At 66.5% G+C, this 57,671-nt stretch carries 54 protein-coding genes and 2 pseudogenes (2 of these 56 running past the window's edge); 38 read left to right on the top strand and 18 right to left on the bottom strand.

All coding sequences use genetic code 11. The annotated features are described in order from the left end of the window. Positions 1–335, top strand: partial view of a 6,7-dimethyl-8-ribityllumazine synthase gene (gene ribH / locus QGN32_RS01275; RefSeq protein WP_326546885.1) — the 3' portion only. The gene continues 145 nt to the left of window position 1, outside the view; 335 of the gene's 480 nt are visible here — the last part of the coding sequence; its start codon lies beyond the left edge, outside the window; its stop codon occupies positions 333–335. After that, positions 332–781 (top strand): PH domain-containing protein, encoded by a 450-nt coding sequence (locus QGN32_RS01270; protein WP_326546884.1) that lies wholly within the window; start codon positions 332–334, stop codon positions 779–781. Before ribH ends, QGN32_RS01270 begins: the two co-directional genes overlap by 4 nt. On the opposite strand, the gene QGN32_RS01265 is transcribed toward QGN32_RS01270, so the two are convergent. Beyond that, on the bottom strand, positions 768–1,235 hold the full coding sequence (locus QGN32_RS01265; protein WP_326546883.1) for a GNAT family N-acetyltransferase: 468 nt from the start codon (positions 1,233–1,235) through the stop codon (positions 768–770). The two genes, QGN32_RS01270 and QGN32_RS01265, sit on opposite strands and share 14 nt — an antisense overlap. After that, entirely contained in the window at positions 1,232–3,187 is a 1,956-nt protein-coding gene (locus QGN32_RS01260; protein WP_326546882.1) for a gamma-glutamyltransferase family protein, read from the bottom strand. Before QGN32_RS01260 ends, QGN32_RS01265 begins: the two co-directional genes overlap by 4 nt. A gap of 52 nt (positions 3,188–3,239) precedes the next feature. Between QGN32_RS01260 and uvrC the strand changes: the two genes are divergently transcribed. From uvrC to whiA, 4 genes are read left to right on the top strand one after another with little or no spacing between them, the layout of a single operon-like run. Then, entirely contained in the window at positions 3,240–5,234 is a 1,995-nt protein-coding gene (uvrC, locus tag QGN32_RS01255; protein ID WP_326546881.1) for an excinuclease ABC subunit UvrC, read from the top strand. Continuing rightward, positions 5,231–6,145, top strand: a complete 915-nt coding sequence (gene rapZ / locus QGN32_RS01250; protein WP_326546880.1) for an RNase adapter RapZ — start codon at positions 5,231–5,233, stop codon at positions 6,143–6,145. The genes uvrC and rapZ overlap by 4 nt, the downstream gene beginning before the upstream one ends. After that, complete coding sequence (gene yvcK / locus QGN32_RS01245; RefSeq protein ID WP_326546879.1) at positions 6,142–7,155, top strand: uridine diphosphate-N-acetylglucosamine-binding protein YvcK; 1,014 nt, start codon at positions 6,142–6,144, stop codon at positions 7,153–7,155. Before rapZ ends, yvcK begins: the two co-directional genes overlap by 4 nt. Further along, a complete protein-coding gene (whiA, locus tag QGN32_RS01240; protein WP_326548877.1) occupies positions 7,152–8,129 on the top strand; it encodes a DNA-binding protein WhiA in 978 nt (325 codons plus the stop codon). Before yvcK ends, whiA begins: the two co-directional genes overlap by 4 nt. A gap of 9 nt (positions 8,130–8,138) precedes the next feature. Here the strand turns inward: whiA and QGN32_RS01235 are convergent, their stop codons facing one another. After that, positions 8,139–9,419 carry an HNH endonuclease gene (locus tag QGN32_RS01235; RefSeq protein WP_326546878.1) on the bottom strand — a complete coding sequence of 427 codons (1,281 nt, stop codon included), beginning with the start codon at positions 9,417–9,419 and terminating at the stop codon, positions 8,139–8,141. A gap of 58 nt (positions 9,420–9,477) precedes the next feature. Further along, positions 9,478–9,861 (bottom strand): DUF7715 family protein, encoded by a 384-nt coding sequence (locus QGN32_RS01230; RefSeq protein WP_326546877.1) that lies wholly within the window; start codon positions 9,859–9,861, stop codon positions 9,478–9,480. 69 nt (positions 9,862–9,930) lie between these two features. On the opposite strand from QGN32_RS01230, the gene QGN32_RS01225 reads away from it, so the two are divergent. The 5 genes and pseudogenes from QGN32_RS01225 to QGN32_RS01200 all read left to right on the top strand — a co-directional run bounded on the left by QGN32_RS01225 (position 9,931) and on the right by QGN32_RS01200 (position 15,722). Further along, entirely contained in the window at positions 9,931–12,612 is a 2,682-nt protein-coding gene (locus QGN32_RS01225) for a winged helix-turn-helix domain-containing protein (RefSeq protein WP_442791768.1), read from the top strand. Between the two features lie 95 nt (positions 12,613–12,707). After that, positions 12,708–14,083, top strand: a pseudogene (locus QGN32_RS24230) (ATP-binding protein); the annotation flags it as partial. Positions 14,084–14,089: 6 nt separating this feature from the next. After that, complete coding sequence (locus QGN32_RS01210) at positions 14,090–14,329, top strand: hypothetical protein (RefSeq protein ID WP_326546875.1); 240 nt, start codon at positions 14,090–14,092, stop codon at positions 14,327–14,329. A gap of 338 nt (positions 14,330–14,667) precedes the next feature. Then, positions 14,668–15,024: a hypothetical protein gene (locus tag QGN32_RS01205; RefSeq protein ID WP_326546874.1), complete on the top strand. Its 357-nt coding sequence runs from the start codon at positions 14,668–14,670 to the stop codon at positions 15,022–15,024. Continuing rightward, entirely contained in the window at positions 15,012–15,722 is a 711-nt protein-coding gene (locus tag QGN32_RS01200) for an ABC transporter substrate-binding protein (RefSeq protein ID WP_326546873.1), read from the top strand. The genes QGN32_RS01205 and QGN32_RS01200 overlap by 13 nt, the downstream gene beginning before the upstream one ends. A gap of 12 nt (positions 15,723–15,734) precedes the next feature. Here QGN32_RS01200 and QGN32_RS01195 read toward each other — a convergent pair whose 3' ends face one another. Further along, positions 15,735–16,106, bottom strand: a complete 372-nt coding sequence (locus QGN32_RS01195; RefSeq protein ID WP_326546872.1) for a hypothetical protein — start codon at positions 16,104–16,106, stop codon at positions 15,735–15,737. Positions 16,107–16,287: 181 nt separating this feature from the next. On the opposite strand from QGN32_RS01195, the gene gap reads away from it, so the two are divergent. The 9 genes from gap to QGN32_RS01150 all read left to right on the top strand — a co-directional run bounded on the left by gap (position 16,288) and on the right by QGN32_RS01150 (position 26,335). Further along, the gene (gene gap, locus QGN32_RS01190) at positions 16,288–17,310 is read left to right on the top strand and encodes a type I glyceraldehyde-3-phosphate dehydrogenase (protein ID WP_326546871.1); all 1,023 of its coding nucleotides are present in this window, start codon (positions 16,288–16,290) and stop codon (positions 17,308–17,310) included. A gap of 4 nt (positions 17,311–17,314) precedes the next feature. Next, positions 17,315–18,529 (top strand): phosphoglycerate kinase, encoded by a 1,215-nt coding sequence (locus tag QGN32_RS01185; protein WP_326546870.1) that lies wholly within the window; start codon positions 17,315–17,317, stop codon positions 18,527–18,529. 14 nt (positions 18,530–18,543) lie between these two features. Continuing rightward, positions 18,544–19,329 (top strand): triose-phosphate isomerase, encoded by a 786-nt coding sequence (gene tpiA, locus QGN32_RS01180; RefSeq protein ID WP_326546869.1) that lies wholly within the window; start codon positions 18,544–18,546, stop codon positions 19,327–19,329. 22 nt (positions 19,330–19,351) lie between these two features. Continuing rightward, positions 19,352–19,585, top strand: a complete 234-nt coding sequence (gene secG / locus QGN32_RS01175) for a preprotein translocase subunit SecG (RefSeq protein WP_326546868.1) — start codon at positions 19,352–19,354, stop codon at positions 19,583–19,585. 47 nt (positions 19,586–19,632) lie between these two features. Continuing rightward, positions 19,633–22,434: a phosphoenolpyruvate carboxylase gene (gene ppc, locus QGN32_RS01170; RefSeq protein WP_326546867.1), complete on the top strand. Its 2,802-nt coding sequence runs from the start codon at positions 19,633–19,635 to the stop codon at positions 22,432–22,434. A gap of 95 nt (positions 22,435–22,529) precedes the next feature. After that, positions 22,530–23,753, top strand: coding sequence for a DUF1214 domain-containing protein (locus tag QGN32_RS01165; RefSeq protein WP_326546866.1), 1,224 nt, complete (start codon positions 22,530–22,532; stop codon positions 23,751–23,753). After that, positions 23,750–24,895 (top strand): sulfotransferase family protein, encoded by a 1,146-nt coding sequence (locus QGN32_RS01160; protein ID WP_326546865.1) that lies wholly within the window; start codon positions 23,750–23,752, stop codon positions 24,893–24,895. Before QGN32_RS01165 ends, QGN32_RS01160 begins: the two co-directional genes overlap by 4 nt. Beyond that, positions 24,895–25,527 carry a TetR/AcrR family transcriptional regulator gene (locus QGN32_RS01155; RefSeq protein WP_326548876.1) on the top strand — a complete coding sequence of 211 codons (633 nt, stop codon included), beginning with the start codon at positions 24,895–24,897 and terminating at the stop codon, positions 25,525–25,527. Before QGN32_RS01160 ends, QGN32_RS01155 begins: the two co-directional genes overlap by 1 nt. 4 nt (positions 25,528–25,531) lie before the next feature. After that, positions 25,532–26,335 carry an SDR family NAD(P)-dependent oxidoreductase gene (locus QGN32_RS01150; RefSeq protein WP_326546864.1) on the top strand — a complete coding sequence of 268 codons (804 nt, stop codon included), beginning with the start codon at positions 25,532–25,534 and terminating at the stop codon, positions 26,333–26,335. Between the two features lie 15 nt (positions 26,336–26,350). On the opposite strand, the gene QGN32_RS01145 is transcribed toward QGN32_RS01150, so the two are convergent. Both QGN32_RS01145 and QGN32_RS01140 read right to left on the bottom strand, forming a co-directional pair. Further along, complete coding sequence (locus QGN32_RS01145) at positions 26,351–26,722, bottom strand: ATPase (protein WP_326546863.1); 372 nt, start codon at positions 26,720–26,722, stop codon at positions 26,351–26,353. Between the two features lie 182 nt (positions 26,723–26,904). Continuing rightward, a complete protein-coding gene (locus QGN32_RS01140) occupies positions 26,905–28,344 on the bottom strand; it encodes an HNH endonuclease signature motif containing protein (protein ID WP_326548875.1) in 1,440 nt (479 codons plus the stop codon). An 82-nt stretch (positions 28,345–28,426) separates the two neighbouring features. Between QGN32_RS01140 and QGN32_RS01135 the strand changes: the two are divergent. Next, positions 28,427–29,679, top strand: a pseudogene (locus tag QGN32_RS01135) (DDE-type integrase/transposase/recombinase). A gap of 47 nt (positions 29,680–29,726) precedes the next feature. On the opposite strand, the gene pgl reads toward QGN32_RS01135, so the two are convergent. The 5 genes from pgl to tkt are packed head-to-tail and all read right to left on the bottom strand — an operon-like array spanning position 29,727 to position 36,184. Beyond that, on the bottom strand, positions 29,727–30,464 hold the full coding sequence (gene pgl, locus QGN32_RS01130; RefSeq protein WP_326546862.1) for a 6-phosphogluconolactonase: 738 nt from the start codon (positions 30,462–30,464) through the stop codon (positions 29,727–29,729). Next, positions 30,461–31,372 carry a glucose-6-phosphate dehydrogenase assembly protein OpcA gene (gene opcA, locus QGN32_RS01125; protein ID WP_326546861.1) on the bottom strand — a complete coding sequence of 304 codons (912 nt, stop codon included), beginning with the start codon at positions 31,370–31,372 and terminating at the stop codon, positions 30,461–30,463. Before opcA ends, pgl begins: the two co-directional genes overlap by 4 nt. 58 nt (positions 31,373–31,430) lie before the next feature. Further along, positions 31,431–32,957, bottom strand: coding sequence for a glucose-6-phosphate dehydrogenase (gene zwf, locus QGN32_RS01120; protein WP_326546860.1), 1,527 nt, complete (start codon positions 32,955–32,957; stop codon positions 31,431–31,433). Next, entirely contained in the window at positions 32,954–34,072 is a 1,119-nt protein-coding gene (gene tal, locus QGN32_RS01115; protein WP_326546859.1) for a transaldolase, read from the bottom strand. Before tal ends, zwf begins: the two co-directional genes overlap by 4 nt. 18 nt (positions 34,073–34,090) lie before the next feature. Beyond that, a complete protein-coding gene (gene tkt / locus QGN32_RS01110) occupies positions 34,091–36,184 on the bottom strand; it encodes a transketolase (RefSeq protein ID WP_326546858.1) in 2,094 nt (697 codons plus the stop codon). Between the two features lie 190 nt (positions 36,185–36,374). Between tkt and QGN32_RS01105 the strand changes: the two genes are divergently transcribed. Beyond that, positions 36,375–37,331: a heme o synthase gene (locus tag QGN32_RS01105; protein ID WP_326546857.1), complete on the top strand. Its 957-nt coding sequence runs from the start codon at positions 36,375–36,377 to the stop codon at positions 37,329–37,331. Between the two features lie 8 nt (positions 37,332–37,339). Here the strand turns inward: QGN32_RS01105 and QGN32_RS01100 are convergent, their stop codons facing one another. Further along, positions 37,340–38,311: a quinone oxidoreductase family protein gene (locus tag QGN32_RS01100; protein WP_326546856.1), complete on the bottom strand. Its 972-nt coding sequence runs from the start codon at positions 38,309–38,311 to the stop codon at positions 37,340–37,342. Between the two features lie 29 nt (positions 38,312–38,340). On the opposite strand from QGN32_RS01100, the gene QGN32_RS01095 reads away from it, so the two are divergent. Beyond that, entirely contained in the window at positions 38,341–39,291 is a 951-nt protein-coding gene (locus QGN32_RS01095) for an ATP-grasp domain-containing protein (RefSeq protein WP_326546855.1), read from the top strand. On the opposite strand, the gene QGN32_RS01090 is transcribed toward QGN32_RS01095, so the two are convergent. Together QGN32_RS01090 and QGN32_RS01085 are read right to left on the bottom strand one after the other, a co-directional pair. Further along, entirely contained in the window at positions 39,241–40,191 is a 951-nt protein-coding gene (locus QGN32_RS01090; protein WP_326546854.1) for a COX15/CtaA family protein, read from the bottom strand. The two genes, QGN32_RS01095 and QGN32_RS01090, sit on opposite strands and share 51 nt — an antisense overlap. Positions 40,192–40,243: 52 nt before the next feature. Continuing rightward, positions 40,244–40,813: a TetR/AcrR family transcriptional regulator gene (locus QGN32_RS01085; protein ID WP_326546853.1), complete on the bottom strand. Its 570-nt coding sequence runs from the start codon at positions 40,811–40,813 to the stop codon at positions 40,244–40,246. 91 nt (positions 40,814–40,904) lie between these two features. On the opposite strand from QGN32_RS01085, the gene QGN32_RS01080 reads away from it, so the two are divergent. Further along, the gene (locus QGN32_RS01080) at positions 40,905–41,588 is read left to right on the top strand and encodes a hypothetical protein (RefSeq protein WP_326546852.1); all 684 of its coding nucleotides are present in this window, start codon (positions 40,905–40,907) and stop codon (positions 41,586–41,588) included. Here QGN32_RS01080 and QGN32_RS01075 read toward each other — a convergent pair. Genes QGN32_RS01075 through mptB form a run of 3 tightly spaced genes read right to left on the bottom strand, consistent with a single transcriptional unit; the run spans position 41,502 to position 44,913 of the window. After that, complete coding sequence (locus QGN32_RS01075) at positions 41,502–42,272, bottom strand: ABC transporter permease (protein WP_326548874.1); 771 nt, start codon at positions 42,270–42,272, stop codon at positions 41,502–41,504. The two genes, QGN32_RS01080 and QGN32_RS01075, sit on opposite strands and share 87 nt — an antisense overlap. Positions 42,273–42,274: 2 nt before the next feature. Continuing rightward, entirely contained in the window at positions 42,275–43,183 is a 909-nt protein-coding gene (locus QGN32_RS01070; RefSeq protein WP_326548873.1) for an ABC transporter ATP-binding protein, read from the bottom strand. A 44-nt stretch (positions 43,184–43,227) separates the two neighbouring features. Then, complete coding sequence (gene mptB / locus QGN32_RS01065) at positions 43,228–44,913, bottom strand: polyprenol phosphomannose-dependent alpha 1,6 mannosyltransferase MptB (protein WP_326546851.1); 1,686 nt, start codon at positions 44,911–44,913, stop codon at positions 43,228–43,230. 91 nt (positions 44,914–45,004) lie between these two features. Between mptB and QGN32_RS01060 the strand changes: the two genes are divergently transcribed. The 14 genes from QGN32_RS01060 to QGN32_RS00995 all read left to right on the top strand — a co-directional run. Next, positions 45,005–45,736: a helix-turn-helix transcriptional regulator gene (locus tag QGN32_RS01060; RefSeq protein WP_442791767.1), complete on the top strand. Its 732-nt coding sequence runs from the start codon at positions 45,005–45,007 to the stop codon at positions 45,734–45,736. Beyond that, on the top strand, positions 45,733–48,312 hold the full coding sequence (sufB, locus tag QGN32_RS01055) for a Fe-S cluster assembly protein SufB (protein WP_326546850.1): 2,580 nt from the start codon (positions 45,733–45,735) through the stop codon (positions 48,310–48,312). Before QGN32_RS01060 ends, sufB begins: the two co-directional genes overlap by 4 nt. Beyond that, entirely contained in the window at positions 48,313–49,524 is a 1,212-nt protein-coding gene (sufD, locus tag QGN32_RS01050) for a Fe-S cluster assembly protein SufD (RefSeq protein ID WP_326546849.1), read from the top strand. It begins immediately after the preceding gene. Next, the gene (gene sufC / locus QGN32_RS01045; RefSeq protein ID WP_326546848.1) at positions 49,521–50,291 is read left to right on the top strand and encodes a Fe-S cluster assembly ATPase SufC; all 771 of its coding nucleotides are present in this window, start codon (positions 49,521–49,523) and stop codon (positions 50,289–50,291) included. Before sufD ends, sufC begins: the two co-directional genes overlap by 4 nt. A 2-nt stretch (positions 50,292–50,293) precedes the next feature. Then, complete coding sequence (locus QGN32_RS01040; protein ID WP_326546847.1) at positions 50,294–51,577, top strand: cysteine desulfurase; 1,284 nt, start codon at positions 50,294–50,296, stop codon at positions 51,575–51,577. 9 nt (positions 51,578–51,586) lie between these two features. Beyond that, a complete protein-coding gene (gene sufU / locus QGN32_RS01035; RefSeq protein ID WP_326546846.1) occupies positions 51,587–52,045 on the top strand; it encodes a Fe-S cluster assembly sulfur transfer protein SufU in 459 nt (152 codons plus the stop codon). Beyond that, positions 52,042–52,389 (top strand): metal-sulfur cluster assembly factor, encoded by a 348-nt coding sequence (locus tag QGN32_RS01030; protein ID WP_326546845.1) that lies wholly within the window; start codon positions 52,042–52,044, stop codon positions 52,387–52,389. The genes sufU and QGN32_RS01030 overlap by 4 nt, the downstream gene beginning before the upstream one ends. An 85-nt stretch (positions 52,390–52,474) precedes the next feature. After that, positions 52,475–52,726: a FitA-like ribbon-helix-helix domain-containing protein gene (locus tag QGN32_RS01025; protein WP_326546844.1), complete on the top strand. Its 252-nt coding sequence runs from the start codon at positions 52,475–52,477 to the stop codon at positions 52,724–52,726. 35 nt (positions 52,727–52,761) lie between these two features. Further along, positions 52,762–53,127, top strand: coding sequence for a PIN domain-containing protein (locus QGN32_RS01020; protein WP_326548871.1), 366 nt, complete (start codon positions 52,762–52,764; stop codon positions 53,125–53,127). A gap of 605 nt (positions 53,128–53,732) precedes the next feature. Next, entirely contained in the window at positions 53,733–54,542 is an 810-nt protein-coding gene (locus tag QGN32_RS01015; protein WP_326546843.1) for an enoyl-CoA hydratase/isomerase family protein, read from the top strand. A gap of 60 nt (positions 54,543–54,602) precedes the next feature. Continuing rightward, positions 54,603–54,731, top strand: a complete 129-nt coding sequence (locus QGN32_RS01010) for a hypothetical protein (RefSeq protein WP_326546842.1) — start codon at positions 54,603–54,605, stop codon at positions 54,729–54,731. A 140-nt stretch (positions 54,732–54,871) separates the two neighbouring features. After that, on the top strand, positions 54,872–56,362 hold the full coding sequence (locus tag QGN32_RS01005; protein ID WP_326546841.1) for an aldehyde dehydrogenase: 1,491 nt from the start codon (positions 54,872–54,874) through the stop codon (positions 56,360–56,362). Between the two features lie 82 nt (positions 56,363–56,444). Beyond that, entirely contained in the window at positions 56,445–56,810 is a 366-nt protein-coding gene (gene trxA, locus QGN32_RS01000; protein WP_326546840.1) for a thioredoxin, read from the top strand. 18 nt (positions 56,811–56,828) lie between these two features. Then, a protein-coding gene (locus QGN32_RS00995; RefSeq protein WP_326546839.1) for an enoyl-CoA hydratase crosses the window boundary here: on the top strand, positions 56,829–57,671 show its 5' portion. It continues 66 nt past the right edge of the window; the window shows 843 of its 909 coding nt (coding positions 1–843); the start codon lies at positions 56,829–56,831; its stop codon lies beyond the right edge, outside the window.

The raw sequence follows: 57,671 nt of genomic DNA, 5'->3' as shown, positions 1-57,671 counted from the left end.
ACCCCACGGTAGTGCGGGTGCTGGGCGCCATCGAGATCCCGGTCGTGGCGCAGGCGCTGGCCGCCAGCCATGACGCGGTGGTTGCGCTGGGTGTGGTGATCCGCGGTGAGACACCGCATTTCGACTATGTCTGCGATGCGGTGACCCAGGGCCTGACCCGGGTGTCGCTGGATGCGTCGACGCCGGTGGCCAACGGCGTGCTGACGACGAACACCGAGCAACAAGCCCTCGACCGTGCCGGCCTCCCGTCCTCGGCTGAGGACAAGGGGGCCCAGGCGGCTGCCGCGGCGCTGTCCACGGCGCTGACGCTGCGCGGCCTTCGTTCGCGCTCATGACTGACTGGGATGTCGAGATACGGCCCCGCCTGGCAATCTATTTCGCCTACGGCGCCGCTGCGCTGATCCTCGCCGCGCACATCACGGTCGGTGCGCTGTTGAAAATCGGCTCGACGGGGGTGATCTTCCGGACGGCCGACCAGGTGGCGATCGCGCTTGTCGGCGTCGTCGTCGCGGGTGCGGTGCTGCTGTTCGCCCGGCCCCGGCTGCGGGTCGGAGAATCTGGCGTCGCGGTGCGGAACCTACTCGGCGACAAGATCATTCCCTGGCCGGATGTCGTCGGCATCTCCTTCCCGCGCGGGGCGCGGTGGGCGCGGGTCGACCTGCCCCACGACGAGTACATCCCCATCATGGCGATACAGGCCGTCGACAAGGAACGTGCCGTCGATGCGATGGACCGTGTCCGCGGTCTGTTCGAGCGTTACAAGGGCATCAGCTCACGCTGAGCGACATCGCGAGTTCCGCGTGCATGGATGCGGTTTGGTCGTCGGCCACTGCGAAGCCGAGGCTCTCGTAGACCCCACGCGCGGCCGCATTGTCGGTCGCGACCCGTAGCCGGACCGTCCGCACCTGGCTGGTGCGTGCCCACTCCAGGGCCGCTGCGACCAGCAGCCTGGCCAGGCCACGGCCCCGGACCGTCGGGTCGAGCCACAGCGAGTAGAGATACACCGTCTCGGGGTTCTCCTGCTGCGCTGCGATCAGGCCGATGGGACGGTCGCCGTCCAGCGCTGCGAATTGGGCATGCTCGCGCAACCGGCGCCGCCACTGCGCGGCGGTGAAGGCCGCCTCGTCCCGGAAACTCGGATCTTTTTCGCCCAGCGAGTCGGCCAAGGCCCTCAACCGCACGCCTGCGAACATCCGCCAATCGGTTTCGCCGAGTCGGGTGACGCGTACGGTCATCGGGTGTCGCCCATGACCAACCCCTCCCGGCGCGGATCCGCACCACCGATCAGGCCCGTGCCGTCTCGGGCGATCGCCGCCAATCCGCTCGTCGCCTCGGCGAGGTCGACCTGATGGCCGAGTTCACGCAATCCCTGCACCAGCGGGTCGTGGTCGCCGTCGTCGCTGGTGTCGAGGACCGGGTGCTCGCCGCCCACGTTCGTCTCGGGTGTGTTCGCAGCGCCGAAGTCGACCATCGACACCGCCTGCTGGGGATCGAGCTCCCAATCGAGCATTCCCACAATGGTTTTCGTCACAAACTGGATGATCACGGCGCCGCCGGGCGAACCCAAGACCGCCAACGGCCGCCCACGTTGTCCCGGCCGGCCCTCAGCCCGGTCGAAGATCAGCGTCGGCGCCATCGTGCTGCGCGGCCTCTTCCCGGGCTGGACCCGGTTCGCGATCGCCGTACCGTCGGGGCCTGCGGGCTCGGCCGAGAAGTCCGTCAGTTGATTGTTGAGGATGAACCCGTCGACCATGTGAAACGAGCCGAACGCCGATTCCACCGTCGTGGTCAGCGACGCGGCGTTGCCGTGTGAGTCCACGATGCTGATCTGGCTGGTGCCGTGCTCCGGGGTGGGCGGTCCCGGGGTGGTCGGCGGGCCGAACTCGCCGGGCCTTGCGGTGCCCATGCTGCGCTGCTCGGAGATCAGCGCAGCACGACCGGCGAGGTAGTCGGCGCCGAGCAGCGTGTCGGGCGAGCCGCCCGGCAACGGCACGAAGTCGGTGTCGGCGACGTACTTGTCGCGATCTGCGTAGGCGAGCCTTTCCGCCTCGGAGATCAGGTGCACGCCCATGACCGTGGGTCGGCCGCCGTTGAGATCGACGTCGGTGGGTTTGTGCTCGGCCATCGGGAAATGTTCGAGGATGCCCAGCGTGGCCGCCACGGCCATCCCGCCGGACGACGGCGGCGGCATCCCGCAGATCTCCCGTCCGCGGTAGGGCGTACACAGGGGTTCGCGTTTCTTGACGGTGTAGCCGGCCAAGTCCCCGGCGGTCATCAGGCTTGGCGTACGGCCCCCGGAGGTGTCGGCCGCCGCGGCGACGATGTCGCGCGCGATCGCGCCGGTGTAGAAGGACTGCGGGTCGGTTGCGATGACGCCCAAGGTCTTTGAATACGCGGGGTTGGTCAACCGCGCGCCCTCGGCCTTGGGGCTGCCGTCGGAGTTGAGGAAGTACTCGGCGGCGTCCGGGTCGCGCTTGAGCTCTCGTGCCGCATCGGCGATCGCCGCGGCAAGTCGCGGGCTGATGTCGAAGCCGTCGTCGGCCATCGTGACCGCCGGGGTGAACAGGTCGCGCCAGTTCGCCTTGCCGTGTTCGGCGTGGACGTCGGTGAGCAGCTCCAAGATGCCAGGCACCCCGATCGAGCGGCCAGAAGCCCTGGCGTCCGGCTTGGGCTCGGCGCGGTCGGTGTCGGAGACCCAGCGCAGATAGTTCTCCGTGGCGGCGGCGGGTGCGGTCTCGCGACCGTCATAGGCCTGCACCGCGCCGGAGGCCGCGTCGAAATAGAGCAGGAAGCCGCCGCCGCCGATGCCGGAGGCCTGCGGTTCGACCAGGCCGAGAACGGCCTGTGCGGTGACGAGCGCGTCCGCTGCGGTGCCGCCGTCGCGCAGCACCTCGCATGCGGCCCGGGTGGCCAGTGCATTGGCGGTGACGACCGAGTAGCTGCCGGTGCGTACGGGTGTCATGTTTGTGCGGTAACCCGTGGCCACTTCGGGGCTGGTGGAGATGTCTCTGGGGGTCGGCGCGCCGGCATGCGCGGCCGTCGCCTTCGGCACGGGGGTGCCGTTCTCCACGATCGCGCACGGCCCCGAGGCGCTCGGTTCCGCACCGTCGTCGGTGCCGCATCCCGACAGCACCAGCAGGATCCCGGCCAGCGGGGCCAGCACCTGCGTCGGTGAGGAGATCCGCATCACCCGACGGTAGTGGATCGGGGGCGCCGGGACGCGCCAGTAACCTGGAATCGTGCCCGACCCAGCGACGTACCGACCTGCCCCCGGGTCGATCCCCGTCGAACCGGGCGTCTACCGGTTCCGCGACCCGCACGGCCGGGTGATCTACGTCGGCAAGGCCAAGAGCCTGCGCAGCCGCCTGAACTCCTACTTCGCAGACGTCGTGAACCTGGCGCCGCGCACGCGCCAGATGGTGATGTCCGCCGGCAGCGTCGAGTGGACGGTGGTCAACACCGAAGTCGAGGCGCTGCAGCTCGAGTACAACTGGATCAAGGAGTTCGATCCGCGATTCAACATCAGGTACCGCGACGACAAGTCGTATCCGGTGCTCGCGGTCACGCTCAACGAGGAGTATCCGCGACTGATGGTGTACCGCGGGGTGCGGCGCAAGGGTGTCCGCTACTTCGGTCCGTATTCCCACGCCTGGGCGATCCGCGAAACCCTCGACCTCCTCACGCGGGTGTTCCCGGCCCGCACCTGTTCTGCGGGAGTGTTCAAGCGGCACAGCCAGATCGATCGCCCCTGTCTGCTCGGCTACATCGACAAGTGCTCGGCCCCGTGCATCGGTCGGGTGAGCGCCGACGAACACCGCCAGATCGTGCTCGACTTCTGCGACTTCCTGGCGGGTAAGACCGACCGGCTGGTCCGCGACATGGAACAGCAGATGAACGAGGCCGCAGCGGAACTTGATTTCGAGCGGGCAGCGCGCCTGCGCGACGACATCGGTGCGCTCAAGCGGGCACTGGAGAAGCAGGCGGTGGTGTTCGGCGACGGCACCGACGCCGACGTGGTCGCGTTCGCCGACGACGAGCTGGAAGCGGCGGTGCAGGTCTTCCACGTCCGCGGCGGGCGGGTGCGCGGCCAGCGTGGCTGGATCGTCGAAAAGTCCGGTGAGCCGGGCGAATCAAGCCAGGAACGCTTGGTGGAACAGTTTTTGACCCAGTTCTACGGCGATCAGGCAGAACTGGACGGCGCCAGTGACAGCGGCGGGGACGAGTCGACGAATCCGGTGCCGCGCCAGGTGCTGGTTCCGTGCCTGCCGGGCAACGCCGACGAGTTGGCAGCCTGGCTCACCCAGTTGCGTGGGTCCCGGGTGTCCCTGCGAGTGCCTCGGCGTGGCGACAAACGCGCACTCGCCGAGACCGTCCGCCGCAACGCGCAGGATGCGCTGACGCAGCACAAGCTCAAGCGGGCGGGTGACTTCACCGCGAGAACCGCTGCGCTGCAGAGTATTCAGGATGCCCTCGGGCTGGCCGATGCGCCGCTGCGCATCGAATGCGTCGACATCAGCCACGTGCAGGGCACCGACGTGGTGGCATCGCTGGTCGTCTTCGAGGACGGTCTGCCACGCAAGTCCGATTACCGGCACTACGCGATAAGGGAAGCCGCCGGCGAGGGTCGTTCCAATGACGTCGCGTCGATCGCCGAGGTGACCAGGCGCCGGTTCTACCGTCACCTCCACGACATCTCGCACCCGACGGAGCTTGCGCCGGAAGGGAACTCACGCAAATTCGCCTACCCGCCCAATCTTTTCGTCGTCGACGGTGGTGCGCCCCAGGTCAACGCCGCGCAATCGGTCCTCGACGAACTCGGCGTCACCGATGTGGCGGTGATCGGGCTGGCCAAACGGCTGGAGGAGGTGTGGGTTCCGGCCGAACCAGATCCGCTGATCATGCCGCGCAACAGCGAGGGGCTTTACCTCTTGCAGCGGGTGCGCGACGAGGCGCACCGGTTCGCGATCGCGTATCACCGCAGCAAGCGGTCGAAGCGGATGACGGCCTCGGCGCTGGACTCGGTGCGGGGGCTCGGTGAGCATCGCCGCAAGGCACTGGTTACGCACTTCGGCTCGGTGGCCCGGCTGAAGGAGGCGTCGATCGAGGAGATCACCGCGATACCGGGTATCGGCGTCGCCACCGCCCGGGCCGTGCTGGACGCACTTGGTCGCCCGTCCGAAAGCCACGCGCCCGAGGCAGCGATCGGCAATGATCAGACCAAGGCATCGGGATGACGGACCAGGGAATGCACGAGGATCTTCGCGATGAGGCGGCCGCCGACTCCGACATCGACGTGGTCCTTGTCACCGGCCTGTCCGGCGCCGGTCGCGGCACCGCGGCCAAGGTGCTCGAAGACCTCGGGTGGTACGTCGCGGACAATCTCCCACCGGAGCTGATCGCGCAGATGGTCGACCTGGGGCTCGCGGCGGGTTCGCGGATCACTCAGTTGGCGGTGGTGATGGACGTGCGGTCGCGTGGTTTCACCGGAGACTTGGACTGGGTGCGCAACGAGTTGGCCACCCGCAACATCGCCCCGCGGGTGGTGTTCCTCGACGCCTCGGACGACATGCTGGTGCGCCGGTACGAGCAGAACCGCCGCAGTCATCCGCTGCAGGGCAATCAGACTCTGGCAGAAGGCATTGCCGCCGAGCGGGCGCTGTTGGCCCCGGTCCGCGCGTCCGCTGATCTGGTGATCGACACCTCGACGCTGTCGGTACCCGCGCTGCGTGAGAGCATCGAACGGGCCTTCGGCGGCGAAACCGTCGCGCACACCAACGTCACGGTCGAATCGTTCGGATACAAATACGGACTTCCGATGGATGCCGACACCGTGATGGACGTGCGGTTCCTGCCGAACCCGCACTGGGTCGATGACCTGCGCCGCCATACCGGGCAGCACGCTGCGGTCCGCGACTACGTTCTCGGGCAGCCGGGCGCGGAGGACTTCCTGGAGACCTATCATCGGCTGCTCGACGTTGTCATCGACGGATACCGTCGCGAGGGGAAGCGATATATGACCGTCGCCATCGGGTGCACCGGCGGCAAACACCGAAGCGTCGCGATCGCCGAAGCGCTGGCGGCCCGGCTGCAGGAAGGTGACGACCTGACGGTGCGGGTGCTGCACCGGGATCTGGGGCGCGAATGAGCTCGCGAATCGTCGCACTCGGTGGCGGACACGGGCTCTACGCCACCTTGTCGGCGGCTCGCCGGCTGACACCGCACGTGACGGCCATCGTTACGGTCGCCGACGACGGCGGTTCCTCGGGCCGGTTGCGCAACGAGCTGGACGTGGTGCCGCCGGGTGACCTACGAATGGCGCTGGCGGCGTTGGCGTCCGACAGCCCGCACGGCCGGCTGTGGGCAACGATCATCCAGCATCGGTTCGGTGGCAGCGGGGCGCTGGCCGGGCATCCGATCGGCAACCTGCTGCTCGCGGGCCTCAGCGAGGTCTTGGCCGATCCGGTCGCCGCGCTCGACGAGTTGGGTCGCATCTTGGGGGTGAAAGGCCGCGTGCTGCCGATGTGTCCGATGGGCCTGGGCATCGAGGCCGACGTGGCCGGGCTGGAATCCGACCCGCGCATGAGCCGGGTGATCCGCGGGCAGGTGGCGATCGCCACCACGGTCGGCAAGGTCCGCCGCGTGCGGCTGCTGCCGGGTGATCCGCCCGCCACCCGGCAAGCCGTGGACGCGATCATGGCGGCAGACCTGGTGGTGCTGGGCCCGGGCTCCTGGTTCACCAGCGTCATCCCACACGTGCTCGTTCCGGAATTGGCGGCGGCCTTGCAAGCGACCACCGCGCGGCGGGCGCTGGTACTCAATCTGGTGGCCGAGCCGGGGGAGACGGCGGGCTTCTCGGTCGAGCGCCACATTCATGTGCTGTCGCAGCATGCGCCGGACTTCACGGTGCACGACATCATCGTCGATGCGAGCCGGGTGTCCAGCGAGCGCGAGCGTGAGCAACTGCGCCGCACCGCGACCATCCTTCGTGGTCAAGTTCAGTTTGCTGACGTGTCCAGACCTGGTACACCTTTACATGACCCGGCGCGGCTGGCGGCCGCGCTGGAAGGCGTGCGACTTCGGGGCCCTGCAACTCCGGCGCCGACCGTGCCCACGTCGATAGTGAATGGACCGAGAGGTGACGACCCGTGGCGATGACAGCCGAGGTCAAGGACGAGTTGAGCCGGCTGATCGTCAACTCGGTCAGTGCCCGCCGCGCGGAGGTGGCCTCCCTGCTGCGATTCGCCGGCGGCCTGCACATCGTCTCGGGACGGGTGGTCGTTGAGGCCGAGGTCGATCTTGGCATCATCGCCCGGCGGCTGCGCAAGGACATCTACGACCTGTACGGCTACAGCGCAGGGGTGCACGTCGTGTCGGCCAGCGGTATCCGCAAGGGCACCCGGTATCTGGTGCGGGTTGCCAAAGATGGGGAAGCCCTGGCGAGGCAGACCGGTCTGCTCGACCTGCGCGGCCGACCGGTGCGCGGATTACCCGCTCAGGTCGTGGGCGGCAGCGTGGCCGATGCCGAAGCCGCTTGGCGCGGCGCGTTTTTGGCGCACGGATCGCTCACGGAACCGGGCCGGTCGTCGGCGCTGGAGGTCAGCTGCCCGGGTCCGGAGGCGGCACTGGCACTCGTGGGTGCGGCCCGCAGGTTGGGAGTCAGTGCGAAGGCGCGCGAGGTGCGTGGCACCGACCGGGTGGTGGTGCGCGACGGCGAGGCGATCGGGGCGCTGCTGACCCGGATGGGCGCCCAGGACACCAGGCTCACGTGGGAAGAGCGCCGGATGCGGCGCGAGGTGCGGGCGACCGCGAACCGGCTGGCCAACTTCGATGACGCCAACCTGCGGCGCTCGGCACGCGCAGCCGTCGCCGCGGCCGCTCGCGTGGAACGGGCACTGCAGATACTCGGCGACACGGTGCCCGACCATCTGGCGGCAGCGGGGAAGCTGCGCGTCGAACATCGGCAGGCGTCGTTGGAGGAGTTGGGCCGGCTCGCGGATCCGCCGATGACGAAGGACGCTGTGGCGGGCCGGATTCGACGATTGCTGTCGATGGCCGATCGCAAGGCCAAGCAGGACGGCATCCCCGACACCGAGTCGGCGGTCACCCCCGATCTTCTCGAAGACGCCTAGCCCCCGCACCTATGCGGCGTGTAGATCTGTGAGCGCGATGCTGATTCGGGTTTCGATTTCGCTGTCCCACACTTCTACAGGACCGGGAAGGGGCGGCGCGGTCGAGTGGTAATGGCGTCCGGTCGGCGTCACGAATTCAGCTGTGTGCTCTCCGCTTTCGTCCGTCGTGCTGACGTGCCAGCCCGGTGACTCTTTGTCGTAGTTGCATCGTTCGCACAGCCCGAGACCGTTGACCTGGTTGGTGGGTCCGCCTCGACCGCGTGGGGTGGCGTGATCGCGGTGGCGGATCGGCGCGTCGCAGTAGGGGGTGCGACAGCTCTGATCGCGCAGCCCGATGAAGGTCGCCAACGCCCTGGGGAAGCGACGCGATCGCGATTCCATCGCGGCCAGGGCGCCGGTTTTCGGGTGCCGGTACAGCCGGCGCAGCGTTGCCCTCGATCGTGCGTCTGTGGCCGCGGCGTCGACCAGCTTCCGAGCCACACCTGCAGGAATCGGCCCGTAACCGTCGATATGGGCGGCGCTGTCGTCGTCGCCCAGCAGGGTGTGATCAGACAGCACCAGGTTGACCGCGATCGGCTCGGGTATCTCAGCGGGCCGCCCGGTCACCCGCTCGACCAAGGTGTCGGTCATGATCTGCCCCCGGGAGCGCTCATCAAAAGTCGTGTCGGCCGCCCGTTTCAGCGCCGCGTACACGCTGACGCCCTGGTGCACCGGCAGCAACGCGGTCAGGTAGGCCATGGTGTCCGGCGCTGGGCGGATGGTGACATTTCTGTCATTTGCGGCTTTGGCCGCGCGCTCGACGACGGCCTTCGGGTCGAGCCGGTAGGCGATGGCTTTCGCATCCGCAGCGATGCGTCTGTCGCCTTTGCCTTCGAGTTCGCATCGATCGGCGCACATCTCGGCGTCGAGTTTTTTCCGGTGTTCCACGGTCAAGCAGGCCGACTCCCGCACGATGAGGGTGGCCCGCCATTCGGAGAGGGTTCCCGCTTCCAGGGCCGCCAGTGTGTGCGGCATCTCGTAGACCAAAGCCTTGGCAAACCCCAGGTGGCGGTTGCCGCGGTTCGGCGAGTCCCGTCGCGCCAGCGCGACCTCGCTGGCCAGCCCACGGCCGCGGTTGGCCGCGGGGACGCCCTCGGCGGCCTCGCGAGCACGGCGTTTCTCGTCGAGTGCCGCGGTCAAACGGGCCTGCCCTGCGGCAGCGAGGGACTTGAGATGCTCGAGTTCGGCGATGCGGCCGACCAGGGTCGCCTCGTCGGCGTCGATCTCCGTCACCGCTGGGTCCTCGAACATGTGTGCGAGTCTAGACCTGGGGCCCGACAGATCGAGCGAGCCGCGGAGGGGCGGTTGGTCAGCGCGCATGCTGAGGCCGTGAGATCAGCAATTCGAGGTTGCGTCCGACGACGGTTCCGACCGGGAACTGCGATGCGGCGAAGATGTTGTCCTCCACGACGTCCTCGGCCCACTCGGCCGGCCAGCCGCCATCCTGAAGGCTGGTTTGGAAGGCCGTCACCAACTCCTCTCGAGTCAACGGACTTTCGACGACTCGGGCCGTGGTCGTCGCGCGATGCGACGCCGCCCCGGCAAATCCACGCCCGCATCCGCACGGCATTCGCGAATCGCGAATGTCCCTATCGCATGGCTCCTGCACCCAAACGAGCTCACCCTCCACGCAATGGTTGTAGTCACCCGGGTGCGTGCCCTGAGTCAGCGCCGTCGCAACCAAGATTTTCATGCCCTCACCTCCGGTCCTGATGGTTGCGACGCTACGACTGCGCACCGACAGCCTGCTGGCCACGTGTGGATGTGCCATTCTGTGCAGGTGTCCGCGGGGGTGCCGCCGTCGGGCGTAGTGACGTTCCTGTTCACCGATATCGAGGGTTCGACCCGTCGGTGGGAATCCGACGCGGCGTCGATGCGGGTCGACCTTGCGGTACATGACAAGTGTTTGCGCTCGGCGATCGAGACTAACGACGGGTTCGTGTTCAGCCACAGCGGCGACGGGATGGCTGCTGCGTTCGCTTCGCCGAACTCGGCCATCAACGCTGCGATCCATGCGCAGCGGGAATTGCAGTTGCCGGTGCGCATGGGTATCGCCACCGGCGAGGCCGAGCTACGGGACAACGACTACTTCGGGATGGTGCTCAACCGCGCCGCCCGGCTGATGAGCGCCGGGCACGGGGGGCAGGTCCTTATCGCGGAGTCGACGGCGGGTCTGCTCAGTGGTGTGGACCTAATCGACTTGGGGCCTCGACGGCTGCGCGACTTGCCGAACCCGATCAGTGTCTTCCAGCTTCGGATGCCCGGCTTGCGGGAGGAGTTCCCGCCGTTGAAGACCGTCGACACGCGTTCTGGCAACCTTCGGACGCCGACGACCACCTTCATCGGCCGCGAGTCCGAGGTTGCCGACGTGGTGACCGCGGTGCGTGCCCACCGGATGGTCACGCTGACCGGCTCCGGTGGCGTGGGCAAGACACGTTTGGCGGTAGAAGTCGCCGCGCAGCTGACCGACGAGTTCCACGACGGTATATGGGTTTTCGAGTTGGCCGCGATCGCCGATCCCGAGTCCGTGCCCGACGCGGTGGCCGCGGTGTTGGCTATCACCCAGCAGCCGGGAAAGACGGTGACCGAGTCGGTTGCCGCCGCGCAGGAGGGCCGAGTCCGGTTGTTGATATTCGACAACTGCGAGCATGTCCGCGAGGCCGCGGCCGACGTGGTGGAGGCGATCTTGGCCAGGTCTTCGACGGTTCGGGCACTGGCGACCAGTCGCGAGGGGTTGGGCGTCGAGGACGAGCGGGTCTGGCTCGTGCCGTCACTAGACGTTCGGGGTGGTGTCAACTCGGCGGCGGCGGCGCTCTTCGTCGACCGCGCGTGTGGCGTCGCTTCTACCTTCTCAATCGCCAACGCCGCCGATGCCGCTGCGGTGGTCGAGATCTGTCGTCGTCTCGATGGCATCCCTCTGGCAATCGAATTGGCGGCGTCGCGGATGGCGTCGATGACCGCCAGCGACGTGCGGGATCGCCTCGACCAACGCTTCCGGCTGTTGGTGGGAAGCCGACGCGGGCTGGAACGTCATCAGACACTGCACCATGCCGTGGCCTGGTCCTACGACCTGCTCAGCGACGAAGAGAAGGCGCTTCTGACGAGATGTTCGGTATTCAGTGGCGGGTTTGATATCGAAAGCGCTTGCGCAGTAAGTAGGTCCGACGACGAATTCGCTACTCTGGATCTGCTTGACGCCCTTGTGCGCAAGTCGTTGCTCGTCGCAGGGCGCTCGGCGGGCAAGGCCCGCTACTCGATGCTCGAAACCGTCCGCCAGTTCGCCGAAGAGCAACTGGCGGAAAGCAGTGATGCGGACGCGGTTCGAACGGCGCATGCGCGCCACTTCGCAGGGCGCGAAGCAGACATCCTCGCGTTGTGGAGCGGTCCCCGGCAGCGGGAGGCCTACAGCTGGTTCACCACCGAGTTATCCAACCTGCGCACCGCATTTCGGTGGGCCGCCGAGACTGGGGACATCGATGCGGCAGCGCCGATCGCCTCGTATGCCGCCTTGCTCGGCGTGCTGACGGAACACTTCGAACCGGTGACTTGGGCCGAAGAACTCATTCCGGCTGCCCGTGCCGTCGACCATCCCCGGCTGATGTCTCTTTTCGTGACGGCGACGCACTGCTGGATGGTGGGGCGCATCGAAGAGGCCCGACGCTACGGCGACGAGGGTCAGCGGTTGTACGACGAGGGCCGACGTGGGATGCCGCCGGGGCTGGAGAGCTGGCTTAGCGGGGCGTACACAAATATCGGGCTGCCAGGACGTTCAATCGAGACGTTCCGTCGTCTGCGCGCACATGATGATGACCCGTACGGTCTGACGCGCTCGGGGATGGTTTTAGCCTTGATGAGAGCCGGCTTCCACGCCGAGGCGAAAGCCATCGCGAAGGATCTTGTCGATACCGCCGAGGCGATACCGAACCCGTGGGGACAGTCCTACGCGCGTCTCGTCTTCGGCATGGCATGGTGCGACACCGATCCCGGCCGCGCCCGTGACGCCCTGCGAAGGGGGCTGGCGATAGCTCAGGACAGCGGCGATCGCTACAACGAATCGCATCTCGCGAACGTCCTCGGTCGGCTCGAGGCGCAGTACGGCGACCCGGGGTCGGCACTCGACTACCTCAAGTCGGCGATTGCCAACTACCACGATTCTGGTAACACCTTCACGATTCGAGTCCCACTCGCCAGCCTCGCGGTGTGCCTTGACCGCCTTGGACGCGGGGAGGATGCCGCCGTGATCGCAGGGTATGCGTCCGGTCATTTGTCGAACGCATGTCTGCCCGAACTCGGGACCGCGATCGGACATCTGCGTGAAGTCCTCGGCGAGCAGGGGTATGCCGACCTCAGCCATCGAGGGGAACGGATGACCGCCGCCGCCGTGGTTGCGTACGCATACAACCAAATCGACGAGGCGCGAGCGCAACTCGTTCAGCAGGCCTGATCCTCGTCGAAGGGCGCACAGGTCTGCCCGTCCCGCTGGTCAGTTCGCGCCGACCTGCGCAAAGAGCCCTGACGTCGCCACTTCTGTGCCATTCTGTGCAGGTCTCCGCGGGGGTGCCGCCGTCGGGCGTAGTGACGTTCCTGTTCACCGATATCGAGGGTTCGACCCGTCGGTGGGAATCCGACGCGGCGTCGATGCGGGCGGCGCTTGCTTGCCGTGACAAGGTGTTGCGCGCCGCGATCGAGTCGCACGGTGGCTTCTTGTTCAGCCATTCCGGGGACGGGGTCGCTGCCGCGTTCGCCTCGCCGAAGGCCGCCGTCGACGCCGCGGTCGACGCCCAGCAAGAGCTGAAATTGCCGGTGCGAATAGGCATCGCGACAGGCGAAGCGGAGCTACGCGACGGCGACTACTTCGGCACGGTACTGAATCGCGCGGCGAGGGTGATGGACGCAGGCCACGGTGGGCAGATCCTGCTGGCGGAGTTGACGGCTGGTCTGCTCAGCGGAGTGGAACTGTTGAGCATCGGGCCGCGGCGCCTGGGACGTCCCGGACCCCATCACCTTGTTCCAGGCTTATGTACCGGGATTGCGCGCGGAGTTTCCGGCCTTGCGGACCCAGGATGCGGGTCGTGGGAATCTGCGTGCGCAGACGACAAGCCTCGTCGGACGCGACTCGGAGCTCGCCGAGATCGAAACGGCCATCCGGACCCATCGCCTCGTCACGTTGACCGGTATGGGCGGCGTCGGGAAGACTCGCTTGGCACTGGAGGTCGCCAGCCGGATGTCCAGCGAATTCCCGGATGACGTCTGGGTTTTCGAGCTTGCTGCGGTTTCCGATCCTGCCGCGGTGCCCGACGCCGTGGCAGCGGTGCTCGGCGTCACCCAGCAGCCGGGCAGCAGCATGACCGACTCGGTGGCCGTCGCGCAGGAGGGCCGAACCCGCCATGGGTCGTCGACAACTGTGAACACGTACTCGACGCCGCAGGCGACGTCATCGAAACCGTGCTGGCTCAGTCCGCGATTCTCGGAGGACGAAAAGTCGCTACTGGTTCGATGTTCGGTGTTCGCCGGCGGGTTCGATTTGGAAAGCGCCTGCGCTGTAGCCGGATCCGACGATATCGACGACTACGCGGTACTCGACGGGCTCGACGCGCTGGTGTGTAAGTCCTTGCTGGTCGTCGACCGAACAGTGGGGCGGACCCGTTACTCCATGCTGGAAACCATCCGTCAGTTCGCGGCAGAACAACTCGCTCCCTCCGCGATAGCAGCTGAAGTTCGGACCGCCCACGCCTGATACTTCGCCCGACGCAGGTCGGCGATCCTCGCGCTGTGGGGATAGCCCCCGTCAACGCGAAGCTTACGACTGGTTCAACAGCGAACTCGCCAACCTGCGAACCGCATTCCGGTGGAGCGCCGATCGAGGTGCCCTGGACACCGCTGTCACCATCGCCACATACGCAGCGCTGCTTGGCTTCTGCGTGGCGAACTACGAACCCGTCGCTTGGGCAGAGGAAGTGATCGAGGCCGCCCAAGCGGTCAACCATCCCCAGCTGCCGGATCTTTACGTCACCGCATCCATATGCTGGATGGCGGGCCGGGTCGACGAGGCTCTTCGCTATGACCGCATCGGCCGGACGGTTCTGGCCGAGCCGCGCCGCGCTACCGTACGGAATCGAGAACTGGCTCGGATCGGTGTACGTGGCGACCGGCCAACCTGAACTGTGGGCCGAGTCGTGCCGCGCCCAACTTGAACGTCAGGAGACGACCATGTCTATATCAGGTCGAGTCAGGTCTTCGGGCTGGGCTTCGCTGGAGCGCACGACCAGGCGATGGCTGCCGCGCAGGGATTGGTCGAAGCCGCGGCGGCAACCGGGAACCCGTTCTGGGTCTCACTAGCGTTGAGCGCCGATGGTTTTGCATTCAGCGAAGCAGATCCGGCGCGCGCGATCGATGCCCTGCGCCGTGGTCTGGCGATAGCGCAACAAAACGGAATCCGGTTCAACGAATCGGTACCGCTATCGGACTCGCTCGCCTCGAGGTTGCACAAGGTGAATCCATGGCGGCGTTGGATCATCTGGCTATCGGCATCCGTGGGTACCACGATTCGGGCAACTCCACCAGTATCTGCACACCACTGGCCATTCTGGCCACGCTGTTGAACCGCCTCGGTCGGCATGAACCGGCGGCCACAATCGCCGGTTTCGCGCTCAGCCCGCTGGCTCTTTCGGTGGTCCCCGAACTCGCCGCCGTGGCGGCCGGACTACGCGACGTCCTGGGCGGCAGAACTTACGAGTCGTTTGCGGCGAGGGGCGAGGCGATGACCATGGCGGAGATAGCGGCGTATGCGTATGAGCAGATCCGAACAAGCCCGAGCGCAGCTGCAACAACTACGGTGAATCCATGCAGACGCTGAGAGTCGGGGTGGCTCTGCCCGACCCGCCCTTCAACGGAATGCCCGACGGCACCGGCCTCGATATCGACCTGATGCATGCACTCGGCGACAAGATCGGTGCGACAGTCGAATTCGTGCCGTACGAAGGTGCCGACTTCGAGGGCGTCTTCGACGGGCTCGGTACCGACTACGACTGTGTCGCCGCTGGCACCACGGTCACGCCCGAGCGCGAGAAGAAGGCGGCGTTCCTCGCGCCGTATGTAATCTCCGGCCAGTCGCTGGCCGTCGACACCCGCCGGCTACCGCGCGTCACGTCCGTCGACGACCTCGAGGGGCTGACCATCGGCGTGCAGCGAGGCAACACCAGCCAGCCCATCGCCGAGCGTCTCGTCGCGCAGGGCAAGGCCCGCGCCGTCCGCACCTACGGCTACGGCACCATCCGCACAGCGATAACGGATCTCACCACGGGCGCGTGCGATGCGTTCATGAAGCTCGCGCCGGTGCTGACCGAACTGGTCAAACCCGTCCCCGGGGTCGAGGTCGTCCAGCGCGGCATCACGGTCGAGGACATCGCGATCGCCGTTCCGCGCGGTGACCAGGCGCTCTTCGGAAGGCTCACTGTCGCGCAGGCCGAACTGGAGGCGGACGGGACGCTGCAACGGATCCGCCGAAAATGGCTCGGCAACCCGTACACCGACCAGAATCTCGCGGTGCGGTGACCGCGCAGTCCACTACTCTTCGCGCGCCATCTGCAATGCCACTTCCGCGGCTTCATAGTCGGCGTCGCGGGCGGCTTCATGGACCGCGACAGCGCTTAGATGAGTGGCGACATCACCGATGCCCTTGGCCGCGGCATCGCGGTGCGCCTGGGCGGCGCGCTCGTGCGCTTCAGCAGCGTGCCGGTGTTTTTCCGCAGCGGCCAGGTGTGCCCTCCGCGCCCTGGCGTGGGCTTCACGCGCCCTGGCATGAGCCCGGTCGACGTCGGCCGAGTCGATCCGATTTCCCGCCGCTATCCGGGCGCCGAGTTCATGGAGTTCGGCCGCCCGTTCCGCGGCGGCCACCCGAGGGTCGTCGCCAAGAGAACGTCGGTCATCGACCGTCATGCGACAAGTATCGAGGCGCGCCGCCGCCGGCCGGCAGGGACGAAGGTCACGAAACCGGCGGCAGAGGTCCCCTGCCTCGGGGGCGGCGCTGATCGTGGCTGACCAGGTGGCACATGGCGGGTGACACACCACTAGGCTGGCCCCTGAGCATCACACGTCGAGGCAAGCAAGGGAGAGACCAGTGACCATCCGAGTAGGCGTGAACGGCTTCGGCCGTATCGGGCGCAGCATGTATCGGGCCCTGCTGGCGCAGCAAGCCGAGGGAAAGAGCACCGACCTCGAAATCGTGGCGGTCAACGACCTCACCGACAACGCCACGCTGGCGCACCTGCTCAAATTCGACTCGATCCTGGGCCGCCTGCCCGAGGACGTCAGCCTCGAAGGTGACGACACCATCGTCGTCGGCAGTAAGAAGGTCAAAGCCCTGGCCGTCAAGGAGGGCCCCTCGGCTCTGCCCTGGGGTGATCTCGGCGTCGACGTGGTCATCGAATCCACCGGCATCTTCACCGACGCCGCCAAGGCCAAGGGGCATCTGGAGGCGGGCGCCAAGAAGGTTGTCATCTCCGCGCCGGCCAAGGGCGAAGACCTCACCGTGGTGCTCGGCGTCAACGACGACCAATACGACGGCAGCCAGAACATCATCTCCAATGCGTCCTGCACCACGAACTGCCTTGCTCCGGTGACCAAGGTGCTCAATGACGAGTTCGGCATCGTCAAGGGCCTGATGACCACCGTGCACGCCTACACCCAGGACCAGAACCTGCAGGACGGCCCGCACAAGGATCTGCGTCGTGCCCGTGCCGCCGCAATCAACATCGTGCCCACCTCCACCGGTGCAGCCAAGGCCATCGGTCTGGTGATGCCCGAACTGAAGGGCAAGCTCGACGGCTACGCGCTGCGGGTGCCGATTCCCACCGGATCGGCCACCGACCTGACCGTCGAACTGTCCAAGCCGGGCAGCGCCGACGAGATCAACGCGGCGTTCAAGGCGGCCGCCGAGGGACCACTCAAGGGCATCCTCAAGTACTACGACGCGCCGATCGTCTCCAGCGACATCGTCACCGACCCGCACAGTTCGATCTTCGACTCCGGGCTGACCAAGGTGATCGACAACCAGGCCAAGGTGGTGTCCTGGTACGACAACGAGTGGGGCTACGCCAACCGCTGCGTCGACCTGGCTGCGCTGGTCGGCAAGTCGTTGTAGCGCCGTGGCTGTCAAGACGCTCGACGACCTTCTGGCAGAAGGGGTTTCGGGACGGGGCGTGCTGGTCCGCTCGGACCTCAACGTCCCGCTGGACGACGACGGGACGATCACCGATCCGGGCCGGATCAGAGCGTCGGTCCCGACGCTGAAGCGGCTCGCCGAAGCCGGTGCCAAGGTCGTCGTCACCGCCCACCTGGGGCGCCCGAAAAGCGGGCCGGAGCCTAAGTTTTCGCTCGGGCCGGTGGCGGTCGCGCTGAGCGAACAACTCGACCGGCATGTGCAACTGGCCAGCGATGTCGTCGGCACCGACGCCCTGGCCCGCGCCGAGGGCCTCACCGACGGCGACGTGCTGCTTCTGGAGAACGTCCGCTTCGATTCTCGCGAGACCAGCAAGGACGACGGTGAACGGCTGGCGCTGGCCAAGCAGCTGGTCGAGCTCGTAGGGGACGATGGAGCTTTCGTCTCCGACGGTTTCGGGGTGGTGCACCGCAAGCAGGCCTCGGTGTATGACGTCGCAACCCTGCTGCCGCACTACGCCGGCACGCTGGTGGCCGCCGAGGTCACGGTCCTGCGGCAGCTCACCGGTTCCGAGGAGCGGCCGTTCGCGGTGGTGGTGGGTGGTTCGAAGGTCTCCGACAAGCTCGCGGTCATCGAGTCGCTGGCGGAGAAGGCGGACAGCCTGCTCATCGGTGGCGGGATGTGCTTCACGTTCCTGGCCTCCCAGGGCGCTTCGGTCGGCACCTCGCTGCTCGAAGAGGACATGATCGACACCTGTCGCAAGCTGTTGGAGACCTACGGGGACGTGATCCACGTGCCGGTCGATATCGTCGTCGCCGACGAGTTCAAAGCAGACGCGACGCCCGAGATCGTGCGCGCCGACCGGATTCCCGACGGGAAAATGGGCCTGGACATCGGGCCCGGTTCGGTCGAGCGGTTCACCAACCTGCTGTCCAACGCCAGGACGGTTTTCTGGAATGGACCGATGGGCGTGTTCGAGTTCCCGGCGTTCGCGGCCGGCACCAAGGGCGTCGCTGAGGCCATCATCACCGCCACCGGTAAGGGCGCGTTCAGCGTCGTCGGCGGCGGGGACTCCGCGGCCGCCGTGCGTCAACTCGGGCTGCCGGAGGACGGCTTCTCCCACATTTCCACCGGCGGCGGCGCGTCGCTGGAATACCTGGAGGGTAAGACCCTGCCCGGCCTCGCAGTTTTAGAAGAGTGAGAGGTACCGCAATCGTGACTCGCAAGCCGCTGATCGCCGGCAACTGGAAGATGAACCTCAACCACTTCGAGGCGATCGCGCTGGTGCAGAAGATCGCGTTCGCGTTGCCTGCGAAGTACTTCGACAAGGTCGACGTCGCGGTGATACCGCCGTTCACCGACCTGCGCAGCGTGCAGACGCTGGTCGACGGCGACAAGCTGCTGCTGTCCTACGGCGCGCAGGATCTCTCGCAGCACGATTCGGGCGCCTACACCGGCGACACCAGCGGCGCGTTCCTGGCCAAGCTGGGCTGCACCTACGTCGTCGTCGGGCACTCCGAACGCCGCACCTATCACCATGAGGACGACGCGCTTGTCGCCGCGAAGGCCGCTGCCGCGTTCCGGCACGGTTTGGTGCCGATCATCTGTATCGGCGAGCAACTCGAGGTTCGCGAGGCGGGCAACCACGTCGAGCACAACGTCGAGTCGCTGCGCGGCTCGCTGGCTGGGCTGTCGGCCGAGCAGATCGGCCAGGCTGTGATCGCCTACGAGCCGGTGTGGGCGATCGGTACCGGCAGGGTAGCCAGCGCCGCCGACGCGCAGGAGGTCTGCAAGGCGATCCGCGACGAGTTGGGCAAGCTGGCGACGCCGCAGTTGGCGGCTGGCGTCCGCGTCCTGTACGGCGGCTCGGTGAACGCCAAGAACGTCGGCGAGATCGTCGCGCAGGAGGACGTCGACGGGGCCCTCGTCGGCGGGGCTTCGCTGGACGGGGAGCAGTTCGCAACGCTGTCGGCTATCGCGGCCGGCGGGCCGCTGCCGTAGGCAGTCCGGTAATCTGGCGGCCATGGAATTGGCCTTGCAGATCATCCTGGTCGTGACCAGCGTCCTGGTCGTGCTCCTGGTGCTGCTGCATCGCGCCAAGGGCGGCGGCTTGTCCACGCTGTTCGGCGGCGGCGTCCAGTCCAGCTTGTCCGGGTCGACGGTGGTGGAGAAGAACCTGGACCGGTTGACCTACTTCGTCACCGGCATCTGGCTGGTTTCGATCGTCGGCGTCGCGCTGCTCATCAAGTACAGCTGACCCGATCTGCGCCTGCGACCTGCTGCGGCGGCGTCGATACTTGAGTCATGGGTGACGTCACCGAGCTCGAACCGATCGGTGCGGTGAAGCGCACCCGGGTGGGCCGCGACGCCACCGAGCCGATGCGCGAGGACATCCGGCTTCTCGGCGCGATACTCGGCGACACCGTGCGCGAGCAGAACGGCGAGGAGATGTTCGACCTCGTCGAGCGCGCACGCGTGGAGTCGTTCCGGGTGCGCCGTTCCGAGATCGACCGCGCCGAACTCGCGGGGATGTTCGACGGCATCGAGATCCGCAGGGCGATTCCGGTCATCCGCGCCTTCACCCAGTTCGCACTGCTGGCCAACGTCGCCGAGGACATCCACCGGGAGCGTCGGCGGGCCGTCCATGTCGAGGCGGGGGAGCCGCCGCAGGACAGCAGCCTGGCCGCCACCTACGCCAAGCTCGACGCCGTCGAGTTGGATGCCGGCACCGTCGCCGAGGCGCTGGCAGGGGCGTTGGTGTCGCCGGTGATCACCGCGCATCCGACCGAGACCAGGCGGCGCACGATCTTCGACACCCAGCACCGCATCACCGAGTTGATGCGGCTGCGGCTGCACGGCCACATCCGGACCGACGACGGTCGCGACATAGAGCAGGAACTTCGCCGCCACATCCTCACGCTGTGGCAGACTGCGCTGGTTCGGTTGTCCCGGTTGAAGATTCAGGACGAGATCGAAACCGGCTTGCGGTACTATCCGGCCGCATTCTTTGAGGTCATCCCGCAAGTGAACGGTGACGTGCGCACCGAACTGAACGCGCGCTGGCCCGACGCCGGGCTGCTCGACGAGCCGATCGTGCGGCCCGGGTCGTGGATCGGCGGCGATCGGGACGGCAACCCGAACGTCACGGCCGAGGTGGTCCGCCTCGCCACCGGCAGTGCCGCTTACACGGCGCTGGACCACTACTTCGCCGAGATCGCCGCGCTCGAGGAAGAGCTGTCGATGTCCGCGCGCCTGGTCCAGATCAGCGGTGCCCTCGAAGCGTTGGCCGCCCGCTGCGACGAACCCGCGCGGGCCGACGAGCCGTATCGGCGAGCATTGCGCGTGATCCGCGCCCGACTTACCTCGACGGCCAAGGAGATCCTCGACGAGCAACCCGAACACGAACTCGATTTGGGCCTCGAGCGCTACCAGACACCCGCCGAGTTGCTCGCCGACTTGAACGTGGTCGACCAGTCGCTGCGCACCAACGGCAGCGCGGTGCTGGCCGACGACCGGCTCGCCCGGCTGCGAGAAGCCGTGCACACGTTCGGTTTTCACCTCTGCGGGCTCGACATGCGACAGAACTCCGAGGTGCACGAGGAGGTCGTCGCCGAGCTACTCGCGTGGGCGGGGGTGCACCCTGACTACGGCTCACTGGCCGAGGCGCAGCGGGTGGAACTGCTGGCCGGCGAGCTGGCGACCCGGCGACCGCTGGTCAGGGACGGCGCCGAACTGTCCGAATTGGCCCGCAAGGAACTCGACATCGTGGCGGCGGCCGCGCGGGCCGTGGAGGTGTTTGGGTCGCGGGCGGTGCCGAACTACATCATCTCGATGTGCGAGTCGGTGTCGGACCTATTGGAGGCCGCGATTCTGCTCAAAGAGGCCGGCCTGCTGGACGTGGCGGCGGACACACCGTATGCGCCGGTGGGCATCGTGCCGCTGTTCGAGACCATCGACGATCTGAAGCGCGGCTCGTCGATTCTCGAGGCGGCGCTGGATCTCCCGGTGTACCGGTCGATCGTGTCGGCGCGCAGCGAGAGCCAGGAGGTGATGCTCGGCTACTCCGACTCCAATAAAGACGGCGGTTACCTGGCGGCGAACTGGGCGCTGTACCGCGCCGAACTCGACCTGGTGGAGTCGGCACGCAAAACCGGAATCCGGTTGCGACTCTTCCACGGTCGCGGAGGCACGGTCGGTCGCGGTGGCGGGCCGAGCTACGAGGCCATCCTGGCGCAGCCGCCCGGCGCGGTGAACGGATCGCTGCGGATCACCGAGCAGGGCGAGGTCATCGCCGCCAAGTACGCCGAGCCGCAGATCGCACACCGCAACCTCGAGACCCTTGTGGCTGCCACGTTGGAGGCGACGCTGCTCGACGTCGAAGGGCTCGGCGATGAAGCGGGTCCGGCCTACGAGGTGCTCGATGACCTGGCCGTGCGCGCTCAACGGGCATATGCCGAATTGGTCCATGAGACACCGGGTTTCGTCGATTATTTCAAGGCCTCGACGCCGGTGAGCGAGATCGGCGCACTCAACATCGGCAGCCGGCCGTCGTCGCGCAAACCCACCACCTCGATAGCCGACCTGAGGGCGATTCCGTGGGTGCTGGCATGGAGCCAGTCGAGGGTCATGCTGCCCGGCTGGTACGGCACCGGAACGGCGTTCGAGGAGTGGATCGGTCAGGGGCCCGAGCCTGAGCACGCTCGTCTCGAGTTGCTGCAGGACCTGTACCGGCGGTGGCCGTTCTTCCGTACCGTGCTGTCGAACATGGCGCAGGTACTGGCGAAATCCGACCTGGGGCTGGCGGCCCGCTATGCCGAACTCGTCGACGACGAAGAGCTACGGCGGCGGGTGTTCGACAAGATCGTCGCCGAGCACGCCCGTACGATCCGGATGCACAAGTTGATCACCGGCCAGGACGACCTGCTGGCCGACAACCCGGCGCTGGCCCGTTCGGTGTTCAACCGCTTCCCCTACCTGGAGCCGCTGAACCACCTCCAGGTCGAGTTGCTGCGCCGCTACCGCTCCGGTGACGACGACGAACTCGTCCAGCGCGGAATCCTGCTGACAATGAGCGGGTTGGCGACGGCGCTGCGCAACAGCGGCTAGACAACAGTGCATTGACACTTCGGTCCTCGGATGTCACAGTCGTGTTCTGGCTTAAATGAAAACAATGTTTTCAGTTAAGAGGGCTGGAGAGACATGTGAGCGACGCGAACCCGATGGCCTGGCTGCCGTTCTCCATCGCCGAGGCGGCGCTGACCGGTCAAGGCGGCGGTGAAGGTGAGCTGGCCCGGGCCTGGCCGCATCTTCTCGAACGGTTGAAAGCCGCCGGCGAACTCGTCGTGTCCAGTGAGGTCAACCGCAACAGCGTCGACTACGCATCGGGGATGAGGCACCTGATGGTGCTGTTGGCCGTCGGTATCGACGAGGCGCTGCGGACCGATCCCGATCCGGTTCTGGCGGTGACCCGCACAAGCACCGATGACATCCTGACGTGGGGTATGGAATGTCCGGACTGCATTTACCTGCGGGCGACGCTGCGGGGTGGCGAGACCTACCGGCTGTTCGGCAACCGGGGCACCGCGCGGTACGTCGGTCTGCAGACCATGAACGGAATCGTGTCCACGACCAACTGCCTGGTCGACGACCTCGAGATGGACGCGGACGGAAACTTCGAGGTAACGCTCTCGGCCGCCGAGCACGAGGGCAACTGGATGCGGCTCGAGGGCGACCATCCCACGCTCGTGGTCCGGCACTTCTTCTACGACTGGGACAACGAGAAGCCGTCCTCGCTGCAGATCGAGCGCATCGGCGACGAGGTGGAACCGAAGGACCCCTCGGTGGCGGCCGACGTCGCGGTCTCGCGCCAGATTCACGCGCTGGGTGAGTTCGTTCACGACAACCTCAAGTTCTTCCTCGACTTCAATGCGGGTCCACCGGCCAATGGCTTCATGCCGCCGATCGACCGTTCCGACATGGGGGCCGCCGCGGAGAACCGGCCGGTCATCGGATGCTACGAACTCGAACCCGATGAGGCATTGATCCTGGAGGTCGAGCCTCCCGAAGGCGTGTACTGGAGCTACTCGCTGGGCAATCCATGGTGGGAGACCGTTCACTACGGCCGCCATCAGTCCAGCCTCAACGCACATCAGGCGACGGTCGACTCCGACGGAATTCTTCGTGTCGTCGTCAGCTCGCGCGATCCCGGAGTCGCGAATTGGCTTGATACGGCAGGACATAGCAACGGCGCGATGATTCTGCGATGTGTGCGGACCGAGACCGCGCCTACCCCGAGCGCACGGGTCGTCAAATTCGCCGATGTCGCGTCGGAGTTACCCGCCGGCACCGCGACGGTCAGCCCCGCGCAACGGGCCGCCATCCTCGCGGCGCGCCGGCGCGCCGTTCACGAGAGGTTCTCCAAATGACCTTCAGCGCGGACGAACTCGAGGAGGGCGCACAGATCGCCACCGGACTCGACGATTTCGGCTCGCCCTACTATCGCGAAGGATTGGAGCGCACCGTCGACGCGCTGAACAATGAAGCCGATCTCAACGAGACGGGCCGGGTCATCCAGCACGCGACCATCAGCAACGCCCTCATACAACGGTTGCGCATCGTCGACACCTACCAGCAGCATCCCGAGATCGACGAAGAAGTCGTCGGGGGTCCGGTGTTCGTCATCGGGCTGCCGCGCACCGGAACAACGGCTCTGAGCCAACTGGTGGCCAATGATCCGCAGTTTCGGTCGTTGCGGCTGTGGGAGTCTCAAGCATGCACGCCGCCACCGGAGGCGGCGACCCAGCATGACGATCCGCGGATCGCGCAAGCGGCCGAAGGAATCGCCATGATGGACAGCATGTTTCCGCGCATGCGGACCATGATGAACTCGGAGCCGCAGGCACCCACCGAATGCCAGGACCTGATGGGGATGAGTTTCCGCACCTTCCACTTCGACGGGGTGGTGCGGGTCCCCGGGTACCTGGCGTGGCTTATGCAGTGCGATATGCGGGAGACGTACACTTTTCACCGCCAAGTGCTCAAACTTCTTCAATGGCGCTGCCCGCCGACCCTGTGGCACCTGAAGACGCCGGTTCACATGTTCTCGCTCGATGCGCTCGTGGCGGCCTACCCGAACGCGAAGTTCCTATGGAGTCACCGCGACCCGGCGAAGGTACTGGCGTCGGTGTGCAGCCTGATCCAATACGTACGCAGTTGGAGTAGTGATCGTGACGACCCGCATGAGCTTGGCGTCGAGCAGCTCGAGTGCTGGACCGAAGGTGTCCGGCGCGCGATCGATTTCCGAAATCGATTCGGAGACAACCGGTTCGCTGATGTGTCGTTTGCCGACCTCAATGCCGACCCGATCGGCACCCTGGAGAAAAGCTACGGCCGCCTGGACCTGACATTCACCGACGAGGCGCGTCGCAGCGTGCAGCAGTGGGCGGACGAGCACCGGCCCGGCTCGCGTGGCGAACACAATTACGACCTCGCCGACTATGGCCTGACTCGGCAGCAGGTGCACGAATCCTTCGCCGACTATCTGGCCGCATACGACGCCACCGCGTGATGGACACCGTAGCGAGGCGGCGACGCCAGAAGCTGGGGCCCGATCCCGGCGTGCGTGAGGCGCTCGTGGGCGCCGCCACCGAGATCGTTCGCGACGAGGGAATCGCTTCGGTCAGCGTGGCCCGCGTGCTCAACCGCGCCGCACTGAGCACCCGAGCCTTCTATCGGCATTTTGATTCGAAAGACGCACTGGTGCGCGCGGTGTTCCTGCAGATGGCGCGAATCGAGATGCGCAGGTTGAAGCGCAAGATGGCCGCGGCGTCCAACCCCACCGAAGCGGTGGTGGCGTGGATCGACGGTCGCCTGGATCTGGCGTTCAACGAACGGATCAGATCTGACCTGCGGCAGATGTCGCTCGAGGCGCAGACGCAGATGTTCGCGGCGCCCGAGCTGGTCAGCGAGGCCTACGGTGAGATCTTGACGCCGCTCGTCGAGCAGCTCGAAAGGGGCAAGGCCGCCGGCCTTTTCCCTCACATCAATCCAGCAGCCGACGCGTTGTCGATCCACGGCGCGATCTGGGCGAGTGTCGAACGCCAATGGACGACCGGCGAATGCGACCAGCATGACGTCCGCGAACAGGTCGTCCGGTTCTGCATGCGCGGACTCGGCGTAGCGCAACCCACAGAAAGGTGACTCGATGGACCTGGGTTTGGCGGGTTCGACGGCGGTTGTTACGGGCGGAAGCAAGGGTATGGGCCTGGCGATCGCCACGACATTCGCGCAAGAGGGCGCGAGGGTCGCAGTGATGGCAAGGGGCACCGAAGCCCTCGACGCCGCGACGGCGAAGCTTCGTGCTGCGGGGGCGCCGGATGCCGTCGCGATCAGCGTCGACATGTCGGACTCCGCGTCGATCGCCGCCGGCTTCGAGGCGGTCGCCCAGCGGTGGGGCGAACTCAACAGCCTGGTCCATACGATCGGGCCGGGTGACGGGTACTTCGAGGACATGGACGACGCGCAATGGGAGGAGGCATTCACGCTCGGCACGATGTCCGGTGTGCGCTCCGTCCGGGCCGCGCTCCCGATGCTGCGGGCCGCTGGGTGGAGCAGGATCGTGACATTGTCGGCCCATTCGATTCAGCGACAGAACCCACGGATCGTCGCCTACACCGCATCGAAGGCGGCGCTGAGCAGTGTTACCAAGAATTTGTCGAAAAGCCTTGCCAAGGACGGGATTCTGGTCAACTGCGTATGTCCGGGCACCATCGTCACGGCAAGCTTCACCGAAGTGCTCAAGGACATTTTGGCCGCGGACGGACTCGATGCGAGCGATCCCGCTGACGTGATGACCTGGATCGACAACAACTTCCACCAACCGTGTGATCTCGGCCGCGCCGGCCTGCCCGAGGAGGTCGCGTCGATCACCGTCTATTTGGCGTCAAGGCGCAACGGCTATGTCACCGGGGCCACCGTCAACGTCGACGGCGGCTCCGATTTCATCTGAGCTGCACGGCCGGCACTAAAGGCCGGTGGTCCTGCGCACCTTGTTCACTGCCTCCCGTACCACCTGTTCGGTCGCGGCCAGCGGCGAGATCACCGACTCGCCGAGGCCGACGATGCGCTCGACCCGGTCGACGATGCCCTCCATGCGGTCCACCACCGCGTTCAGGCGCGGGGCGAGTTGGTTGATCTGGCTGATCGTCTCGTTGAACCGCTCCAGGGTGGCGTCCAGGTTCTCTGTCGACTTGTTGAGATCGACGAGCGTCTCGCCGAGTCCCTCGAGGATGGTGTCGACCTGCTCGACGGTGACGTCGGCGTTGAGCGCCGCCTGCGCGAGCTTCCTGATCCGTTCCGGCCCGGTGCGTACCGGCTTACCACCCTTGTCTGCCATGGACGCCATTATGGCGGCAGGCATGGAACCGCTGGGTGGAACGGGTCGTCTGACTAGGTGTGAGCCAATCAGAGACCACATCGAGGCAGTGCCCGGTGGATCCACGCAGTTTCACGGTCGGATCGGATCCGACGACCGCAAATGCCGACTACGACGCGGGGTTCCGTGACGGCCGCAGTTCGTCAGAACGGGGGCGGTTCGTCGTCCCTGGCGATGCGTTCGGAGAGGAGTAGGTTTTTACGGGCGATGCGCGCGGCGTTGTGTTGTCGTTCCAGCGCAACGCGGTAGGCCTTGTCTTCGGCACGAGTGCGATTACGAGTTGGCATCATCGCGCCGCGCCGCGGGTCTGCCGGTCCGCTCGACGGTGCCCCGTCGACCTCGCCGGTGGGTTGGCCCAACTGCTCGAAGAACTGGGCACCCGCGGGCACGGTAGTGTACGTCTGGCCGCTCGGGGCGCGCCAAACCACGGTGCCGTCGGACAGTTGCCGGTCGCGCCACCCGCCGGCGCCCGTCCAGAACGTCTTCAGCAGATGATGAAATACGCACAGCAGCTTCAGATTTGACGGGTGCGTGGGTCCCAGCGGATACGGGATTGTGTGGTCGATTTGGCAGGCCGTCGCGGGCACATCACAGCCGGGGAACCGGCACGTCAGATCGCGGCACCGGACGAACCGGGCCAATGCTGCCGAAGGCCGGTAACCCTGCTCGGCACACGGCTCCGGGAGCGAAACCGGCCTCAGCCGGGCGCCGGCGGCCATCTCGCGCAGCATCGATGCGGGCACCGCACCGAACCCCGCCAGATATCCCGGAGTGTCCGATCGACCCTCGAGCGTCGCTTGTTCGGCGATCCCGTCGATGACGAGCTGACTCAATGACGGCTGTTCCTCCTTGCCGGCGCTCGGGCAATCCTCGGCGCCGCAGCCGCACTCCAGCCGTATCTGCCCAGCTGCCATAGCCCTTAGCGCGTCGACGCGACGCTGGGCGGCGGTTCTCGGATCGTCGCGGCACACAGTGGCCGCGATCTGGTCGAGGCGGGTGTCGAAAGCGACGCCGTCGGCGAAGGCGAGCTTGGCCCAGATCCCGACCATGCCCGGGCCGATCGGGCCGACTTCGACGTAAGTGTCATCGGTGGCCGGCTTGGGCTCGCGTACCCCGGCCGGATCGAACTTCTCCACCCACATGTCGATGCGCTCGCGAAGTTTGGGGCCGGATGATTTCATCCACTTCGGAGCGCACTGCGCGAACGCCGCGTCGAGTCGTGCGAGGGCGTCGGCGTCCTCGACGTTCTGGCTGCGGTTGACCAGCGCGGCCATCATCCGGAAATCGATCTCCCCGGCAGCGAACACCTGGGCCACCTTCGGCAAGCGCTCCCGCAAGTCGATCGCGTAGTGCAGGCGCCCCGCCGCCCGACCGCGACTGATGTTCAGCGCCGCCGAAATCTCGGCCACCACGTTGGCGTGGCCATCGATGGCCCAATCTGCTCGTTCGTCGTCGTTTTCGGGAGCGCGTCGGGCGTACAGCTCGCCGATCGCGATCAGCTCCCGGGCGCAGGCCGCGCTCTGCGCGCGGGAGGCCGCGGCGATGGACTCGACCACCGCGGCATCATCGAGCGTTTCGAACATGCGTGCGATATTACCCGCGCCCACCGACCGCGTTGACTCATCAGAAATGCGCGCGAAACGGTGATTCGTTGCCTCATTAGAAATGCGCGTGTACGCCCAGTGGATGGGGTTGAGGTTGGCACAGCGCAGAGCAATCACCGAGACGACCGCGATCCGCTACCAGCAGGCCAGTAAGCGCGGCAAGAGTCGGATCCTCGACGAGTTGTGCGCCAATACCGGCTGGCACCGAAACCACGCTCGCAAGGCGCTTACCGCTGCGCTGCGGCCCAAAGGTGTTACTCCGCGTGGTCCGCGGCCGGTGACGTACGGACCCGAGGTCATCGCGGCGCTGACGGTCTGTTGGACGGTGCTGGGAATGCCGGCCGGCAAACGGCTCGCCCCCATGCTCGCAGAGCTGGTGGCCGTGCTGCGCCACTTCCGGGAGCTGGTCATCAGTGATGAGACCGCGGCACTGTTGGTATCGATGTCGGCGGCCACCATTGATCGCCGCCTAGCCGATGAACGGGCCAAACACAAGGTCAAAGGGCGTGTGGGCACCAAGCCGGGATCACTGCTCAAAAGCCAGATCCCGGTACGCACTTGGGCCGAATGGGACGATGCTGTGCCCGGCTTCGTCGAGATCGACACGGTCTTTCATGACGGCGGCAATCGCGGTGGGGGCCATGCCTTCACGCTGACGGTCACCGACATTGCCACCGGCTGGACCGAGAACCGCTCACTGCCCGACAGGGCCGCCAAGACCGTGGTGGCCGCCCTCAATCACATCGCTGCGGCGATGCCGTTCCCGATCCTGGGCGTGGACTGCGACAACGGATCGGAATTCATCAACGACGACCTACTCAAATGGTGCCAAGACCGCCGCATCACCTTCACCCGAGCACGCCCGGGCAATAAGAACGACGGCTGCCACGTCGAGCAGAAGAACTGGTCAGTGGTCCGCACCGTGGTCGGATACTACCGCTACGACACCGCGTCAGAACTGTTGTTGCTCAACGAGGTTTGGCACTTGCAGTCAAAGCTGACCAACTACTTCCACCCCCAGCAGAAGCTGATATCCAAAGTCCGCACAGGAGCCAAGGTGTCCCGCAAACACGACACCGCCACCACTCCGTTTCACCGCGCGATCAACCACCCGACCACGCCGGTAAAACGCATCGTGGCGCTGACCCGCTCCTACTCGCTGATCAACCCCGCCGCCACTCAACGCCAGATCCAGGCTCTGACCGCGCAGCTCTTCATCCTGGCCACCAGCAAAGCTGGCACGGCGCCCAACCACCAGTCACCAAGCGCGCACGCTCACGTGAGGCAACGAACACCCCTACGCGCGCATCTTGACATGAGGCAACTTGCCGACAAGGGGCCGAAATCTTCCTCTCGGTCGGTCAGAGCTTGCTAGCTGCCGCCTCGTCGAGTAGCCACACCGTCGCTTCCCGACCGACCGCACCCGCCGCCGGCCAGTCATCGGGGTCCGCGCCGCCGACCGCCGCGGCCACCGCATCGGCCTTCCCCTCACCCGAGACCACCAACCACACCTCTCGCGACCGCCGAACGGCCGGCAGCGTCAACGTGATTCGGCGCGGCGGCGGCTTGGGGGAGTCCTCGACACCGAGCACCAGACGCTCGGTCTCACGGACCGCGGGTGTGTGGGGGAACAGCGAGTTGACATGCCCCTCGGGGCCCATCCCCAGCAGGTGTACGTCGAAGTTCGGAGCAGGCTCACCGTCGTCGGCGTCGGCGGCCAGCACCCGTTCGTACGCGGCCGCGGCAGCGTCGAGGTCGTCGCCGAACTCCGCGCCGCTGGCCGCCATGGGGTGCACATTGTCGGCCGGGATGCCCACATGATCCAGCAGTGCCTCGCGGGCCTGCTTGTCGTTGCGCTCGTCGTCGTCGGCCGGCACGAAGCGGTCGTCGCCCCAGTAGAGTTGCACCTTCGCCCAGTCGATCCCGTCGCCGTTCTCGCCAACGTGTTTCAGCAGCCCGATTCCGGTTCCGCCACCGGTCAGCACGATGCGCGCCGACCCTCGCTTGTCGATGGCGTCGACGATGGCGGCCACAAGCCGATCACCTGCGGCCGCCACCAGCGATGCCGCATCCGGATAACGCTCGACGATCGTGCTCATGCGTACTGCACCTTCTCGATTCCGCGTAGGGCTTCGTGGTAGATCTCGTCGGGATCGAGCCTGCGCAGGTCCTCGGCGAGGCACTCCTTGGCCTCCCTGCGGGCCAACGGGATTCGTGCCTCAGGCCGGCTGGTGCGGCTCAGCGTCGCGGTGACACCCGTTTGGGGCCGTCTCAGAGTGATCGTCTGTCCGCCGCGCACCAGTTCCACTTTCAGCTCGCCGACCTCCCTCCGCACCGGAGCGTCGGTTCTGGCGGCCAGCCACCCCGCCAGCACGTCGAGCGACGGCTCCTCCCGAAGACCCGACACCAACGCAGAGGAGATCGGCTCGTGCGGTTCCTGGTCGACCGCCGCCGCCAGCAAGGCCCGCCAGTACGTGATCCGGGCCCAGCAGAGGTCGGTGTCGCCGGCGGTGTAGCCGCCCAGCCGCCCCTTGATCGTGGACATCGGATCGGAGCAGTGCGTCGCATTGGTTATCCGTCGAATCGCCAACCGGCCCAACGGATCTTTGGCGGGAACTCCCGGACCGCCCGCGGGCCACCACGCCACCACCGGTGTGTCCGGCAGGAGGAACGGAAGCACCACGGCGTTGGCGTGGTCGGCGAGTTCGCCGTGCAGGCGCAGTGCGACGATTTCGCCGGCGCCGGCATCCCCGCCGACGCGTAGTTGCGCGTCCAACCGGGCGTCGGCGGCGTTCCGGTCGCCCGGTACCACGACAATCACCCGGCAGGGGTGCTCGCGACTGGCGAAGTTGGCCGCTTCGATCGAATCCTCCAGCAAGCCGTCGGAATCGAGTGAGATCACCAGGGTCAGCACGCGGCTGAGCGTGATCGCACCACCCTCCTCGCGCAGGCCGGTGATCTTCTTGTTGATGTCGTTGGTGCTGGTGTCGGGCAGGTCGACAATCATGGCTATCGGCTCTCCTTCTGCCCCGCGGGCGGGCGGTGCCCCGATGCGCCAGCGCTCGTCACGGTCGCCTCCATTCCCGACCCATGCGGTGCAGCATCTCATCCGCGGACGCCGGACCCCAGGTACCCGATTCGTACGCCTCCGGCTTACCGGTTCGAGCCCAGTGGTCGAGCACGGGATCGAGTATCTCCCAGGATAATTCGACCTCCCTGTTCACCGGGAACAGCGAGGGTACACCGAGCAGCACGTCGAGAATCAGCCGTTCGTAGGCTTCGGGCGAGTCCTCGGCGAACGCCGAGCCATAGGAGAAGTCCATGTTCACGTCGCGGACCTCCATGGCGCTGCCCGGCACCTTCGACCCGAACCGGATCGTGATGCCCTCGTCGGGTTGCACCCTGATCACCAACGCGTTCTGGCCGAGTTCCTCGGTCATCGTCTTGTCGAACGGCAGGTGCGGTGCCCGCTTGAAGATCAACGCGATCTCGGTCACCCTGCGGCCCAACCGTTTTCCGGTGCGCAGGAAGAAGGGCACGCCGGCCCAGCGCCGCGTGTCGACCTCCAGGGCGATGGCCGCATAGGTTTCGGTTTTCGAATCCTTCGAGAAGCCCTCCTCCTCGAGCAGGCCGACTACTTTCTGGCTGCCCTGCCAGCCCGCCGCGTACTGCCCGCGGGCGGTGGTCTCATCCAGTGGCTGCATCGGCCGCGTGGCCGAGAACACCTTGATCTTCTCGGTCTGCAATTCCTTGGGACCGAAGCTGACGGGCTCCTCCATGGCCGTCAGGGCCAGCAGTTGCAGCAGGTGGTTCTGGATGACGTCACGCGCGGCGCCGACGCCGTCGTAATAGCCTGCGCGGCCACCGAGTCCGATGTCTTCGGCCATCGTGATCTGCACGCTGTCGACGTAGTTGTTGTTCCAGACCGGCTCGTAGAGTTCGTTGGCGAACCGCAGCGCGAGGATGTTCTGGACGGTCTCCTTACCGAGGTAGTGGTCGATGCGGAACACCGACTCCTCGGGGAACACCGTGTTGACGACTGCGTTGAGTTCTCGGGCACTCGCCAAATCGTGGCCGAACGGCTTCTCGATCACCACCCGGCTCCAGCGACCCTCCTGCGGGCTGGCAAGTCCCGACTGGTGCAGCTGCTCGCAAACCTGCTGGAAGGCCTTGGGCGGAATGGACAGGTAGAACGCGTGGTTGCCGCCGGTCCCGCGTTCGGCATCGAGCTTCTCGAGGGTCTCGGCCAGCCGCCCGAACGCCGCGTCGTCGTCGAAGGTGCCCTGCACGAACCGGAAGCCCTCGGCGAGCCGGTCCCACACCTCCTGGCGGAACGGTGTGCGGGCATGCTGCTTGACCGCCTCGTAGACGATCTGGCCGAAATCCTCGTCGGCCCAGTCTCTTCGGGCGAATCCGACCAGTGAGAACGACGCGGGCAGCAAGCCGCGATTGGCGAGGTCGTAGATCGCGGGCATGAGCTTCTTGCGCGACAGGTCACCGGTGACACCGAAAATCACGACCCCGCACGGCCCCGCGATCCGGGGCATCCGCTTGTCGCGCTTGTCGCGCAGCGGATTGACCCAGTCCGTCATTTCTTGCTTGCGTCGAGCTGATCCTGCGTCGCCTCGAGCAACTCGAGCCACGATTTCTCGAACTTCTCCACACCCTCGTCCTCGAGCACCCGGAACACGTCAGGTAGGTCGATGCCGACGGCGGACAGTTTGTCGAACAGCGCCTGCGATTCGTCGGCCGTGCCGGTCACGGTGTCGCCGGTGATCACGCCGTGCTCGGCCACCGCGTCGATGGTCTTCTCCGGCATGGTGTTCACCGTATTCGGGGCGACCAACTCGGTGACGTACAACGTGTCCGAGTAGTCCGGGTTCTTCACACCGGTGGACGCCCACAGCGGACGCTGCACGCGGGCGCCGTCGCCCTTGAGGGCTTCGTAGCGCTTGCCGCCGACGAACACTTCCTCGTAGGCGGCGTAGGCGAGCCGCGCGTTGGCCACCCCGGCCTTACCGCGCAATCGCAGCGCTTCGTCGGAACTGATCTTCTCCAGTCGCTTGTCGATCTCGGTGTCCACTCGGGATACGAAGAAGGAAGCGACCGAATGGATCTTGGACAGGTCGTGGCCGGCCTCTTTGGCCTTCTCCAGGCCCGCGAGATAGGCGTCCATCACGAGCCGATGCCGTTCGACGGAAAAGATCAGCGTGACGTTGACTGAGATGCCCTCGGCGATCACGGCGGTGATCGCGGGCAGGCCCGCCATCGTTGCGGGGATCTTGATCAGCAGGTTGGGCCGGTCGACGATCTTCCACAGCTCGATCGCCTGCAGGATGGTCTTGTCGGTGTCATGCGCCAGCCGCGGGTCGACCTCGATGGACACCCGGCCGTCGACGCCGTCGGAGAGCTCGTGCTGCTTGGCCAGCACGTCGCAGGCGTTGCGGACGTCGTCGGTGGTGACCGTGCGGATCGTGGCGTCCACGTCGGCGCCCCGCTCGGCCAACTCCTTGACCTGGCTGTCGTAGGCGTGGCCCGCCGATAGCGCGGCCTGGAAGATCGACGGGTTGGTGGTCACCCCGACGACGCTGCGGGTGTCGATGAGCTCCTGCAGGTTCCCGGTCTGCAACCGGTCGCGCGACAGATCGTCGAGCCACACCGACACGCCCGCCTCGGACAGCGCCGCGAGATTCGGATTCTGAGCCATTGGTCTACCTTCCGATCACTAGTTGTCTATCGATCGCTCCGCGGCGGCCACCACGGCCTCGGGGGTGAACCCGAACTCGCGGAACAACGTCTTGTAGTCCGCCGACTCTCCGTAGTGCTCGATCGAGATGATCTCCCCGGTGTCGCCGACGAGCTTGTACCAGCTCTGCGCCACTGCCGCCTCGACCGCGACGCGCGCCGGAACGGTCGGCGGCAGCACCGAATCGCGGTACTCCTGCGGCTGCGATTCGAACCACTCCACGCACGGCATCGACACCACGTAAGCGGTGATGTCCTTCTCCGCCAACTGCTTGCGAGCTTCCACCGCGAGTTGGAGCTCTGATCCGGTCGCGATGATGATCACGTCGGCGTCGTCGGCCGGGTTGCCGCCACCGAGCACGTATCCGCCGCGAGCCACCCCGTCGGCGTCGGTGCCCTCCAAGACAGGGATGCCCTGACGAGTGAGGACGAAGCCGACGGGGCCGCTGCCGTTGCCGCGGGCGATGATGCTGCGCCAGGCATATGCGGTCTCGTTGGGATCACCCGGGCGGACCACCGAGAGGTTCGGGATCGCCCGCAGCGCCGCGAGGTGCTCGATCGGTTGGTGGGTCGGGCCGTCCTCGCCGAGGCCGATCGAGTCGTGGGTCCAGATGTAGATCGTGTCGATATCCATCAGCGAGGCGAGTCGCACGGCCGGGCGCATGTAGTCGGAGAATTGCAGGAATGTGCCACCGAACGCCCGTGTCGGGCCGTGCAGCACGATGCCGGACAGAATCGCGCCCATCGCATGCTCGCGGACACCGAAATGCAGCACCCGGCCGTACCAGTCAGCAGTGAAGTCGTCGGTCGAGATTGACGGTGGGCCAAACGATTTCGCACCCTTGATCGTGGTGTTGTTGCTTCCCGCCAGGTCGGCCGAGCCGCCCCACAATTCGGGCAGTTTGGGCGCGACGTCGTTGAGAACCTGGCCGAACGCGGCACGGGTGGCCACCGCCTTGGAACCCGGCTCCCAGTAGGTCAGATCGGAGTCCCAGCCCTCCGGTAACTCCTCAGCCGTCAGCCGGTCCAGCAACTTCTTGCGCTCGGGTTCGCGCTCCGTCCAGGCGTCGAAACCGCTCTGCCACTTGGCATGCGCCTCCTTGCCCCGCTCCACCAACTTGCGGGTGTGCTCGATCACCTGGTCGCGCACTTGGAATGTCTTGTCCGGGTCGAAGCCGAGGATCTTCTTGGTGGCGGCGACCTCTTCCTCGCCGAGCGCGGACCCGTGCGCGTCGCCGGTGTTCATCTTGTTGGGCGCCGGGTAGCCGATAATCGTCCGCAGCGCGATGAACGACGGCTTGTCCGTGACCTTCTTCGCCTCGGCGATGGCCTGCTCTATGCCGACCACGTTCTCCGCGCCCTCGACCTCCTGCACATGCCAGCCGTACGCGCGGTAGCGGGTCGCGACGTCTTCGGATAACGCGATGTTGGTGTCGTGTTCGATCGAGATCTGGTTCTTGTCGTAGAACACGATCAGGTTCCCGAGCTGCTGGGTGCCGGCCAGCGACGAGGCCTCGCTGGTGATGCCCTCTTCGATGTCCCCATCGGAGGCGATCACGTAGATGTAGTGGTCGAATGGGCTCTCGCCCCACGGGGTATCGGGGTCGAACAGGCCGCGCTCGTACCGCGATGCCATCGCCATCCCCACCGAGGACGCGAGGCCTTGGCCCAGCGGGCCGGTCGTGATCTCGACGCCCTTGGTGTGGCGGAACTCCGGGTGCCCGGGCGTCTTCGACTTCCACGTCCGCAGGGCCTCGATGTCGGACAGCTCCAAGCCGAAGCCGCCGAGGTAGAGCTGAATGTAGAGGGTCAGGCTGGAATGCCCGGCGGACAGCACGAAGCGGTCCCGGCCGAGCCAGTGCACATCGCTGGGATCGTGGCGCATCTGGCGCTGGAACAGTGTGTAGGCCAGCGGCGCCAGGCTCATCGCGGTCCCCGGATGGCCATTGCCCACCTTCTGTACCGCATCCGCCGCCAGCACCCGGATGGTGTCGACCGCCAACGTGTCCACCTCGGTCCAGTCATCGGGGTGGTTCGGGCGGGTCAGCGCGGAAATTTCTTCGAGCGTGGTCACAAGGCGCACTCCCTGGTCGGCGTAGAGCTCTTCTCAGCTGCTCGTTTAACCACCCTAGTGCCGGATGGCCTTTCGATGCAGGCCGCTTGGGGCCACGATGCCGGGGAGGGTTAGGCCGGCGTCGGCGCGCGGTCTACCATCGTCTGTAGTAGAAGCCCCCGGGCTACGACATTCCGACAGGAGTAACTGCGTGAGAGTTCGCGAAGGTCACCTCGTCGACGGGGCGCCTGATCGGATGTCGCCGTCGGGGCGGCTCCGGACGCGAATCCGCGACAGCATCCTCGGCTATGTCTCGCTGACCAAGCCGCGGGTCATCGAATTGCTCCTGGTCACCACGATCCCGGCCATGCTCCTGGCCAACCGCGGTACCGCCGACCCGCTGTTGATCCTGAACACACTGGTCGGCGGGCTGCTGGCGGCGGGCGGCGCCAATGCGCTGAACTGTGTGGCCGACGCCGACATCGACAAGGTCATGAAGCGCACCGAGCGCAGGCCGCTGGCGCGGGCCACGGTTCCGCGCAGCCACGCCTTGGTGTTCGGGCTGGCCCTGTCCGTCGGATCGTTCTTCTGGTTGTGGTGGACCACGAACATGTTGTCGGCCCATCTCGCCGGCGCGACGATCGCGTTCTACGTCCTGGTCTACACGCTGTTGCTCAAGCGCCGCACCTCTCAGAACGTGGTGTGGGGGGGCGCCGCCGGTTGCATGCCGGTGATGATCGGCTGGTCCGCTGTCACCGGAACGATCGCGTGGCCCGCTCTGGTGATGTTCGCGATCATCTTCTTCTGGACACCGCCACACACCTGGGCGCTGGCTATGAAGTACAAGGATGACTACCGCGCCGCAGGCGTGCCGATGCTGCCCGCCGTCGCCACCGAGCGACAGGTCACCAAACAGATCCTGATCTACACATGGCTGACCGTGGCCGCCACGCTGGCGCTGACGATTGCGACCGGCTGGCTGTACGCGGCGGTCGCGCTGCTGGCCGGCGCGTGGTTCCTGGCGATGGCGCACCAGCTCTACAACGGGGTACGCCGCGGCGAAACCGTCAAACCGCTGCGGTTGTTCCTGCAGTCGAACAACTACCTCGCCGTCGTCTTCCTGGCCCTCGCGATCGACTCGGTGCTGGCGCTGCCGACGGTGTTCTAACGCCTGCGCTAGGGCACCAACACCACCGAACCGACGGTCTTGCGGCCCTGCAAATCGCGGTGGGCCTGTTCGGCGTCTTCGAGCCGATACCGTTCGCTGACCGTGATTCTCAGCGTGCCCGAGGCGATCGCGTCGAGCAGTTCGCCCGCCCGCCAGGCGAACTCGTCGGCAGTACGGGTGTAGTGCACCAACGTCGGCCGGGTCAGGAACAGCGAGCCCGCCGCGTTGAGCCGTTGCGGATCGAACGCCGGGACCGGACCGCTGGACGCGCCGAACAAAGCCAGCGTGCCCCGCACCGCGAGGCTGGCGAGGCTGGCGTCGAACGTGGCCGCACCTACGCCGTCGTACACGGCAGCGACCCCGCCGTCGGTCATCTCCTTGATCTCGGTGCCGAACGCGGCGGCGTCGGTCGGGTAGTCGAGCACTCTGACCGCGCCGGCCTGACGCGACAGTTCGGCCTTCTCCGGAGTCGAGACGGTGGTGATGACGCGCACCGCCATGCTGGTCGCCCACTGGGTGAGGATGAGGCCCACACCACCGGCGCCCGCGTGCACCAGCACGGAGTCGCCCTGCTGCACCGGATACAGCGACTTGATCAGGTAGTGTGCGGTCATGCCCTTGAGCAGGGATGCGGCGGCCGCCTCGGGGCTCACCCCGTCCGGTACGTAGGCGGCGAAATCCGCTGGGGCAACGCTGTATTCGGCGTAGGCGCCGTTCGCCTGGGCGGTGACGACACGGTCGCCGACCCGCAGCGCGGCGACGTCTTCGCCGACCGCCTCCACCGTGCCGCACACCTCGTTGCCGACGATGAACGGCGTCTCGCGCGGGTACTGGCCCGACCGGAAGTAGGTGTCGAGGAAGTTGACGCCGATGGCTTCGGCCTTGATGAGCACCTCGCCCGCGCCCGGCGTTGGCTGCGGCTTCTCGACGTAGGTGAGGACTTCGGGTCCGCCGGTCTCGGCGACTTCGATGGCGTGCATGTTTCCATCCTCCCAATATCCTGGCTCTCGTGAAGCTCGCCAGGCCTGATGTGTTCCATCCGCGCATCGTGTTGGCCGGATGCCCGGCGCTGCCGGAGGGTGATGGGGACGACGCCGGCCTGGTCGCGGCGCTGGGCAAGCGCGGGTTACATGCCCGCTGGCTGTCCTGGGACGACCCGGCCACGCTGCAGGCGGACCTGGTGATCCTGCGTGCGACGTGGGACTACGCCGAGCGGCTCGACGAGTTCCTCGGTTGGACGGAACGGGTCCGCAACCTACTCAACCCGCCGAACGTGGTGCGGTGGAACACCGACAAGCGCTACCTCGCCGACCTTGCCGATGCGGGTGTGCCGATCGTGCCGAGCCGGTTTTTCGCCCCGGGTGCGACGGTGCGGCTGCCGAAGCACGCCGAGGTCGCCGAGATCGTGGTCAAACCCGCTGTCGGCGCGGGATCGGTGGACACGTTGCGGTTTTCCGACCGAGACGATGCCCGGCGGCATGCGGCGAAGTTGCAGGCCTCGGGTCGGACGGTGCTGGTGCAGCCATATGACCCGCGGATCGAGGAGGGCGAGACCGCGCTGGTGTTCGTCGCCGGTGTGCAGTCTCACGCGTTCGCGAAGGGCCCGATCTTGCGAGGGTCCGGTGATGCCCCGGAGTTCGACGAGTCGGGCACCTATGCAGAAGAGACGCTTTGTCCCGTCGAACCCGACTTCGAGCTGTGGGACATCGGTCACCAAGCGCTGGCCGCGGTGGCCGCCAACCTCGACACCGTGACCGAGGAACTGCTGTACGCGCGGGTGGACATCATCGGCGGCCGCGACGACCCACGAGTGTTGGAGGTCGAGTTGGTCGAGCCGTCGCTCGGCTGGGCGCAACTGGACGCCGACACGCGGGAGCGCCAGCAGCGTGCGTTTGCCCTCGGCGTCGAGTCAGCTCTCGACCGGCTCGGGCTCGGCCCGCTCTCGCATCGACGCCCATAGCGCAGCGGTGGCCGCGGTACAGGCCGCGGCGCCCGCGACGTGTACGGCCACCAACGCGGCGGGCACACCGGTGAAGAACTGGACGACGCCGACCAGGCCCTGGGCCATCACTAGAGGGACCAGGACGCCGAGGCGCACCAACACAGGCCGCGGCGCGTGCACCGCCAGGAGCCCGAAGCCCAGCCCGACGAGCAGCGACAGATAAGCCACCATCAAGGCCGAGTGCATGTGCGCCAACGTGGTGATCTGGACTTGCAGCCGGTGGATCGTGCGGTCGACGCTCTTGTCTCCGGCATGCGGGCCCGCCCCGGTCACCAGTGTTCCCGTCACCAGGACGGCGCCCAGCGCCACGGCGCTGAGCAGCGCCAATTGTCGCAACTGCTTGGGCGCACGCCGGACGACGACTCCGTCGTCGGGCTCGCCGACCTTGACGAACAGCAGCACCGACAGCCAGACCATGGTCATCGACGTCAGCAGGTGGATGGCGACCGTCCACCACAGCAGCCCCGTCAGCACCGTGATGCCGCCGATCACCGCCTGCACCACCGTCGACGCGGGCATCAGCCAGGCGTAGACGAGCACCTCGCGGCGCCGGCGGGCCCTCGTCACCGCCAGCACCGCCGCCGCTGCGGTGATCACGACGAGGAAGGTGACCATCCGGTTGCCGAACTCGACCGCCTGATGCACCAAATGCACCTCGGCGACCGGCACCGGCGTGAAACTGCCCGGGAAGCACTGCGGCCAGGTCGGGCAGCCCAATCCGGACGCGGTGACGCGCACGATCGCTCCGGTGACCGAGATGCCGCCCTGGGTCAAGATGACGAGAAACGCGATGACGCGCTGGGTCCGCAGGCTGGGCAGCGGCAGCAGATCGACCAGCCGCAGAAAGGCGCGTCGCACGAATTCGATCGTAGAGCAGAGCAACTACAGGCCGTAGTAGCGGGTGCTGCGCCTACCGCGGCGAGACGAACGGCACCAGCACCTCGTCGACCAGTTGGACGACCAGGTCGTCGTCGATGCTATCGCCGGTGATCAGCAACCGGTGCCACAGCACGCTCTGCCCCAACTCGCGCGCGATCTCGACCGGCACGTCGGCACGCACGTCGCCGCGTTCGACGCCCCGGGCGAGCAACGCGGCCATCTCCTTCTTGCGCCAGCCGATGACGCCGTCGCGAAACGCCTCGGTCAGCTCCGGATCGTGAGAGCCCGCCGCGACCGCTGCCCGGACGACCGCGCCTCGAGGGCCGGTGAACAGCGCCGCCCATCCGCGCAGTACCGCGAGCATGTCGCTGCGGTAACTGCCGGTGTCCTCATGCGGGATCGCGGCGGTGGCGACGCCGATCAAAGTGCCGCGCAACAGTGCTGTCGCGTCCGGCCAGCGCCGGTAGAGCACGGGCTTGCTCGTGCGTGCCGCCGCGGCAACGGCCTCCATCGTGACGCCGGCCGGACCGTGCCGGGCGAGGAGGTCGAGGGCCGCGTCACGGATGGCCGCGTCGAGTTCTTCGCCGCGTCGACGTGGCATCGACACTCCCTCGAAGAAACGATTGCGTATCTTATGCGGCGAGTCTAGCGTCATCGCTATAGGAAACGGGCCCGTATCTTAGGAGGACCTAATGGCTCGCCCCGTGCTTTATCCGCTGCGCTCCGTAGACACCGCGTCTGTGCGGTATCTCGAGCATCGTCACGGCAGACGCCGCATCACCATCGACCACCGGCCGCTTGCAGGGGTCACCCCCACGATGCTGCTCGACTGGTTTACCCATCTCGGCGAGACGATGGTCTACGGGGGCAAGGTCATCGACCGCTATCTCGCCTGGCATCCGATCGATCACATTCGATGGGAACTGGCGCGCCCGGCTCTCGGTGGCGGTGCCGCCGACGGCGCTCGCTTCCGCATGGTCGAGGCGTTCGGCGGGCGGCCCGAGTACAAGATCGACGAGATCGCGCGCGTCGAGAAGCTCGACGAGACCGGCATCCGACTGGTCAAGCGGCTGGCGGGGATTCCGATCTTCCAGCTCGAAAACACCTGGTCGGCCGGCGCGGACGGTACGCACTACGTGACGGTGATGGATCTGGGCGCCCGTTCGCCGCTGCTCTCGGCCGTCAACAACGTCGTGCGCCGACGGTTCCCGGGGGACAAGATGCGCGCCTGGGTCAAGCACAACATCGAAGAGGTCGGGCAGCTCGAATACCTCCTGCCGCCGTTGCGCTCAGGTGAAACGGAACCAGCGCAGCGCGCACAATGCGGCGACGACGCCCCACACCGCGAGCACCAGAAGGCCGAACCAGTCCACTGACATCGTCATCGCCTGCGACAGTGCTTCGGTCAGGGCGCCGGACGGGGTCAGCCGGGCCACCCACCGCGCCGAGGACGGCACCATGCCACCCTCCAACGTCAGCGCGCCGAGCCCGGCGAAGACGAACCACAGCAGGTTGGCCAGGGCGAGCACGATCTCCGCGCGAAGGGTGCCGCCCAGCAGCAGTCCCAGTGCGGCGAAAGCCGCCGTCCCCAGAGCGATGACCGCCGCGCCGAGCGCCAGGCCTGCCAGCGGGGGTCGCCAGCCGAGCGCAAACCCGATGCTGCCCAACACAATCGATTGCAGGAAGACGACCGCCACCACGGCCAGGGACTTGCCGGCGATGATGCCCCACACCGGGAGCGCCGTGGCGCCCAGTCGCTTCAGCGCCCCGTAGCGGCGATCGAACGCCACGGCGATCGCCTGTCCGGTGAACGCCGTGGAGATCACGGCAAGCGCCATGATCGCCGGCACGAACGTCCCCGCCCGGTTCGGTCCGAACGATCCGAGGGGCAGCAGTGTCAACCCGACCAACAACGTGATCGGGATGAACATGGTCAGCAGGAGTTGTTCGCCGTTGCGCAGCAGCAACCGCAGTTCGAGCGCGAACTGTGCGGCCAGCATCTTCTGCACGGTGGCCGGCCGCGGATCGGGCGAAAAGGTACCCGGCCCAAATCGATTCATCGTCACGGCCGCAACTCCCGTCCGGTCAGGTCCAGGAACACGTCTTCAAGGCTGCGTTGTTCGACGCTCATGTCGGTGGCCAGGACGTCGAGCCGGGCGCACCATGCCGTCACCGTCGCGAGCACCTGTGGGTTGATCGCGCCCTCCACCAGATACTCGCCCGGGGCCGTCTCGCTCGCCCGATAACTCTCCGGCAGCGCCGAGACGAGCAGCGACAGATCGAGCATCCGCGGCGCCCGGAACCGTAACTGGTTCTCGGCGCCGCTGCGCATCAGTTCCTCGGGTGACCCGGTGGCCACTGCGAGACCGTGGTCGATGATCATGATGCGGTCGGCGAGCTCCTCGGCCTCGGTCAGTTGATGGGTCGTCAGCACCACGGTGACGCCGTCGCGCCGTAGCGCATCGATCAACTCCCACACCACGATTCGCGCATGTGCGTCCATCCCGGCCGTCGGCTCGTCGAGGAACACCAGCTCGGGGCGGCCGACCACCGCACAGGCGAGCGCCAGGCGCTGCTGCTGGCCGCCGGACAGCCTCCGGTACGTGGTGCGCGCGGCCTCGGTCAGCCCGAGGGTGTCCATCAGCCATGCCGGGTCCAGTGGGTTGGCCGCGTAGGAGGCCACCAGGTTCAGCATCTCGCCGGCGCGGGCGGCCGGGTAGCCCCCGCCGCCCTGCAACATCACGCCGATGCGTCCCCGCACCCTGGCGTTGTCGCCGAACGGGTCGAGGCCGAGGATCTCGATGGTGCCCGAGTCGGGTTTGATGAACCCTTCGCACATCTCCACGGTGGTGGTTTTGCCCGCGCCGTTGGGGCCGAGCAGGGCGAACACCTCGGCGGCCTGTACCTCGAGGTCGAGGTTGGCCACCGCGACCGTCGATCCATAGCGCTTTCTGACCCCGCTCAGGCGCACGGGGGTGGCCACGGGGGTGTCAGGGCCCCCCGATCCGAGGTGGGTCACGGGGATTCAGCGTAGGCGTCGGGTCGGACCGGCTGTGGCTGCGGTGGCGACGATGGGTCAGGAGGCGGGCTTGTCACGCTGCGCCAGGGCAGCCTGTTGTAGGTGAGCAGAATGAGCCCGAGCACGATCACGGTGCTTGCCGCGGTGGCGAGCAGGATCTGAAATACGGTGAACCGGTCGCCGTTGGCCGTGGGGCCGAAGATGCCCACTGCCAGTGTCACCACGATCGTGGTGCTGCGGAACGCGGGCCGGGTGGCCCACGCTGCGAGCGGGAGCACGGCCCACAGTACGTACCAGGGCTGGACGACCGGGAACAGGAGCACGGTCACGCCGAGCGCGACGCCAAGTCCGCCGACGGGGTGCAGGCGCCCGCGCAGCACGGCCAGCAGCAGCCAGGTCACGAGGATTGCGATGATGAAGACGCCGATCGCACGGGTCAGCCCCAGTACCGCGGTGGTGTGATCGCCGAGCCCCAGCAGGATGCCGACCTGACCGGTGCCCAGGGCGAGCAAGGTGGGTAACGACATCCAACTGCGCACGACGTTGGCGGTGCCCAGCGTGTTGAGCCAGCCGAACCCGAGGCCGCTGGCCCAGCCGATGATCGCCATCACCACCACCGACACGGCGGTCAGCGAGCCACCGGCCAAGAAGAACGCCTTGACGGTGCCACCCCACCGGCAGGCCAGCGCCATCGCCACGAAGCCGAGCGCCAGCAGCGACGGCAGCTTCACCTGCGACGACAGCGTGATCAGGACGACGCCCAGCAGCAGCGTGGCCAGCGGCCGCCACCGCGCCCATTGCTCGCGGTCCTGCGGCCAGGCCAGCGGTCTGGGAAGCAGCGGTGTGGCGGCATCGACAGCCCGAAGGGCGAACTCGGTGCCGGCGAGCATCAAGCCCAGCATCAGCGCCTCGTTGTGGATGCCTCCCACCAGATGCATGATCAGTAGCGGGTTGGCCGCCCCGAGCCACAGCGCGCTCACCTCGGCGACGCCGCAGCGACGGGCAAGACGCGGTGTCGCCCAGACGATGAGGCACACGCCGAGCAGCACGATCAACCGGTGACACAGCACCGCGGCCACGATGTTCTCACCGGTCAGCCTGGAGATACCCTGTCCGATCCACAGGAACAGCGGCCCGTACGGGGCGGGTGTCTCGCGCCACATGTTCGGCACCGAGAGCGTGAACACGTGGTCCAGGCCGAGGCCGGTCGCCGGACCGACCCGGTACGGGTCGAGGCCTTTGACGCCGATCTCGCTCTGCGCCAGATAGGAGTAGACGTCTCGGCTGTACATCGGCGGGGCGATCAGCAGCGGCAGCACCCAGAGCCACAGCAACCGGTCCAGTTGGCTGCGGGACATGCGCCGGTCACCGAGCGCGAATCGCCCCAACATCAACCAGGCCAGCGTCATCATGACGGCGCCGGTGGTGGTCATCGTCAGAGACACCGTCTGGAGACGAGACGGGAGGTTGAGCAGCCGGACGCCGAACGTCGGATCCTGCACCACCGGCCTTGCCCCGACCCCGAGCGCACCGATCGCCATCAGCACCGTGCCCGCCGCGCCGAACAGTCGTGTCCGGCGCAGCGCGATGACCTCGGCGTCGTTGAGGGGGGAGCCCACCGGGCGTTCGTCGGCATGCCAACGGGCGATCCACGAGCTGAACGAAGGTAGGCGGGCTGCCACCAATGCAGCGTAACCGCCGACGACTTGGCTCTCGCCTCGCTAAGGGTGCCCTTGCTTTACATGACTTTCGGAATTCCGTCACAATAGTGTTGTGAAATTCAGTCCGGAGGCTGGAGCCGCCCCGGCGGCGACATCCAGCGCAGGAGCCGATCGCCACACGCGTGGGGCGATCGTGCAACTGCTGCTCGAATCCGGACCGATCACCGCCGGTGAGATCGGCGAACGGCTCGGAATCTCCGCCGCCGGAGTGCGTCGCCATCTTGACGCGCTGATGGACGCCGGGGACGCCCAGTCCAGCGCCGCGGCGGCATGGCAGCACACGGGGCGCGGCAGGCCCGCGAAGCGGTACCGGCTAACCGCGGCTGGGCGCGCCAAACTGGGCCATGCCTACGACGACCTCGCCGCCGATGCCATCCGCCAGCTGCGCGAGATCGGTGGCGATGACGCCGTACGGGCGTTCGCGCGCCGTCGTGTCGACGGGATTCTCGCGGGAGTATCTCAGGGGCCCGGTGACGTTGAATCAACTGCAGGTCGGGTCGCCGACGCGCTGACCAAGGCCGGCTACGCGACGACGACGACACCGGTGGCCGGTCCGGTGCCCGGTATCCAGTTGTGTCAGCATCACTGTCCGGTGTCGCACGTCGCGGAGGAATTCCCCGAACTGTGCGAGACCGAGCGCGAGGCGTTCGCCGAGATTCTGGGAACCCATGTGCAGAGGCTCGCCACGATCGTCAACGGCGACTGCGCCTGTACCACGCACGTACCGCTGGTCGAGAAGATCAGCGCCACAGCCCCCACTAGAAAGCAAGGAGCGTCGAGATGACGACGACACCCGAGGTCCACAAGGTAGGCGAACCGCTGAGCCAGGATGAGGCGATCGCTTCGCTGAGCCGGTACGGCTACGGCTGGGTGGACTCCGATGTCGCGGGTGCCGGCGCGCAGCGCGGGCTGTCCGAGGCGGTGGTTCGGGACATCTCGGGGAAGAAGAACGAACCGGAGTGGATGCTCGAGACCCGGCTGAAAGCGCTGCGCACGTTCGACAAGAAGCCGATGCCGAAATGGGGCTCCAACCTCGAGGGCATCGCCTTCGACAACATCAAGTACTTCGTGCGCTCCACCGAGAAGCAGGCCGCATCCTGGGAAGATTTGCCAGAAGATATTAGGAATACCTACGACCGGTTGGGCATTCCGGAGGCTGAAAAGCAAAGGTTAGTCGCTGGTGTGGCGGCTCAGTATGAGTGCTTGGCCGGAGACACGTTGGTATGGACCGCCAATCGTGGCCAAGTTCCGATCAAGGAAGTCGTCTATGGCGACCGGGTTTTCGCATATGACGAGATAGGCGAGCGGTTCGTCGTGGCGCCGGTCAAGGCGTCGGCCCAGACCGATACTCGGATGACCTATGAGGTCAAGACTGGACGGCGGACACTTCGCGCGACGGACAACCATCCCATGTTGGTGCTGCGCGACGAGCGCAAGCCGGGCCGTCAGCGCGCACGCTATGCCCGTCGCTGGGTGACCGTCGGTGAGATCAAGGCTGGCGACTTCATAGCCGTGCCGCGTCAGATCCCGAACTTCGGTGAGGCCGCCGAGCTTCCGTCCGTGGGTGGGCTGGAAACGCCGACGACTAGCGATGTTGATCTGATGTGGCTGCTTGGCCTGTACATCGGGGACGGCAATCTGCATCTGTCGACCAAGACCTGTCGCGTGCAGTTCGCGATCCCAGCCACCGATGTCGAGTTGCGCGCGGAGTTGACGCGCGTCGTCAAGGACCTCTTCGGGCTACGCTGCATCGAGGCGGACGAGTTCCGCGTCGTCGTGAACTCGAAGGCCCTCACCGAGTGGATCGTCGAGCTCGGCTTCGCAGGACTGTCGCTGACCAAGCGCGTTCCGGATTGGGTCTACTCGCTCCCGGTCGACCAGCGGCTGGCATTCCTGGGCGGCTGGGTCGATGCCGACGGGTACGTGAGCCCGGATAAGAGCGGCTCCATCCTGTTGACATGTGCTAATGAACCTCTCATCAAGCAAGCGCGTGAGCTCGCCGAGCTGTCCGGACTGCGAGCCGGCGGACCATGGTCCTTCACGCAGCCCTATTACCACGATCCGTCTCGGACACAGATTGGCTGGCGGCTAGGGATTTCGGGCGATTTCGATCGTCTGGGTTGCCGAAACATCAAGCGGACGAACCGCTTCGGCCGGCGAGCCTATTTCCATTCGTCGAACGGCGCGCACGGCACGACGATTCGCGTGCACTGCAATGACTGGCTCGGGTTCGAGCGGGTCAAGTCGGTCGAGCCGTATGCGGTGGAACCGGTGTACGACATCGAAGTTGATGGCCCGCACAACTTCGTCGCCGAAGGTCTCGTGGCGCACAACTCCGAGGTGGTCTACCACCAGATCCGAGAAGACCTTGAGGCGCAAGGCGTCATCTTCCTCGACACCGACACGGGCCTGAAGGAACACGAGGACATCTTCAAGCAGTACTTCGGGACCGTGATCCCGGCCGGCGACAACAAGTTCTCCGCGCTCAACACCGCGGTCTGGTCGGGCGGCTCGTTCATCTACGTCCCACCGGGCGTGCACGTCGACATCCCGCTGCAGGCCTACTTCCGGATCAATACCGAGAACATGGGCCAGTTCGAGCGGACGCTGATCATCGTGGATGAGGGCGCGTATGTGCATTACGTGGAGGGCTGCACTGCTCCCGTTTACAAGTCTGACTCACTGCACTCGGCGGTCGTCGAGATCATTGTAAAGCCCGGTGGCCGTTGCCGTTACACGACTATTCAGAACTGGTCGAACAACGTGTACAACCTCGTCACAAAGCGCGCTCGAGCGGAAGCCGGCGCGACCATGGAATGGGTCGACGGCAACATCGGGTCCAAGGTCACGATGAAGTACCCGGCGGTGTGGATGACCGGTGAGCACGCCAAGGGTGAGGTGCTCTCGGTGGCGTTCGCCGGCGAGGGCCAGCATCAGGACACCGGCGCCAAGATGCTGCACCTGGCGCCGAACACGTCGAGCAACATCGTGTCCAAGTCGGTGGCCCGCGGCGGGGGCCGCGCGTCCTACCGCGGCCTGGTCCAAGTCAACAAGGGCGCGCACGGGTCGCGGGCGAGCGTGAAATGCGATGCGCTCCTTGTCGATACGGTGAGCCGCTCCGACACCTACCCGTACGTCGACATCCGCGAGGACGACGTGACGATGGGGCACGAGGCCACAGTGTCGAAGGTCAGCGAGAATCAGCTCTTCTACCTGATGAGCCGCGGCCTCACCGAGGACGAGGCGATGGCGATGGTGGTGCGCGGCTTCGTCGAGCCGATCGCCAAGGAGCTTCCGATGGAGTACGCGTTGGAGCTCAACCGGCTGATCGAGCTGCAGATGGAAGGCGCGGTGGGCTGAGTGTCATCCAATCTCGCCGCGGCGGTGGAAGGCTCGGCCCTCGCCGCCGTCAACAAGGGCGAACTGTTCTCCTCGTTCGACGTCGATGCGTTCGAGGTGCCCGGCGGCCGTGACGAGATCTGGCGTTTCACGCCGCTGAAGCGGCTGCGCGGCCTGCACGACGGAACGGCTCCCGCGACCGGAACCGCGGCGATCGTCGTGACCGAGTGCCCGGGTGTCACCATCGAGACCGTGCGTCGCGGCGACGAGCGGCTCGGCCAGGGCGGTGCGCCCACCGACCGGGTTGCCGCCCAAGCCTATTCATCGTTCAATACCGCGACCATCGTCACCGTCGGCCGCGACACCGAGATCGCCGAACCGATCGAGATCGACATCACCGGCCCGGGCGAGGGTGCGGTCGCCTACGGACATCTGCAGATCCGCGTCGAGGAGCTCTCGCGGGCCATCGTCGTGGTGGATCTGCGCGGCAGCGGGACCTACGCCGACAACGTCGAGATCGTCGTCGGCGATTCCGCCGGTCTCGGGGTGATCTGGATCGCCGACTGGGCCGACGACGTCGTGCACGTCAGCGCACATCACGCGCGGCTCGGTAAGGACGCCGTGCTGGGGCACGTCAACGTGACACTCGGTGGGGACGTCGTACGGACCACGGCGACGGTGCGCTTCACCGGACCCGGCGGTGACGCCAAGCTGCTCGGCACCTACTTCGCCGACGACGGCCAGCACTTCGAGTCCCGGCTGCTGGTCGACCACTCCTACCCGAACTGCAAGTCCGATGTGCTGTACAAAGGTGCGCTGCAAGGCGATCCGGAGTCCGGGAAACCTGATGCGCACACGGTATGGGTGGGGGACGTGCTGATCCGCGCCGAGGCCACCGGCACCGACACCTTCGAGGTGAACCGCAATCTGGTGCTGACCGACGGTGCCCGCGCGGATTCGGTGCCCAACCTGGAGATCGAGACCGGCGAGATCGTCGGCGCCGGACACGCCAGTGCGACCGGACGTTTCGACGACGAGCAGTTGTTCTATCTACGGGCCCGCGGCATCCCCGAGGATCAGGCGCGGCGCTTGGTGGTGCGCGGCTTCTTCAACGAGATCATCGCCAAGATCGCCGTGCCGGCGGTGCGCGAGCGCCTCACCGAAGCAATCGAACGAGAACTAGCGATCACGGCTGGTTTGAATCCAGAGACGAGAGAACAGCAACGATCATGACCACACTCGAAGTCAAAGACCTGCACGTCTCGGTGAACACCCCTGAGGGCGAGGAGATCCCGATCCTCAAGGGCGTGAACCTGACCGTGAAGTCGGGAGAGACCCATGCGGTGATGGGTCCCAACGGATCCGGCAAGTCCACGCTGTCGTACGCGATCGCGGGACACCCCAGGTACACGGTGACGTCGGGCACGATCACGCTGGACGGGCAGGACGTGCTGGCGATGAGCATCGACGAGCGTGCCCGCGCGGGCCTGTTCCTCGCGATGCAGTATCCGGTCGAGGTGCCGGGGGTGTCGATGTCGAACTTCCTGCGCACCGCCGCCACGGCCGTGCGCGGTGAGGCGCCGAAGCTGCGGCACTGGGTCAAAGAGGTCAAGACTGCGATGAGCGACCTCGGAATCGATGCGTCGTTCTCCGAACGCAGTGTCAACGAGGGGTTCTCCGGCGGTGAGAAGAAGCGTCACGAGATCCTGCAACTGGCCCTGCTGAAGCCGAAGATCGCGATCCTCGACGAGACGGACTCCGGTCTGGACGTGGACGCGCTGCGGGTGGTCAGCGAGGGCGTCAACCGGTACGCCGAGACCGAGAACGGCGGCGTGCTGCTGATCACGCACTACACCCGCATCCTGCGCTACATCCAACCGCAGTTCGTGCACGTGTTCATCGACGGTCGCATCGTCACCTCCGGCGGCCCGGAACTCGCCGACGAGCTCGAGGAGAACGGCTACGTCCGGTTCACCGAGACGGCGGCCGCGGAGGCATAACCGTGACCGCCGCCGCTCGCCCGCTGGACCTGACCGCCATCCGCGCGGACTTCCCGATCCTGAAGAAACAGATGCGCGGTGGAAACACGCTGGCATACCTGGATTCCGGGGCGACCTCGCAACGGCCGCTGCAGGTCCTCGACGCCGAGCGCGAGTTCCTGGTCACCTCTAACGGCGCTGTGCACCGCGGCGCGCACCAGTTGATGGAGGAGGCCACCGACGCCTATGAGGACGGCCGCTCGGACATCGCCGAGTTCGTCGGCGCCGACCCCGCTGAGCTGGTATTCACCAAGAACGCGACCGAGGCGATCAACCTGGTGTCCTATTCGGTGGGGGACACGCGCTTCGAGCGCGCCGTCGGGCCGGGCGACGTGATCGTCACGACCGAACTCGAGCACCACGCCAACCTGGTCCCGTGGCAGGAGTTGGCGCGTCGCACCGGCGCGACGCTCCAGTGGTACGGCGTGACCGAAGACGGCCGCATCGACCTCGACTCCCTGCAGCTCGACGAACGCGTGAAACTCGTCGCCTTCAGCCACCACTCGAATGTCACCGGCGCCCTTGGCCCAGTCGCCGAGTTGGTTTCGCGCGCGAAGGCGGTCGGTGCGCTGACCGTGCTCGACGCCTGCCAGTCGGTACCGCACCAGCCCGTCGATCTCCATGCGCTCGACGTCGACTTTGCGGCGTTCTCCGGGCACAAGATGTTGGGACCCAATGGGATCGGCGTGTTGTACGGCCGCGCCGGGCTGCTGAACTCGATGCCGCCGTTCATCACCGGCGGCTCGATGATCGAGACCGTCACGATGGCGGAGACGACCTACGCGCCGGCGCCGCAGCGCTTCGAGGCGGGCACGCCGATGACGTCGCAAGTGGTCGGACTTGCCGCCGCGGCGCGGTACCTGCGGGATATCGGGATGGCCGCTGTCGAAGCGCACGAGGCCGAGCTGGTAGCCACGGCGCTCGAGGGGCTGTCCACGATCGACGGGGTGCGGATCATCGGCCCGAAGTCGCTGGAGAACCGCGCCTCGCCGGTCAGCTTCATCGTCGACGGCGTCCATGCCCACGATGTGGGGCAGGTGCTCGACGACGAGGGCGTCGCGGTGCGCGTCGGGCACCACTGCGCATGGCCGCTGCACCGCCGGTTCGGTATCGCGGCCACGGCGCGAGCGTCGTTCGCGGTGTACAACACCCTCGACGAGGTCGATCGCCTGGTCGCCGGTGTGCGCCGGGCCGTGGAATTCTTCGATCCGGCGGGCAGGAGCGCGGCGACTCGGGGATTGAACTGAGGGACTGACGTGCGGCTGGAGCAGATGTATCAGGAAGTGATCCTCGATCACTACAAGCACCCGCACAACCGCGGCCTTCGCGAGCCGTTCGGCGCGGAGGTCCACCACGTCAACCCCACCTGCGGGGACGAGGTGACGCTGCGGGTTGCGCTGTCCCACGATGGCGAGCGGGTGGTCGACATCTCCTATGACGGCCAGGGCTGTTCGATCAGTCAGGCCTCGACGTCGGTGCTCACCGATCAGGTGATCGGGCAGAGCGTCGGAGACGCATTGAAGACTGTCGCGGCGTTCAGCGAGATGATTTCCTCACGGGGGACCGTCGAAGGCGACGAGGATGTGATCGGAGACGGCATCGCATTCGCCGGTGTCGCGAAGTACCCGGCACGGGTCAAGTGCGCGTTGCTGGGTTGGATGGCTTTCAAAGACGCGCTAGCGCAAGCGTCCGAGGGATTACAGGAGGCAGGATGAGCGACACCGCAGTGCCTGACGAGGAATTCTTGTTCGATCTCGAGGAGGCGATGCGCGACGTCGTTGATCCCGAACTGGGCATCAACGTCGTCGACCTGGGTCTCGTCTACGGGATCGACGTCGAGCAGGGCGAGGAGGGCAAGGTCGCGCTGATCGACATGACGCTGACGTCGGCGGCCTGCCCGTTGACCGATGTGATCGAGGACCAGTCGCGGACCGCCCTGGTGGGTGCGGGGTTGGTCAACGAGATCAGGATCAACTGGGTGTGGGTCCCGCCGTGGGGGCCGGACAAGATCACCGAGGACGGTCGCGAACAATTGCGGGCGCTCGGCTTCACGGTCTGACGGCTGTCCCGGGGCTCTCGCCGAGTTTGAGGTCACCCCACGAAGTGCCGGTTCTGACGGTGTGAGGTGCATGGAAAATGCATGCATGAGTGTGGCGCTTCAGATTCGTGGCGTTCCCGAGGATGTTCGTGACGAGATCGCCCTGCAGGCGGCAAAGCACGGGCAGTCGATGCAGGGCTACCTTCTCGCCATGGTTGAGCGAGAGGCCCGCATCGCGCGAAACTCGCACGAGTTCGAGCGTTCGGCGGCGCAACGGTGCCGCATACCCGACGACCTCAGCCCCGAACGGGTAGTTCGCGAAGGGCGCGACGAGGGGTTTGAGGTTGACCGAGCGTGATCGTCGTCGACGCATCGGCGTGGGCACATGCGCTGATGGACTCGGGGTCGCTGGGTGGCGCCGCCAGGGTCATCCTGTTCGCGGATCCCGATTGGATGGTGCCGCGCACGGCCCTTTGGAGGTGCTCCGCACGATCCGCCGTTATGAGACTGCGGAGTTGGTCACCGGAGCCCAGGCGACCGAGTTCGCGAATGCTGTTGTCCGCGGAAGTTCGATACGGTCTTTCCGACGAGTGGTCGCTGACCACCGTGTGGGCATCGCACCATAGCCTCAGCGTGTATGACGCGCCGTACGTAGCCCTTGCCGTGCGGTACGCGGTTCCGCTCGTCACCTTCGACGCCCGGTTGGCCAGGGCTGCGGGAGCCCTCGGCGCAGACGTTGTCGTGCCGGATGAGGGTTGACAACGGAGCCAGTGCCGGTCGCTGGTGCGTGTTGAAGGTCCAGCGTGATGGGTAGATCACTGCTGCGGGTCGTAGCGAATTGAAACATTCTGAGCATCTTTAGCCGCATTCTCAGGGTAAGCGTCGCCGGACCGCTGAGGTTCTACCGACGCCATTCACGAGACGGAATACATTGGGAGCATTGCCCTTAACTACTGGTCCCAGCACTGGCCACGGACTTTCAAACGGCACAGCCAACGCCAGACGCACCGGTCATCGATCCGGGTAGCGTTCATGGCGGGCTATTCGCCGCTCAACCGACGTGTTCGCTTCAGAAGCGATCCGCTGGCGTAGGTGAGCGCAATTGAAGACTGCCTACATCGTGGTCGACGGTCAAAAACTGGCTGCTCGGTGTTTGCGCGTCGGCGCTCAGTGGCACACTGGCCTTCTGGTTCGACGCGCTAAGTCAGATAGTTGAGGCCGCGCACAACTTCGGAGTGATCTATCAGACTGAGCGCACCAATCGGGGTTCGACTGGACGCCTACGAACACACGGAGATCGCTCGGATCGAGGCTGCCGAGCAGGCCCACTCGACCGACTTGCAGTACGCCATAGAGTCTGCGGCATGAACCTTGACGACTACAACCAATTGACGCTGACGCGGCGCGACAACGGCGTACTGCTCATCACGATCGACAGACCGGACAAGTACAACGCCGCCGACGAGGAGATGCATCGGGAGCTCGCGACCATCTGGAAAGACGTCGCCGCCGACCCAGATACCCGCGTCGCCGTCATCACCGGTGCCGGCAAGGCCTTTTCCGCCGGAGGTGACCTGGCCATGGTCGAACGGATTGCCGGTGACTACGACCGTGTCTCGCACATGCTCAACGAGATGAGCGAGATGGTCTACAACATCATCAACTGCGACAAACCGATCGTTTCCGCCATCAACGGCGTCGCGGTCGGCGCCGGCACCGTGGCCGCGCTGCTCGCCGACGTCGCGATCGCCGCCGAGGACGCCAAGATCGGCGACGGCCACGTCAAACTCGGAGTCGCGGCCGGTGACCACGCCGCGATCATCTGGCCGCTGCTGGCTGGGATGGCCAAAGCCCGCTACTACCTGTTGACCGGCGAGATGATCACGGGAGTTGAGGCCGAACGCATCGGGATGGTCGCCAAAGCTCTTCCGCGCGAACAGGTTCTCGACGAGGCGCTGCGAATCGCCGACGAACTCGCCAACGGAGCGCAACCCGCGATCCGGTTGACCAAGCGCGCCCTCAACAACTGGCTGCGCGCCGCCGGACCGATGTTCGACCAGTCCGCGGCCTACGAGATGCTGACGTTCCTGGGACCCGATGTCGTGGAGGGCTACACAGCACTACGGGAGAAGCGCGCCCCGCGCTTTCCGTCTGGGCGGCCTCGCAACGGCTGACTGCGCTCATCGATGTGCACGCTACCGACCGGGGGCGGTGTCGGTCTGAGCCTCGGTATCTTGGCATGGCTCGACTCCTCGGTCGCGCCGCTGGCCGAGTTGTTCCGGTGGCCGAAGAACCGGGCGCAACCGTTTGCGAATGCCGATCGTGCCGGTCTTTCTGCCGAATCCCGAATCGAGATGGAGTAGCCGCCTACTCTAGTTACCGCGTCTAGCCGCCGGAAGCGTCATTCGAGACGTTCCTCGCCAGCGACGGGGCATGCTTTGTCACAGGCGCCGCGATGTCCGTCGACCAGGCACTGCCGACAACTGAGTAGGAGGAACAGAAGATGAGCAGACTCGCCGAAGCTCCTGTGCCGCTGGGTGATACGGGCCGATTCTTCATCGACGGCGACTGGGTCAAGCCCAGTACGGATTCCGTCTTCGACGTCATCGACTCGGCGACGGAGCAGCCGTACTTCCGGGTCGCCGAGGCGCAGGCGATGGATATGGACCTCGCGATCGGCGCGGCGCGGCACGCGTTCGATCGAGGTTCGTGGCCACGGATGACCCATGCTGAGCGTGCAACGTATCTGCAGGCCATGGCCGACGAACTCGAGGCCCGCGCCGCCGATTACAGCGCCATGTGGCCGCACGAGTCCGGCGTGCTGTACGCCTTCGCGCAAGCCAGCGAACCGGGCATCCCATCGACATTGCGGTTCTACGCCGACCTCGCAGCCGACTTTCCGTTCGAAGAGGAGTTCATCCCGAGCTCAACGACATTGGCCGGTGGCGGGTACGGGCTGCTGGTGCGCGAACCGGTCGGGGTGGTGGGGGCGATCATCCCGTGGAACGCCCCGCTTCCGCTGGCGCTGATCAAAGTCGCCCCGGCGTTGTTGGCTGGATGTGTGGTGATCGTGAAGGTGTCACCGGAGGCGCCCGGGGCCGGCTATCTGCTCGCGGAGGTGGCCGAGAGGGTCGGCTTGCCGCGCGGTGTGCTCAACGTGCTGACCGCCGACCGGGAGGTTTCAGAGCTGCTGGTCCGGGATCACCGCGTCGACAAGATCGCGTTCACCGGATCGACGGCTGCCGGCCGCCGGATCGGGGAGATCTGCGGTGGCCGGATCGCACGGTGCACGTTGGAACTGGGCGGCAAGTCGGCGGCGGTGATCCTCGACGATGCGGACATCGGCGTCGCAGCGGCCACGCTCGCGGGCGCCGAGTGCTTCCTGTCCGGACAGGTGTGCGCGTCGCTGACCCGGATCGTCGTGCCGCGCCACCGCCACGACGAGTTCGCCGACGCGCTGGCCGCCGCCTTCTCCGCGGTTCAGGTGGGCGACCCGTTCGACCCGACCACGCAGATGGGGCCGCTCGCGATGGAGCGTCAACGCGACCGCGTCGAGCACTACATCGCCAAGGGCGTCGAGCAAGGCGCGACGCTGCTCACCGGTGGCGGTCGCCCGAAACACCTGGATCGGGGTTTCTACATCGAGCCGACGGTTTTCGCGGGGGTGGACAACAAACACGTCATCGCCCAGGAGGAGATCTTCGGACCCGTGCTCAGCGTGATTCCGGCTGACAATGACGAGCATGCCGTCGACATCGCCAACGACACCATCTACGGACTGAACGCCGCGGTCTTCACACCGGATGCGGCCCGGGCGCGCGAGGTTGCCGGACGACTGCGCTCGGGCACCGTCGGACACAACGGGATGAGGATCGACATGGACACCTCGTTCGGTGGCGTCAAGCAGTCCGGGGTCGGCCGGGAGGGCGGCCGGGAAGGCTTGCTGCCGTACCTGGAGACCAAAACCGTACTGCTCGACGCAAAGCCCACGTAAGGCTTGGGGCGGCCGACGCCGGCACTGGGTATACGCCCGTAGGCTGGGAACACACAGCTGACGATCAGCGTTAGGAATCAACGTGGCTACCCAAGACATCACCGCCGAACAATTCAACGACACCATCAACGACAACGAGATCGTGCTGGTGGACTTCTGGGCGTCGTGGTGTGGCCCGTGTAAGGCGTTCGCGCCCACGTTCGCGGCCTCTTCTGAGAACCACCCCGACGTGGTGTATGCCAAGGTCGACACCGAGGCCGAGCAGGAGCTCGCGGCGGCCGCCGACATCCGGTCCATCCCCACGCTGATGGCGTTCAAGAAGGGCAAGCTGGTGTTCAACCAGGCCGGTGCGTTGCCACCGGCGGCCCTCGAGGAGCTGGTGAAGCGGGTCAAGGAGTTCGACATCGACGCCGCGATAGCAGCACAGAACGACGGTCAGCCGGAGTGAGGCCGCGCACGCGATAGCGTGCACTGCGTGAGCGAGCACTCAGCCGAAGAGCAGAACAACTTCGTCCTGGTCGACCGGCCGCGGCCCGGCGTCGCGCTGGTGACTCTCAACCGGCCGGAGCGCATGAACTCGATGGCCTTCGATGTCATGGTCCCGCTCACAAAGGTGCTCGAGGACCTTACCTACGACAACTCGGTGCGCGCCGTCGTGCTCACCGGCGCCGGGCGCGGCTTCTCTTCGGGCGCCGACCACAAATCGGCGGGCTCGGTGCCGCACATCGACGGGCTGACCCGCCCGACGTTCGCACTGCGGTCGATGGAGGTGCTCGACGACGTCATCCTGGCGCTGCGCAAGATGCACCAGCCGGTGATCGCGGCGGTCAACGGCGCTGCAATCGGCGGGGGCTTGTGCCTGGCGCTGGCTTGCGACATTCGGGTGGCGGCGCAAGGCGCCTACTTCCGCGCGGCGGGTATCAACAACGGTCTGACGGCCAGTGAACTGGGGTTGTCATACCTGCTTCCGCGCGCCATCGGGACATCGCGCGCGTTCGAGCTGATGCTGACCGGGCGTGACGTCGATGCGGCCGAGGCCGAGCGCATCGGGCTGGTGTCGCGGGCGGTGCCGGACGACGACCTGCTCGAGGTTTGCTATCAGCTCGGTGAGCGCATCGCGACGTTCTCCCGGCCCGGAATCGAGTTGACCAAGCGCACACTTTGGAGTGGACTGGACGCCGGTAGCCTGGAAGGGCATATGCAGGTCGAGGGCCTCGGACAACTTTTCGTCCGTTTGCTCACCGCCAACTTCGAAGAAGCGGTAGCAGCGCGCGCCGAGAAGCGGCCCCCGGTCTTCACCGACGAGCGC

The organism is Mycolicibacterium sp. ND9-15 (assembly GCF_035918395.1).
GTDB lineage: Bacteria > Actinomycetota > Actinomycetes > Mycobacteriales > Mycobacteriaceae > Mycobacterium.
Note: the sequence above shows the minus strand (reverse complement) of the source record. Positions and strands in the feature narration are given on the sequence as shown.

What these genes read in the sequence shown, in the direction of transcription:
- QGN32_RS01195 (WP_326546872.1), bottom strand. Translation starts at nt 16,106, where the DNA reads ATGACGGTCGATGACCGACGTTCTCTTGGCGACGACCCTCGGGTGGCC.
- QGN32_RS01100 (WP_326546856.1), bottom strand. Translation starts at nt 38,311, where the DNA reads ATGCACGCCATCGAAGTCGCCGAGACCGGCGGACCCGAAGTCCTCACC.
- QGN32_RS01270 (WP_326546884.1), top strand. Translation starts at nt 332, where the DNA reads ATGACTGACTGGGATGTCGAGATACGGCCCCGCCTGGCAATCTATTTC.
- sufB (WP_326546850.1), top strand. Translation starts at nt 45,733, where the DNA reads ATGACGACGACACCCGAGGTCCACAAGGTAGGCGAACCGCTGAGCCAG.
- QGN32_RS01230 (WP_326546877.1), bottom strand. Translation starts at nt 9,861, where the DNA reads ATGAAAATCTTGGTTGCGACGGCGCTGACTCAGGGCACGCACCCGGGT.
- sufC (WP_326546848.1), top strand. Translation starts at nt 49,521, where the DNA reads ATGACCACACTCGAAGTCAAAGACCTGCACGTCTCGGTGAACACCCCT.
- QGN32_RS01260 (WP_326546882.1), bottom strand. Translation starts at nt 3,187, where the DNA reads ATGCGGATCTCCTCACCGACGCAGGTGCTGGCCCCGCTGGCCGGGATC.
- QGN32_RS01145 (WP_326546863.1), bottom strand. Translation starts at nt 26,722, where the DNA reads ATGGCAGACAAGGGTGGTAAGCCGGTACGCACCGGGCCGGAACGGATC.
- zwf (WP_326546860.1), bottom strand. Translation starts at nt 32,957, where the DNA reads ATGACGGACTGGGTCAATCCGCTGCGCGACAAGCGCGACAAGCGGATG.
- whiA (WP_326548877.1), top strand. Translation starts at nt 7,152, where the DNA reads ATGACAGCCGAGGTCAAGGACGAGTTGAGCCGGCTGATCGTCAACTCG.
- QGN32_RS01005 (WP_326546841.1), top strand. Translation starts at nt 54,872, where the DNA reads ATGAGCAGACTCGCCGAAGCTCCTGTGCCGCTGGGTGATACGGGCCGA.
- QGN32_RS01205 (WP_326546874.1), top strand. Translation starts at nt 14,668, where the DNA reads ATGGCGGCGTTGGATCATCTGGCTATCGGCATCCGTGGGTACCACGAT.
- QGN32_RS01030 (WP_326546845.1), top strand. Translation starts at nt 52,042, where the DNA reads ATGAGCGACACCGCAGTGCCTGACGAGGAATTCTTGTTCGATCTCGAG.
- QGN32_RS01160 (WP_326546865.1), top strand. Translation starts at nt 23,750, where the DNA reads ATGACCTTCAGCGCGGACGAACTCGAGGAGGGCGCACAGATCGCCACC.
- QGN32_RS01155 (WP_326548876.1), top strand. Translation starts at nt 24,895, where the DNA reads ATGGACACCGTAGCGAGGCGGCGACGCCAGAAGCTGGGGCCCGATCCC.
- pgl (WP_326546862.1), bottom strand. Translation starts at nt 30,464, where the DNA reads ATGAGCACGATCGTCGAGCGTTATCCGGATGCGGCATCGCTGGTGGCG.
- QGN32_RS01140 (WP_326548875.1), bottom strand. Translation starts at nt 28,344, where the DNA reads ATGTTCGAAACGCTCGATGATGCCGCGGTGGTCGAGTCCATCGCCGCG.
- QGN32_RS01020 (WP_326548871.1), top strand. Translation starts at nt 52,762, where the DNA reads ATGGACTCGGGGTCGCTGGGTGGCGCCGCCAGGGTCATCCTGTTCGCG.
- QGN32_RS01080 (WP_326546852.1), top strand. Translation starts at nt 40,905, where the DNA reads ATGGCTCGCCCCGTGCTTTATCCGCTGCGCTCCGTAGACACCGCGTCT.
- QGN32_RS01150 (WP_326546864.1), top strand. Translation starts at nt 25,532, where the DNA reads ATGGACCTGGGTTTGGCGGGTTCGACGGCGGTTGTTACGGGCGGAAGC.
- QGN32_RS01235 (WP_326546878.1), bottom strand. Translation starts at nt 9,419, where the DNA reads ATGTTCGAGGACCCAGCGGTGACGGAGATCGACGCCGACGAGGCGACC.
- QGN32_RS01265 (WP_326546883.1), bottom strand. Translation starts at nt 1,235, where the DNA reads ATGACCGTACGCGTCACCCGACTCGGCGAAACCGATTGGCGGATGTTC.
- QGN32_RS01225 (WP_442791768.1), top strand. Translation starts at nt 9,931, where the DNA reads ATGTGCCATTCTGTGCAGGTGTCCGCGGGGGTGCCGCCGTCGGGCGTA.
- QGN32_RS01075 (WP_326548874.1), bottom strand. Translation starts at nt 42,272, where the DNA reads ATGAATCGATTTGGGCCGGGTACCTTTTCGCCCGATCCGCGGCCGGCC.
- QGN32_RS01085 (WP_326546853.1), bottom strand. Translation starts at nt 40,813, where the DNA reads ATGCCACGTCGACGCGGCGAAGAACTCGACGCGGCCATCCGTGACGCG.
- rapZ (WP_326546880.1), top strand. Translation starts at nt 5,231, where the DNA reads ATGACGGACCAGGGAATGCACGAGGATCTTCGCGATGAGGCGGCCGCC.
- ppc (WP_326546867.1), top strand. Translation starts at nt 19,633, where the DNA reads ATGGGTGACGTCACCGAGCTCGAACCGATCGGTGCGGTGAAGCGCACC.
- secG (WP_326546868.1), top strand. Translation starts at nt 19,352, where the DNA reads ATGGAATTGGCCTTGCAGATCATCCTGGTCGTGACCAGCGTCCTGGTC.
- tal (WP_326546859.1), bottom strand. Translation starts at nt 34,072, where the DNA reads ATGGCTCAGAATCCGAATCTCGCGGCGCTGTCCGAGGCGGGCGTGTCG.
- QGN32_RS01015 (WP_326546843.1), top strand. Translation starts at nt 53,733, where the DNA reads ATGAACCTTGACGACTACAACCAATTGACGCTGACGCGGCGCGACAAC.
- QGN32_RS01200 (WP_326546873.1), top strand. Translation starts at nt 15,012, where the DNA reads ATGCAGACGCTGAGAGTCGGGGTGGCTCTGCCCGACCCGCCCTTCAAC.
- QGN32_RS01025 (WP_326546844.1), top strand. Translation starts at nt 52,475, where the DNA reads ATGAGTGTGGCGCTTCAGATTCGTGGCGTTCCCGAGGATGTTCGTGAC.
- yvcK (WP_326546879.1), top strand. Translation starts at nt 6,142, where the DNA reads ATGAGCTCGCGAATCGTCGCACTCGGTGGCGGACACGGGCTCTACGCC.
- opcA (WP_326546861.1), bottom strand. Translation starts at nt 31,372, where the DNA reads ATGATTGTCGACCTGCCCGACACCAGCACCAACGACATCAACAAGAAG.